This is a genomic window from Paraburkholderia sp. 22098, assembly GCF_052045935.1.
In the GTDB taxonomy this organism is placed as follows: domain Bacteria; phylum Pseudomonadota; class Gammaproteobacteria; order Burkholderiales; family Burkholderiaceae; genus Paraburkholderia; species Paraburkholderia caledonica.
In genome coordinates this window covers 114,416-170,896 of record NZ_JBQEPV010000005.1, presented here as the reverse complement: position 1 = coordinate 170,896, position 56,481 = coordinate 114,416, and the positions used below count along the sequence as shown (strand labels likewise).

At 63.1% G+C, this 56,481-nt stretch carries 54 protein-coding genes (1 of these 54 running past the window's edge); 27 read left to right on the top strand and 27 right to left on the bottom strand.

Annotated features, from left to right (window positions below; translation table 11 throughout):
• Positions 1-72 precede the first annotated feature (72 nt).
• Both ACTJLB_RS12475 and ACTJLB_RS12470 read left to right on the top strand, forming a co-directional pair.
• Positions 73-999 (top strand): LysR family transcriptional regulator, encoded by a 927-nt coding sequence (locus tag ACTJLB_RS12475; RefSeq protein ID WP_131318919.1) that lies wholly within the window; start codon positions 73-75, stop codon positions 997-999.
• Positions 1,000-1,106: 107 nt separating this feature from the next.
• A complete protein-coding gene (locus ACTJLB_RS12470) occupies positions 1,107-2,369 on the top strand; it encodes an MFS transporter (RefSeq protein WP_440783437.1) in 1,263 nt (420 codons plus the stop codon).
• Positions 2,370-2,458: 89 nt separating this feature from the next.
• Here ACTJLB_RS12470 and ACTJLB_RS12465 read toward each other — a convergent pair whose 3' ends face one another.
• The 4 genes from ACTJLB_RS12465 to ACTJLB_RS12450 all read right to left on the bottom strand — a co-directional run bounded on the left by ACTJLB_RS12465 (position 2,459) and on the right by ACTJLB_RS12450 (position 4,740).
• Positions 2,459-2,797, bottom strand: coding sequence for a DUF190 domain-containing protein (locus tag ACTJLB_RS12465; RefSeq protein WP_440783436.1), 339 nt, complete (start codon positions 2,795-2,797; stop codon positions 2,459-2,461).
• Positions 2,798-2,829: 32 nt separating this feature from the next.
• Positions 2,830-3,627 (bottom strand): protein-L-isoaspartate(D-aspartate) O-methyltransferase, encoded by a 798-nt coding sequence (locus tag ACTJLB_RS12460; protein ID WP_440783435.1) that lies wholly within the window; start codon positions 3,625-3,627, stop codon positions 2,830-2,832.
• A gap of 171 nt (positions 3,628-3,798) precedes the next feature.
• Positions 3,799-4,245, bottom strand: coding sequence for an SRPBCC family protein (locus ACTJLB_RS12455; protein WP_440783433.1), 447 nt, complete (start codon positions 4,243-4,245; stop codon positions 3,799-3,801).
• 186 nt (positions 4,246-4,431) lie between these two features.
• On the bottom strand, positions 4,432-4,740 hold the full coding sequence (locus ACTJLB_RS12450; RefSeq protein WP_020068099.1) for a hypothetical protein: 309 nt from the start codon (positions 4,738-4,740) through the stop codon (positions 4,432-4,434).
• Between the two features lie 355 nt (positions 4,741-5,095).
• Here ACTJLB_RS12450 and ACTJLB_RS12445 point away from each other — a divergent pair, with 355 nt between their 5' ends.
• The 4 genes from ACTJLB_RS12445 to ACTJLB_RS12430 all read left to right on the top strand — a co-directional run bounded on the left by ACTJLB_RS12445 (position 5,096) and on the right by ACTJLB_RS12430 (position 8,868).
• Positions 5,096-5,317, top strand: a complete 222-nt coding sequence (locus ACTJLB_RS12445; protein ID WP_087753962.1) for a type II toxin-antitoxin system ParD family antitoxin — start codon at positions 5,096-5,098, stop codon at positions 5,315-5,317.
• Positions 5,318-5,331: 14 nt separating this feature from the next.
• On the top strand, positions 5,332-6,828 hold the full coding sequence (locus tag ACTJLB_RS12440; protein ID WP_440783432.1) for a CheR family methyltransferase: 1,497 nt from the start codon (positions 5,332-5,334) through the stop codon (positions 6,826-6,828).
• 80 nt (positions 6,829-6,908) lie between these two features.
• Positions 6,909-8,471, top strand: coding sequence for a sensor histidine kinase (locus ACTJLB_RS12435; RefSeq protein ID WP_440783430.1), 1,563 nt, complete (start codon positions 6,909-6,911; stop codon positions 8,469-8,471).
• Between the two features lie 25 nt (positions 8,472-8,496).
• On the top strand, positions 8,497-8,868 hold the full coding sequence (locus ACTJLB_RS12430; protein WP_020068096.1) for a response regulator: 372 nt from the start codon (positions 8,497-8,499) through the stop codon (positions 8,866-8,868).
• A gap of 26 nt (positions 8,869-8,894) precedes the next feature.
• Here ACTJLB_RS12430 and ACTJLB_RS12425 read toward each other — a convergent pair whose 3' ends face one another.
• Positions 8,895-9,956, bottom strand: coding sequence for a DMT family transporter (locus ACTJLB_RS12425; RefSeq protein ID WP_440783429.1), 1,062 nt, complete (start codon positions 9,954-9,956; stop codon positions 8,895-8,897).
• A gap of 257 nt (positions 9,957-10,213) precedes the next feature.
• Here ACTJLB_RS12425 and ACTJLB_RS12420 point away from each other — a divergent pair, with 257 nt between their 5' ends.
• Complete coding sequence (locus ACTJLB_RS12420; RefSeq protein WP_027777468.1) at positions 10,214-10,609, top strand: DUF6232 family protein; 396 nt, start codon at positions 10,214-10,216, stop codon at positions 10,607-10,609.
• A 397-nt stretch (positions 10,610-11,006) separates the two neighbouring features.
• Positions 11,007-12,098: a hypothetical protein gene (locus tag ACTJLB_RS12415; RefSeq protein ID WP_440783428.1), complete on the top strand. Its 1,092-nt coding sequence runs from the start codon at positions 11,007-11,009 to the stop codon at positions 12,096-12,098.
• 103 nt (positions 12,099-12,201) lie between these two features.
• Here ACTJLB_RS12415 and ACTJLB_RS12410 read toward each other — a convergent pair whose 3' ends face one another.
• A complete protein-coding gene (locus ACTJLB_RS12410; RefSeq protein WP_392394650.1) occupies positions 12,202-14,655 on the bottom strand; it encodes a glycogen/starch/alpha-glucan phosphorylase in 2,454 nt (817 codons plus the stop codon).
• 781 nt (positions 14,656-15,436) lie between these two features.
• On the opposite strand from ACTJLB_RS12410, the gene ACTJLB_RS12405 reads away from it, so the two are divergent.
• Positions 15,437-16,804: an MFS transporter gene (locus tag ACTJLB_RS12405; protein ID WP_440783426.1), complete on the top strand. Its 1,368-nt coding sequence runs from the start codon at positions 15,437-15,439 to the stop codon at positions 16,802-16,804.
• A 174-nt stretch (positions 16,805-16,978) separates the two neighbouring features.
• Here ACTJLB_RS12405 and ltaE read toward each other — a convergent pair whose 3' ends face one another.
• From ltaE to ACTJLB_RS12390, 3 genes are all read right to left on the bottom strand, one after another.
• Entirely contained in the window at positions 16,979-17,986 is a 1,008-nt protein-coding gene (gene ltaE, locus ACTJLB_RS12400) for a low-specificity L-threonine aldolase (protein ID WP_440783424.1), read from the bottom strand.
• A gap of 248 nt (positions 17,987-18,234) precedes the next feature.
• A complete protein-coding gene (locus ACTJLB_RS12395) occupies positions 18,235-19,020 on the bottom strand; it encodes a peptidoglycan DD-metalloendopeptidase family protein (RefSeq protein WP_440783423.1) in 786 nt (261 codons plus the stop codon).
• A gap of 127 nt (positions 19,021-19,147) precedes the next feature.
• Positions 19,148-19,459 carry a cupin domain-containing protein gene (locus tag ACTJLB_RS12390; RefSeq protein ID WP_088175817.1) on the bottom strand — a complete coding sequence of 104 codons (312 nt, stop codon included), beginning with the start codon at positions 19,457-19,459 and terminating at the stop codon, positions 19,148-19,150.
• A gap of 254 nt (positions 19,460-19,713) precedes the next feature.
• Here ACTJLB_RS12390 and ACTJLB_RS12385 point away from each other — a divergent pair, with 254 nt between their 5' ends.
• Both ACTJLB_RS12385 and ACTJLB_RS12380 read left to right on the top strand, forming a co-directional pair.
• Positions 19,714-20,031, top strand: coding sequence for a hypothetical protein (locus ACTJLB_RS12385; protein WP_020068086.1), 318 nt, complete (start codon positions 19,714-19,716; stop codon positions 20,029-20,031).
• Positions 20,032-20,206: 175 nt separating this feature from the next.
• Entirely contained in the window at positions 20,207-21,010 is an 804-nt protein-coding gene (locus ACTJLB_RS12380; RefSeq protein ID WP_440783422.1) for a DUF2968 domain-containing protein, read from the top strand.
• A 214-nt stretch (positions 21,011-21,224) separates the two neighbouring features.
• On the opposite strand, the gene ACTJLB_RS12375 is transcribed toward ACTJLB_RS12380, so the two are convergent.
• The 6 genes from ACTJLB_RS12375 to ACTJLB_RS12350 form a co-directional block, all read right to left on the bottom strand.
• Positions 21,225-21,554 (bottom strand): DUF4148 domain-containing protein, encoded by a 330-nt coding sequence (locus tag ACTJLB_RS12375; RefSeq protein WP_020068085.1) that lies wholly within the window; start codon positions 21,552-21,554, stop codon positions 21,225-21,227.
• A 264-nt stretch (positions 21,555-21,818) separates the two neighbouring features.
• Positions 21,819-23,228 (bottom strand): NADP-dependent phosphogluconate dehydrogenase, encoded by a 1,410-nt coding sequence (gene gndA, locus ACTJLB_RS12370; RefSeq protein ID WP_087753972.1) that lies wholly within the window; start codon positions 23,226-23,228, stop codon positions 21,819-21,821.
• 143 nt (positions 23,229-23,371) lie between these two features.
• The gene (locus ACTJLB_RS12365) at positions 23,372-24,001 is read right to left on the bottom strand and encodes a DUF938 domain-containing protein (protein ID WP_440783421.1); all 630 of its coding nucleotides are present in this window, start codon (positions 23,999-24,001) and stop codon (positions 23,372-23,374) included.
• A 77-nt stretch (positions 24,002-24,078) separates the two neighbouring features.
• On the bottom strand, positions 24,079-24,948 hold the full coding sequence (locus ACTJLB_RS12360) for an NAD-dependent protein deacetylase (protein ID WP_440783420.1): 870 nt from the start codon (positions 24,946-24,948) through the stop codon (positions 24,079-24,081).
• Between the two features lie 48 nt (positions 24,949-24,996).
• Positions 24,997-25,233, bottom strand: a complete 237-nt coding sequence (locus tag ACTJLB_RS12355; protein ID WP_440783419.1) for an oxidoreductase-like domain-containing protein — start codon at positions 25,231-25,233, stop codon at positions 24,997-24,999.
• A gap of 102 nt (positions 25,234-25,335) precedes the next feature.
• Complete coding sequence (locus tag ACTJLB_RS12350) at positions 25,336-26,100, bottom strand: SDR family oxidoreductase (protein ID WP_088175822.1); 765 nt, start codon at positions 26,098-26,100, stop codon at positions 25,336-25,338.
• 253 nt (positions 26,101-26,353) lie between these two features.
• Between ACTJLB_RS12350 and ACTJLB_RS12345 the strand changes: the two genes are divergently transcribed.
• Entirely contained in the window at positions 26,354-27,208 is an 855-nt protein-coding gene (locus tag ACTJLB_RS12345) for a polysaccharide deacetylase family protein (RefSeq protein WP_440783418.1), read from the top strand.
• A gap of 23 nt (positions 27,209-27,231) precedes the next feature.
• Here ACTJLB_RS12345 and ACTJLB_RS12340 read toward each other — a convergent pair whose 3' ends face one another.
• Positions 27,232-28,644 (bottom strand): DUF2252 domain-containing protein, encoded by a 1,413-nt coding sequence (locus tag ACTJLB_RS12340; protein ID WP_440783416.1) that lies wholly within the window; start codon positions 28,642-28,644, stop codon positions 27,232-27,234.
• 283 nt (positions 28,645-28,927) lie between these two features.
• On the opposite strand from ACTJLB_RS12340, the gene motA reads away from it, so the two are divergent.
• Together motA and motB are read left to right on the top strand one after the other, a co-directional pair.
• Positions 28,928-29,815, top strand: a complete 888-nt coding sequence (gene motA / locus ACTJLB_RS12335) for a flagellar motor stator protein MotA (RefSeq protein WP_020068077.1) — start codon at positions 28,928-28,930, stop codon at positions 29,813-29,815.
• Complete coding sequence (gene motB / locus ACTJLB_RS12330) at positions 29,812-30,798, top strand: flagellar motor protein MotB (protein ID WP_020068076.1); 987 nt, start codon at positions 29,812-29,814, stop codon at positions 30,796-30,798. The genes motA and motB overlap by 4 nt, the downstream gene beginning before the upstream one ends.
• Positions 30,799-30,846: 48 nt before the next feature.
• Here the strand turns inward: motB and ACTJLB_RS12325 are convergent, their stop codons facing one another.
• From ACTJLB_RS12325 to ACTJLB_RS12315, 3 genes are all read right to left on the bottom strand, one after another.
• On the bottom strand, positions 30,847-31,656 hold the full coding sequence (locus tag ACTJLB_RS12325) for an exodeoxyribonuclease III (protein ID WP_440783414.1): 810 nt from the start codon (positions 31,654-31,656) through the stop codon (positions 30,847-30,849).
• A gap of 23 nt (positions 31,657-31,679) precedes the next feature.
• Positions 31,680-31,922 carry a hypothetical protein gene (locus ACTJLB_RS12320; RefSeq protein WP_020068074.1) on the bottom strand — a complete coding sequence of 81 codons (243 nt, stop codon included), beginning with the start codon at positions 31,920-31,922 and terminating at the stop codon, positions 31,680-31,682.
• A 131-nt stretch (positions 31,923-32,053) separates the two neighbouring features.
• Positions 32,054-34,144, bottom strand: coding sequence for a D-(-)-3-hydroxybutyrate oligomer hydrolase (locus tag ACTJLB_RS12315; protein ID WP_440783412.1), 2,091 nt, complete (start codon positions 34,142-34,144; stop codon positions 32,054-32,056).
• 155 nt (positions 34,145-34,299) lie between these two features.
• Here ACTJLB_RS12315 and ACTJLB_RS12310 point away from each other — a divergent pair, with 155 nt between their 5' ends.
• From ACTJLB_RS12310 to ACTJLB_RS12285, 6 genes are all read left to right on the top strand, one after another.
• Complete coding sequence (locus tag ACTJLB_RS12310; RefSeq protein WP_440783411.1) at positions 34,300-35,061, top strand: (2Fe-2S)-binding protein; 762 nt, start codon at positions 34,300-34,302, stop codon at positions 35,059-35,061.
• A 12-nt stretch (positions 35,062-35,073) separates the two neighbouring features.
• Positions 35,074-36,075, top strand: a complete 1,002-nt coding sequence (locus ACTJLB_RS12305; protein ID WP_027777448.1) for an FAD binding domain-containing protein — start codon at positions 35,074-35,076, stop codon at positions 36,073-36,075.
• Positions 36,072-38,294 carry a xanthine dehydrogenase family protein molybdopterin-binding subunit gene (locus tag ACTJLB_RS12300; RefSeq protein ID WP_440783410.1) on the top strand — a complete coding sequence of 741 codons (2,223 nt, stop codon included), beginning with the start codon at positions 36,072-36,074 and terminating at the stop codon, positions 38,292-38,294. The genes ACTJLB_RS12305 and ACTJLB_RS12300 overlap by 4 nt, the downstream gene beginning before the upstream one ends.
• 77 nt (positions 38,295-38,371) lie before the next feature.
• Positions 38,372-38,962, top strand: coding sequence for a nucleotidyltransferase family protein (locus tag ACTJLB_RS12295; RefSeq protein WP_440783409.1), 591 nt, complete (start codon positions 38,372-38,374; stop codon positions 38,960-38,962).
• Positions 38,963-39,162: 200 nt separating this feature from the next.
• Positions 39,163-39,867 carry a PIG-L family deacetylase gene (locus ACTJLB_RS12290; protein ID WP_020068067.1) on the top strand — a complete coding sequence of 235 codons (705 nt, stop codon included), beginning with the start codon at positions 39,163-39,165 and terminating at the stop codon, positions 39,865-39,867.
• 114 nt (positions 39,868-39,981) lie between these two features.
• Positions 39,982-40,134 (top strand): hypothetical protein, encoded by a 153-nt coding sequence (locus ACTJLB_RS12285; protein ID WP_164701897.1) that lies wholly within the window; start codon positions 39,982-39,984, stop codon positions 40,132-40,134.
• A gap of 16 nt (positions 40,135-40,150) precedes the next feature.
• On the opposite strand, the gene ACTJLB_RS12280 is transcribed toward ACTJLB_RS12285, so the two are convergent.
• Genes ACTJLB_RS12280 through aepX form a run of 3 tightly spaced genes read right to left on the bottom strand, consistent with a single transcriptional unit; the run spans position 40,151 to position 44,142 of the window.
• Entirely contained in the window at positions 40,151-41,218 is a 1,068-nt protein-coding gene (locus tag ACTJLB_RS12280; RefSeq protein ID WP_020068065.1) for a 2-aminoethylphosphonate aminotransferase, read from the bottom strand.
• Positions 41,219-41,239: 21 nt separating this feature from the next.
• Positions 41,240-42,421 carry a phosphonopyruvate decarboxylase gene (gene aepY / locus ACTJLB_RS12275; RefSeq protein WP_440783408.1) on the bottom strand — a complete coding sequence of 394 codons (1,182 nt, stop codon included), beginning with the start codon at positions 42,419-42,421 and terminating at the stop codon, positions 41,240-41,242.
• On the bottom strand, positions 42,418-44,142 hold the full coding sequence (aepX, locus tag ACTJLB_RS12270) for a phosphoenolpyruvate mutase (protein ID WP_310068852.1): 1,725 nt from the start codon (positions 44,140-44,142) through the stop codon (positions 42,418-42,420). Before aepX ends, aepY begins: the two co-directional genes overlap by 4 nt.
• 548 nt (positions 44,143-44,690) lie before the next feature.
• On the opposite strand from aepX, the gene ACTJLB_RS12265 reads away from it, so the two are divergent.
• From ACTJLB_RS12265 to ACTJLB_RS12255, 3 genes are all read left to right on the top strand, one after another.
• Entirely contained in the window at positions 44,691-46,232 is a 1,542-nt protein-coding gene (locus tag ACTJLB_RS12265; protein ID WP_027804636.1) for a methyl-accepting chemotaxis protein, read from the top strand.
• Positions 46,233-46,486: 254 nt separating this feature from the next.
• Positions 46,487-48,223 (top strand): peptidoglycan D,D-transpeptidase FtsI family protein, encoded by a 1,737-nt coding sequence (locus ACTJLB_RS12260; protein WP_440783407.1) that lies wholly within the window; start codon positions 46,487-46,489, stop codon positions 48,221-48,223.
• Between the two features lie 204 nt (positions 48,224-48,427).
• Positions 48,428-48,685 (top strand): DUF2866 domain-containing protein, encoded by a 258-nt coding sequence (locus ACTJLB_RS12255; RefSeq protein ID WP_440783406.1) that lies wholly within the window; start codon positions 48,428-48,430, stop codon positions 48,683-48,685.
• Here ACTJLB_RS12255 and ACTJLB_RS12250 read toward each other — a convergent pair.
• Together ACTJLB_RS12250 and ACTJLB_RS12245 are read right to left on the bottom strand one after the other, a co-directional pair.
• Positions 48,667-49,299, bottom strand: coding sequence for a 2-hydroxychromene-2-carboxylate isomerase (locus tag ACTJLB_RS12250; protein ID WP_410800556.1), 633 nt, complete (start codon positions 49,297-49,299; stop codon positions 48,667-48,669). The two genes, ACTJLB_RS12255 and ACTJLB_RS12250, sit on opposite strands and share 19 nt — an antisense overlap.
• Positions 49,300-49,406: 107 nt before the next feature.
• The gene (locus tag ACTJLB_RS12245; protein WP_131320455.1) at positions 49,407-50,033 is read right to left on the bottom strand and encodes a LysE family translocator; all 627 of its coding nucleotides are present in this window, start codon (positions 50,031-50,033) and stop codon (positions 49,407-49,409) included.
• Positions 50,034-50,203: 170 nt separating this feature from the next.
• On the opposite strand from ACTJLB_RS12245, the gene ACTJLB_RS12240 reads away from it, so the two are divergent.
• From ACTJLB_RS12240 to ACTJLB_RS12225, 4 genes are all read left to right on the top strand, one after another.
• A complete protein-coding gene (locus ACTJLB_RS12240) occupies positions 50,204-50,785 on the top strand; it encodes an IMPACT family protein (RefSeq protein WP_392394667.1) in 582 nt (193 codons plus the stop codon).
• 217 nt (positions 50,786-51,002) lie between these two features.
• Entirely contained in the window at positions 51,003-51,542 is a 540-nt protein-coding gene (locus ACTJLB_RS12235) for a hypothetical protein (RefSeq protein WP_087752150.1), read from the top strand.
• Positions 51,543-51,770: 228 nt separating this feature from the next.
• Positions 51,771-52,391: a LysE family translocator gene (locus ACTJLB_RS12230; protein ID WP_088175835.1), complete on the top strand. Its 621-nt coding sequence runs from the start codon at positions 51,771-51,773 to the stop codon at positions 52,389-52,391.
• Between the two features lie 176 nt (positions 52,392-52,567).
• A complete protein-coding gene (locus ACTJLB_RS12225; protein ID WP_020068054.1) occupies positions 52,568-53,545 on the top strand; it encodes a 2-dehydropantoate 2-reductase in 978 nt (325 codons plus the stop codon).
• A 117-nt stretch (positions 53,546-53,662) separates the two neighbouring features.
• Here ACTJLB_RS12225 and ACTJLB_RS12220 read toward each other — a convergent pair whose 3' ends face one another.
• The 3 genes from ACTJLB_RS12220 to oxlT all read right to left on the bottom strand — a co-directional run.
• Positions 53,663-55,114 carry an aldehyde dehydrogenase family protein gene (locus ACTJLB_RS12220; RefSeq protein WP_310354151.1) on the bottom strand — a complete coding sequence of 484 codons (1,452 nt, stop codon included), beginning with the start codon at positions 55,112-55,114 and terminating at the stop codon, positions 53,663-53,665.
• A 90-nt stretch (positions 55,115-55,204) separates the two neighbouring features.
• Positions 55,205-56,245: a LysR family transcriptional regulator gene (locus ACTJLB_RS12215; protein ID WP_440783404.1), complete on the bottom strand. Its 1,041-nt coding sequence runs from the start codon at positions 56,243-56,245 to the stop codon at positions 55,205-55,207.
• Between the two features lie 33 nt (positions 56,246-56,278).
• Positions 56,279-56,481, bottom strand: the 3' portion of a protein-coding gene (gene oxlT / locus ACTJLB_RS12210) for an oxalate/formate MFS antiporter (protein WP_020068051.1). Its footprint extends 1,144 nt past the window's final position; 203 of the gene's 1,347 nt are visible here — the last part of the coding sequence; the start codon falls outside the window, past its right edge; it ends in the stop codon at positions 56,279-56,281.

Genomic DNA, 56,481 nt, shown 5'->3' with positions numbered 1-56,481 from the left:
CGTCGCTATTTTTGCGCGGTCGTGAAGCGATAATGCTTGCACCATCACCTGGTCGAGCATGAGGGAATCGCCATGGATCGAATCGACGCGATGAAAGTTTTCATCGCCACGCTGGACGAAGGCAGTCTTGCGGGCGCGGCCCGCAGGCTAGGCCGCTCGCCCGCGGCCGTGAGCCGTGCGATTGCGTTCCTCGAAGCACATACGGACACGGCGCTGCTTCATCGTACGACGCGCAGCATCAAGCTCAGCGAAGCGGGCAAGCGTTATGCGTCCGCCTGCCGGCGCATCCTGACCGACCTGGAAGAAGCGGACATGCTCGTCGCGCACGAACGCTCGGCGCCGCGCGGTCTGCTGACGGTGACCGCGCCCGTCGCCGCGGGCGAAGAGTTGCTGCGGCCAATCGTCGACGAATTCATCGAACGCTTTCCCGCCGTATCGATCCGGCTTCAGTTGCTCGACCGGCCGGTGAGCCTGATCGACGAAGGCATCGACGTGGCGCTGCGCATCGCGCATCTTGCCGACTCGACGCTCGTCGCGGTGCCCGTGGGTGAAGTCAGACGCGTCGTTGCCGCTTCGCCCAGGTACCTCGCAAAGCATCCGCGCATCAAGGTCCCCGCCGATCTCGCACAGCACCAGATTATTTCAATGACGCACTTCGGCGTGGACTCATGGACCTTTCCCACGTCGAGCGGCTCGCCGATACCGCAGGTCGTTCAGTTCACGCCGCGCTTCATCGTCAATACGATTCGTGCGGCCGTCGCGTCGGCGGCGGCCGGTCACGGCGTCACGCGGATGTTCCTGTATCACGTCGCCGAGGAAGTCAAAAAGGGATCGCTGAAAATCGTTTTGCCCGACAGCGAACAGGCGCCGCTGCCGGTTCATCTGCTCACACCGCATGGGCGGCTTTCGGTTCCCAAGGTGCGTGCATTCGTCGACTTTGCCGCGCCACGTCTGCGCAAGCACTTCAAGGTACTCGGCAGTATCACCGGCCCGGATTAAACCGTTCGGCGGCAGAATATCTTCCGGGTGCCGTGGATTCTCGCGCGATGCGATGCAATCTAGACTGACTGGACTCACACAGGTCGGATCATCGCGCAGAGGACGACATGAACCAGACAGCCAGCTCCCCATTCTCTTCCGGACTGCAGTCCGCGCGGCCGGGTTATGCCGAACGCAACGAAAACTACTGGCGGCGCAATCTGGTTGTCTGCGTGTTCGGATCGTTCACCACGCTCGTGAGCTTGAGCATGTTGCTGCCGTTCCTGCCGCTGTATGTGCAGCAACTCGGCGTGTCATCGCAGTCGGCAATCATCGAATGGTCGGGCATCGCATTCGGCGCGACGTTCCTCGGAACCGCCGTTACCGCGCCGCTGTGGGGGCGGCTTGCCGACCGCTATGGTCGCAAGCCCATGCTGGTCCGCGCGGCTGTAGGCATGGCCGTGGTCATGTCGCTGATCGGCGTCGCGCATACCGTGCATCAACTCGTCGCGCTGAGGCTGATTGCGGGACTCGTCGGCGGTTATGCGTCCGCGTCTACCGTTATGGTCGGCACTCAGGTGCCGCGCGAGCGCGCGGGCTGGGCGCTCGGCATCTTGTCGACTGGCGCGCTGGCCGGCAGTCTGATCGGCCCTCTGGTCGGCGGCGTGTTGCCTGCGTGGCTCGGTATTCGCGGCACGTTTTTCGCGGGAGGAGCCATGATCGCGGTCGCGGCCCTGCTGACCATTTTCGTCGTCAAGGAAGATTTTCATCCTGCCGACTCCGCCACCCGCAAGACCACCAGCGCGGCACCGCCTGCCCGTCGCACGAACTACGCGGTCGTCACCGCGCTGCTCGCCACCGCGATGATGGTGCTGCTCGCCAACATGTCGATCGAACCGATCATCACCGTCTACATTGGCGTGCTCGGCGTGGCCCCTGGGAACATTACACGTATCGCCGGTGTGGTCATGGCGTGTTCCGCGCTGGGCAGCATATTGACGGCGGCCCGGCTTGGCGCACTCGCCGACCGCATCGGCAGTTGGAACGTGATTGTCGCTTGCCTGGTCGTGACCGGTATCGCGATGATTCCGCAAGCCTTCGTCACGCAATGGTGGCAACTCGCCGGCTTGCGATTGCTGATGGGTATGAGCCTCGCCGGTCTTCTGCCGGCCATCTCAAAGCTTGCAAGGCACTCCGTCGACGAAAGCAAAACCGGTCAGATGCTCGGCTATCTGCAATCCGCGCAATTTAGCGGCCAGGTGATCGGGCCGGTGATCGGCGGGCAGATCGGTGTGGCCCTGGGATTGCATTCAGTGTTCTTCGTCACGGGCAGCTTGCTGATTGCCTGCGCCGGTCTCGCGCAATGGGCGCGCAAGCAGCAACACGGCTGAATGCCAACGCGGTAACCGGACGGCTAACATTCGTTTCGACACGCTCACGAGAGCCGCATTGATCGCTGTGTCGCGATCAATGCGGCTCTTTAATTCGCGACCCCGCCGCTGTTATCGTCTCCAACTACGCCGAATTCCACGGCTGTCTTCACGTAGAACAGATGCACGCCCTCAGCCCGCAGGCGTTCGAACAATCGGCCCGATTCTTCGGTCGTCACCGCCATCACGATGGACAAAGGCTGGTCCGCCAGTTCGAAAAAATGCGACGAGTGCACGCGGCGATGGTGGCCGATACCCTCGCTTGCCGGTATCACGGTCGCGCCGCGCAGGCCGAGTTCGCCGGCCAGATGGACGAGCCAGTCGGCAACCGGCTTGCCGCGATGACGGCGATCGTGCTGTGTGAAAAACGTGATCTGGTAACCGTTCATGTCGATGTCTCCCCGGCGCCGTGCGATACCGTTCAAGCCACTGCGAGCAAGCGATGCCGGCTGGCGTGTGCGCCGGCGCTCATCGGGCACGGACGCCGGTCGTCCGCGCCGCCTGTGCCACCTGTGCCGCCTGTGTCCATGGTCCCGACTATGCCGCCCGCATCGCACTGAGCCGCATCCGGTCCGGGCCACGCGTCGGCGCCTACCAGAGGCACGAAACTTACCTCGCCGAGCGAGCTGCTGCGATAGTCGTCTTCGCCGCGGCGAACCAGTTTGACGAGCCGTTGATAATGCAGCTCACGACCAACCGGCATGACGATCCGGCCGCCGATAGCCAACTGGTTGCGCCATGCAGCGGGAATATGCGGCCCCCCCGCCGCCGCAATGATCGCGTCGTACGGCGCGTGTTCCGCGAGGCCTGTCGTGGCGTCGCCAAGATGAACGGTGACGTTGGATATATTCAGCCGCGCGAGGATGTCGCGGGCCGTGGCAACGAGTTCCGCGTGTCGCTCGACCGAATAAACATGCGCGGCAATGGCCGCCGCGACGGCAGCCGCATAGCCGGAACCGGTGCCCACGTCGAGCACGATGTCGCCGGGCTGGAGTTCCGCGGCCTCGATCATCGTGGCGACAATGGCTGGCTGGGAAATGGTCTGCTCGTTGCCGATGGGCAGGGGTCTGTCTTCGTACGCCAGATCCCGAACATAATCGGGCACGAAAGCCTCGCGCGGTACAACGCGCATTGCGGCCAACACCTGCGGATCGCGAATGCCGCGCCGGACGATCTGCCGCTCGACCATCCGCTCGCGCGCCTCGTTGAAATCGGTCATCGCCACCTCCCGTCGTGAGCCGGCGCCCGCCTGGTCGTATGCCGCGTTGCAGCAGATCGCCGCTTTGCAGCACGTCGTCCGCATGCAACGAACGACACGTTACAAGCGGATGCGGGACCTGTATTCAGTCTACGCGCAGATGGCGCCGGACAAAATCGGTGGTGTCGCTGGTCAGTCGGCGATCTCGGGTTCGACCAGTTTCGCGAGTTGCATCAGCGATTCCTGCCAGCCGAGGTAGCACATCTCGACGGGAATGACCTCGGGCACGCCCTCTTGCAGAATCGAGATCTCGGTCCCGCACGACACCGGGCGGAATGTGATCGTCGCGGACATCTTGCCCGGCAGGTTGGGGTCGTCGAAGTGATCCGTGTAGCGGATTTTCTCGGACGGCACGAGTTCGAGATACTCGCCGCCGAACGAGTGGCTATTGCCGCTGACGAAATTGCGGAACGACATCTTGTAGGTACCGCCCACGCGCCCTTCGTAATGGTGGACCTGACAAGTAAAGCCATACGGAGGCAGCCATTTCGCCAGTGCGTCCGGTTCGAGGAACGCTCGGTAGACGCGTTCCGCAGGCGCGCGCAATACACGGTGGAGTCGGATGGTTCCAGTAGTCATGGTCAGCCTTTCAGTTGAGAAGTTGGACACACCGATACGACGATCCGACTACTGGGAAATCGACATGACTCGATAAAGAACATGCAGCGGGCCCGCTGCAAGCCTGGCGCGCAACCAATCGTCGGACCATCGGCCGAGGTGGTGAATTGCGGTAGCCGACGAAGTGCAGTGAAAGCCGACCGCGCGCTAGATGCGCGGCAGGTCGTCAATGCATTTTTCGATGTGGCCGTCCGGAACGTCGGTGTCGATCCCGTCGTGCCCGCTGGTATGCGCGACGGCGACGATTTTCGGCCCGAGAAAGCGCGTGCCGCCGAGCGTAAAGAGAGACCAGACGGCGTCGCCGCGACGGATAGCGGCCACGACCTGAGGCACCTCGACGATCGAAGTGGGAGACAGCCAGCTACGTGTTGCCGGATCGACAGCCGCCCAGCGCACGTGCGTGATGCGGTCGGTCGAAGGGTCGATACGCACAGCGTCGATACCGAAAGTAGCCATGACATTTACCCCCACGCACACAGGTGAAGACCATCGCATCATCATCGTCCAACGCGGTGACCGACGCAAGCGGCAGCGCGCCGACCTCCCCGTACGCCGGATATCGACGTAACACCTGCAAGCCGTCGGATTTGCGCCCGTCTGCAGGCAGGTAAGCAGCACTCGCCGGCTCAGGCCGGTTCAGGCCGGTTCAGGCCATATCCGGCTGCCCGGCTATCCACCCGGCGCAGCGGGAACGGTCGTTGCGTGACCAACTGCATGACCGATCCCAAGGCGACTCCCTAAGCAGCAAATGCGCCGGTCGTGGCATCGAAAGGGTAAGATTGAGTGATCCCACCAGTCACGAAAGGCTCACGTGCTCAGCAAGCATGCATCCAATGTCAGCTTGGCGGAGCATCTGGCTTCGTTCGTACGGAAAGAAATCAATAAAGGCCGCTACGGCACCGTCAGTGAAGTCGTGGGTGTCGGTTTGTGCTTGCTGAACGAGGACGTTGCACGTCGTGCAGTGTCCGGCAGCGGCAACGGCGCGGTGCGCACAACGCATATCGAGCGCACGCACGGCCGTAGCGAGGCATGAACCAAGGAGAAACAATGGCGCCAGCCACCGACTTCCCCATTGTCGGCGTGGGAGCCTCTGCTGGCGCAGTAGAGGCCCTGGAAGGCTTTTTTCGCGGCCTGCCTCAAAAGCCGGGTCTCGCCTGCGTGATCGTCACGCACCTGAGCCCGGACCGCGAAAGCATGCTGCCTGAGATCGTGGCGCGCTTTACCGATATGCCGGTGCATGCCATCACCGACGGCATGCGAATCCAGACCGACAACGTCTACCTGCTGCCTAGCGATGCTGTCGTAAGCGTGGCAAATCGAACGCTCCATGTTCAGGAACAGGACAGGAGCCGGCGTGAGCGCAAACCCATCAACATTTTCCTGAGCACGCTTGCTGCCGACGTCGGCGAACTCTCTGCCGGCGTGATCCTTTCCGGCGCGGACACAGACGGCACACTGGGGATCAAGGCGATCAAGGAACGCGGCGGACTTACCCTTGCCCAGGCTAGCGACGGCTACGGCCCGCACCATGCGGACATGCCCAGAAGCGCTATCGCGACAGGCCTTGTCGATTTCGCGGTGCCTGCCGAACAAATGGGCGGCAAGCTCGTCAACTTCGCAGCGGGTGCCTTCATGCTCGACGGGCTCGATACGCTCGACGAACGCGCTGCAGGCCCGTCCGGCGAAGGCGACGCCAGCGACTTCAACGAAGCCCGCAACGCGATCTACGCGATCCTGCGCAATCAGGTGGGGCACGACTTCAGCGGCTATAAGATCAAGACGTTCTTGCGCCGCGTACAGCGGCGCATGCAGGTGCTCGAAATCCAGACTCCGGACGCCTATGTCGCGCGACTCACCGCGGACCCGGAAGAAGTCGCGGCGCTTTTTCGCGACCTGCTGATCAACGTCACCAGTTTCTTCCGCGATGCCCCGGCTTTCGAGACGCTTGCCGACACGGTGCTTCCGAAGTTGCTCGACGGACGCGGCGCCGAGGATACCGTGCGCGTGTGGGTGCCAGGCTGTGCGACCGGCGAGGAAGTCTATTCGATCGCCATGCTTCTGCGCGAGCAGATGGAGGGCCGCACCGCCGCGCCGCAAGTGCAGATTTTCGCGACCGACATTGACGACGGCGCGCTCGGCGTCGCGCGCGCGGCACGGTATCCGCTCCCGCTGCTCGAAGGCGTCTCTGAAGAGCGGCGGCGGCGCTTCTTCGTTGAAGACGGCAGCAGCTACGTGCTTTCAAAGGAAGTGCGGGACATGTGTATTTTCTCGCCGCACAGCGTGATTCGCGACCCGCCTTTTTCGCGCATCGATCTGGTCTCGTGCCGCAACCTACTGATCTACTTCGGAAGTGAAATCCAGAACCAGGTGATCCCGACGTTCCACTACGCGTTGCGTCCAGACGGTTATCTGTTTCTGGGCACGTCGGAAAACGTCAGCCAGTTCGACGAACTCTTTACGCCCGTCGACAAGAAGCACCGGATTTTCCGGCGCAGGGCCGACGTCGCGCCGCAACTTCGTTTGCCCCTACCATATCCGCGCTGAGGATCGGGCAGATTGCTTCACTCACGCCCACGCGTCCTTCGCTGGGTAGCGCGGGGCTCCGGCACGTGGTGGACAACCACATGCTCGAGCGGTTCACCCCGCCGCACGTGCTGGTCACGCGCGAGGGCGACGTCGTGTATTACTCGGGCCGCACGGGCAAGTACCTGGAGCCGGCCCCCGGTGTGCCGACGCGGCAACTGTTCGCCTTGGCGCGCAAGGGACTGAGCCTCGATCTGCGTTCGGTGTTCCGCGAAGCTGTCGAATCGGGCCGCACGGTTACGCGCGCAGGCGTGGTGGTCGAGGGCGAAGGCGGCCGCGTGCAGATCATCAGCCTGACCGTCGAACCGCTGAGCGAGCAGGTGCATGGCGAGCACATGTATATCGTTGTCTTCGAGGACCAGGGCCCAGGGCTCGCGCGCGAGGAGGCGCTTGCGCGCGCTCAGTCGATGCATGACGGCACGGCCGTGCAGTTCGAAAAGGAGTTGCGCGACACGCGCGAACGCCTGCAATCGATGATCGAAGAGTATGAAACGGCGCTGGAGGAACTCAAATCGTCGAACGAGGAACTCGTATCGGTCAACGAGGAACTGCAGTCGTCGAACGAAGAGCTGGAGGCGTCGAAGGAAGAACTGGTTTCGCTCAACGAGGAACTGCACACCGTCAATCTCGAACTGAACGGCAAGATCGACGCGCTCGACCGCTCCAACAGCGACCTGCAAAACCTGTTCGAGAGCACCTCGGTTGCGACCGTTTTTCTCGACCGCAATCTGGTCATTCGCTCGTTTACGCCGGCAATGGGCGGCATCTTTCATATTCGCCCCATTGACCGGGGGCGCCCTATCACGGAACTCGTCAGCCATCTCGATCTGCCCGGACTGGAACTCGATATCGAAGCTGTCTTCACTACGAACCAGCCGAGAGAGCGCCAGGTCAGCGGGAAAGACGGCCTTTCGCATTTTCTCGTGCGCCTCGCCCCCTATCGCAACGGCGACCGGCAAACCGACGGTGTGGTTATCGCCTTCGTCGAGATAACGGGCATGGTGCACGCGGAAGAACGTCAGGAGGTTCTGATTGCGGAACTGCAGCACCGCACGCGTAATCTGCTGGCGGTCATCCAGTCAATCGCGCAACAAACGCTCGCAGGCGATTCGTCACTCGACACGTTCACGAGCCGCCTTGCGGCGCTTGGGCGTCTACAGGGGCTAATCGGCGACGCAAACGGTAATCTGATCGATCTGCGGGAGATCGTGCGCCTCGAACTGGATGCGCTCGGTGTGGCCGACAGCGAGCGCATCGAACTGCGCGGGCCCGTCGTGCCGCTGGGTTTTCGGAACGTGCAAACAATTGCACTGGTGCTGCATGAACTGGCGACCAATGCGGTGAAGTACGGCGCACTCAAGGACAAAGAGGCGCGGCTCGCGGTGCGCTGGCGCGTCGAAACGGAACTGCCGGGCGCTGCGTCGCTGGTGTTCGACTGGATCGAAAGCGGCTTGCGTGTCGCTCCGGACAGCACGCGGACCGGCTTCGGCCAGCAATTGATCGAAAAGGCGCTGCAGTTCACTCTCGGCGCAAAGACGGCGCTCCTGTTCAATGCGGACGGCGTCTCGTGTCATATCGAAATACCGATGCCTGCGGTTCATTAGCGGCAGCGGTCAAAAGGGGTTGAACATGGGGTTCGCAAACGTGCTCACAGGTCAAAGGATCATGGTAGTCGAAGACGACTATCTGGTCGCGCTTGCGCTCTCCACCGTGCTGGAAGGCGCTGGAGCAAGCGTTGTCGGACCGATTTCGGGAGCGCGCGAAGCTGTCACGTTGGTCGAGGAAGGCAACGAACACATCGACGCGGCGATTCTCGACGTCGATCTGAATGGTGAACCGTCCTATCCGGTGGCGGACGCGCTCGCATCGAGACATATACGGTTCGTTTTCGCCACAGGCTATGGAATCGACGCGGTGGATGCACGCTATCGTCACTACCCGCGCTGTCAGAAACCATTCGATCATCACGCGCTTTTCAAGGCACTAAGCGCAAGCGGATGACTGCCCTCGCCTGTCTTGGCCGGGCGCTAATGGCGGTGCCGGTGATGAATATCGGGAAAATGCGCATGCGAATGCGTGACCGGCAGATGGACGTGCGGGTGAGTATGCGGCTCGTCGCCGGAATAAGGAAAGTCGTGCTCGTGCCGATGATGTTCGTCATGACGATGCCGGTGCGTGTGTTCGAGTCGCTCATGACTATGTCGATGCTCGTGCCTTTCCCGCACGTGGAGCCAGATTCCGAGCGCCATCAGAAGAGCGGCGGCTGAGAAAGACAGATCGGGCAGCGCAGGCCAGATGACGAGTGACAGCATCACGCCGAACAGCGGTGCGACCGAAAAGTAAGCGCCGGTACGCGCCGTACCGAGATGGCGCAGAGCGACGACGAACAACACGAGGCTAACGCCATAGCCGGCCAGGCCGGTCAGCATTGCCGCCGCCACGGTTCCAGCAGATGGAAGCGAAGCGCCGGCGGCGATCGCAATCGCAAGATTCACCGGACCGGCCACGAGGCCCTTGAGGCACGCGATCACCATTGCGTCGTTTGCAGCGACCTTGCGCGTGAGATTGTTGTCGATAGCCCAGCACAGACATGCGCCGACAATCAGCAGTGCCCCGACGGGTATGCGCGTCGATCCTGGATGCCACGACAGGATCATGCCCCCCGCGACGATCGCCACCATGCCGAGGAAGATCTGAACGTCGACATTCTCGCGGAAAATCGCCCAGGCAATTACGGCGGTTAATACGCCTTCGAGATTCAATAACAACGAACTCGTGGCCGCTGGCGTGCTCGATAGTCCCAGCATCAGCAGCGCCGGACCCGCGACGCCGCCCGTAGCAATTGCCCCAAGAAGCCAAGGCAGTTCGCCTTTATTGATGCGATGGCCGGTGCTGGGTCGCGAGCCGGGCGACATCAGTGAACGCCACGCGATACCCAGGCCGAGCCCGGCTCCGCTGCCCAGATAAAACAGTCCCGCTAGCATGAACGGATCGACTGATCCGAGCAACGCTTTGGCCAACGGCGTGGCGCTGCCGAATAGCGCAGCGGCGATGAGAGCGACGCATATCGCGCCTTGTCCGGATTTCACGATCTGACCTTTGAATCGTTGCGAAGCGCTGATGGGTTCGCACATGCAAAGCTGTTGCGAAAGCACCTGCATTCAGTGCGCCCCGTGCGCCTCGTGCCTCCGATTATGCTGCGCTTTTCTGTGCGCAGCCAGGATCGGGTACTTGCCCGCCGCGACCCGCTAGTCGATCCGCTGCCGGGCAGTGAAAGAACCGATTTCCGTTGGAACTTTGAAGTCTGGTACCCTGCGCCCTTTGCAACAGCTTGCATTCAATCTCGATGGAAAACCCATTCAACGATCGCGGCGTGTCTGTCACGCGCAACGCGCTCTCATCCGCTGGCCAGGTCTTTCCGCTGCGCGACATCGTCAGCGTGCAGGTCGTCACCGTGGAGAAGAACAAGGTATTGCCCGTCACCATTTCGCTGCTAGGGCTCGTCGGCGGGATTGTTGGCGGCGTACTGCACGCGCCGGTGGGCATCGTGTGTGGCGTGATGCTGGTGGTTGTGGGCTGGCTCACGTGGGTGACGCAGGACATCACGCATCGTCTGATGGTGCAAACGGCCAACGGCGAACGCGAGGCGCTTTCGAGCGTCGATCGTGAGTTCGTCGAGCGCGTCGGCGCGGCCGTGAACGAAGCTAAAAGCACAGCCGCGTCTGCGGCGCAGAAAGCCTGAGCAAGTCAAAGCGGAGCCCGCGCCCGCGGGCTCAAGCAACCGCCGCCGGCAGTGCTCACAGCGCGGTATATCCATCGACGTCAAGAGACCCCGCTGCTGCGCGTCGCCGCACGCTCCAGGTCTTCACACATCTTTGCAAGTGCGCGCTGGTGCGCAGGTAGAGTCGCCGCTTCTGTTATCGCGCGTTCCCTGGCGCAGGCCTCGCGTTGCCGCACGAGCCGCATGTGCCGCGGCATCGGAGCACTCCGCTCGCACTGCTAGCAACCAGTAAGAGCCGGTGGCTTTGCTGGTGCGTTTTGCTGGTGCGTTGTGCTGGCGCCTTGCCGGTGCATCTCTTTCCGTAAAGCGGTCGTATGCATCGCCTTCGCCAGGGACCGCGCTTTTGCGAGCGTGCTCCATGTCCCTGCCTATTGTCGATGCCGCGTGCCGTCACGTGCACCGTCACTTTTCCCGTTTCACCGCTGCTGTGCTGGTCTCCGCTGGCGCGCTATCGACGTTGAGCGGCTGCTCCGTCACTTTCCCGACGCCCACACCGCCGGCTCCCGCTGTCTCGCTGATCAACGGCGGCAAAGACGGCGTGCTGATTCCTCTCCATGTGGAACGCGCCGACGAGGATCACGCGCGCCTCGGCCTGCCGGTCGAACTGGACGGCAAACCCGTCTACGTCGCGCTCGATACGGGCACGCAAGGTGTGCGTGTATTGAAATCGGTGCTGCCGGGTTCCGACTATGCGGGCGCCGCGCCAGCCAGCACGCTGCTGCTCGCGAACGGCGCGCAGGTTTCCGGCGCGGCCGTGAAGTTGCCGCTGAGCGTCGCTGGATCGAAGGCCGTACAGATCGGCGCGCAAGCGGTCGACACCGTCAGTTGCCAGGCCACCTCGCGACATTGCGTTGCGATGGACGGCTACAGCGGCGAATTCGGCTGGGCCTTCTCGGGACTTTTCGGCGTGGGCGCAGCGCAACCGGGCGACGCCTGTTGCACACAGCCACTACGCGCATTGGCCGGCCACATCGGCGAGCGGTATCTCGTGCACTCGAACTTCGCGAAGCCGTATCTGCTATTGAGCCCGTCGAGCGCCATCACGAAGGACTACACGATCGTGCCGATGACCGTATCGAATGACGGCACGATGCAATGGCCGCGAGGCTGCATCAATGTCGGCGACAAGATGACGTTCTGCGCGCCGCTCGTGTTCGCCACGGCCACCACCGGCATGATCCGCATTGAAACGGATACCGCGCCGAACTGGACCGGCGACGACAGCGTGGGCAAAGTGCTGATACAGGGCAACTACAACACGGCGGTCGGCTCGGGCAACTGGGTGCACCGCTACGAAGACGCGCAAGTGACCATCGTCAAGGCGCAACCCGGCGAGAACCGCATCGTGATCGGTCTGATGGGCATGCAGAATATCGACGTGCTGTTCGATTTTCCGCATGCTCAATTGGGTCTCTACGCGAATCGGGCAGTCGAAAACCTCACGCCGTAACATAGCTTCAACAAGAAAAGGCCGCGCGTCGTTCAACTGACGCGCGGCCTTTTTTTTCGCCGCTGCGGAAGTCACGCGATCCGCAGCGGAGTAACGCAAAAGCTCAGCCCAGATTGAGCGGATCGACGCGCCAGATCTCGCGTGCATATTCGCTGATCGTTCGATCCGACGAAAACTGCCCCATGCCCGCCACGTTCTCGATCGCGCTCTCGGTCCACGCGCGTTTGTCGACGAAACGCGCGTCCACTTCACTCTGCGCCTTCGCAAACGCGGCGAAATCGGCAAGCACCATGTAGTGATCGCCCCAGTCCACCAGCGTGTGGAAAATATCGGAGAAGCGCAGCGGATCGTCGGGCGAGAAATAACCGCTGCGGATCTGGTCGAGGGCCATGCGGAGTTCGGCGTTCTCCTCGTACACTTGCCGCGGCCGGTAGCCGCTTGCACGCAGGTCGTCCACTTCGTCTGCCGTGTGACCGAAGATGAAGATGTTCTCGCGGCCCACGGCGTCGCAGATTTCGATGTTCGCGCCGTCCATTGTGCCAATCGTCAACGCACCGTTGAGCGCGAGCTTCATATTGCCGGTGCCCGACGCTTCAGTGCCTGCCATCGAAATCTGTTCGGACAGATCGGCGGCGGGAATGATCAGTTCCGCCACGCTCACGCCGTAGTTGGGCACGAACACCACTTTGAGGCGGTCGCCGATCAGCGGATCGTGATTGACCTTCTGACTCACGTCGCCGATCAGTTTGATGATCGTCTTCGCCATCCGGTAAGCGGATGCCGCCTTGCCGGCGAACATCACGACGCGCGGTACCCAGTCGTGCTCCGGATTCGCGCGAATCTGGTTGTAGCGCACGATCACATGCAACACGTTCAACAGCTGCCGCTTGTATTCGTGAATGCGCTTCACCTGCAGATCGAACAGCGCATCAGGATCGAAATGCAGCTTCGTGTGATGCGCGAGCCGCTGCACGAGGCGCAATTTGTTCTGCCGCTTCGCTTCGCGGAATGCTTCGACAAAGCCGCTATCGCCGCGTAGCTCGCGTAGCTGCTCGAGCTCGAACAGATTGCTGCGCCAATGCGTGCCGATCCGCTGATCGATCAGCGACGACAGCGACGGGCTCGCCTGCGACAGCCAGCGCCGCGGCGTAATGCCGTTGGTCACATTCGTAAAGCGGTCCGGATAAATGCGCGCGAAGTCAGCGAAGATGTCGCGCGTCATGAGCTGCGAATGCAGCTTCGACACGCCGTTCACCTTGTGGCTCGCGACAATCGCCAGATACGCCATGCGCACCCGCCGCTGACCGTATTCGTCGACGAGAGAAATACGGCGGATCATTTCGGCGTCATGACCCGAACGCTCGCTCACATGCTTCAGAAAGCCGGCGTTGATCTCGAAGATGATCTCCAGATGCCGCGGCAGCAGCCTCGACAGCATCTCGACGTCCCACGTTTCGAGCGCTTCGGGCATCAGCGTGTGGTTCGTGTACGAGAAAATCTGCGTGACGTGTTTCCACGCCTTGTCCCACGGCAGATGATGCACGTCCACGAGCAGACGCATGAGCTCGGGAATCGCGAGCACGGGGTGCGTATCGTTCAGATGCACCGCGACCTTTTCGGAGAAACGCCCGAACGTGCTGTGCGTGCGCTGATAGCGGCGGATCAGATCCTGCATGGTCGCCGAGACGAAGAAGTACTCCTGACGCAGCCGCAACTCGCGACCGGCCGGCGTCGAGTCGTCCGGATAGAGAAGGCGCGACACGTTCTCCGACATGTTCTTCGTGTCCACCGCGTTGCGGTAGTCGCCGCGGTTGAACGCGCCGAGGTCCAGTTCGTCGGTGGCACGCGCGGACCACAGTCTCAGCGTGTTGGTCGCGTCGGTCGCGTAGCCGGGAATCACCGTGTCGTATGCGGTTGCGTTCACATGCTCGGTGTCGATCCATTCGACCTGATCGCCGCGCTGCACGGTGCGGCCGCCGAAATGCACGGTGTACTTGATCTCGGGCCGCGGAAACTCCCACGGGTTACCCGCGCGCAACCAGTAGTCGGGCGCCTCGACCTGCTCGCCGTTGACGATCTCCTGTCGGAACATGCCGTATTCATAACGGATGCCGTAGCCGAAGCCCGGAATGCCGAGCGTCGCCATCGAATCGAGAAAACATGCGGCGAGCCGGCCGAGACCGCCATTTCCGAGCGCGGCGTCGGGCTCTATATCGATGAGCGCGTCCATGTCGACGCCGAGGCTCGCCAACGCCTCCTTCATCTGATCGTGAATGCCCAGCGCGAGCAACGCGTTGGTAAAGGTCCGGCCGATCAGGAACTCCATCGACAGGTAGTAGACGCGCTTCACGTCCTGCTCGTATTGCAGGCGGGTGGTCTTCATCCAGCGTGCGACGAGCCGGTCGCGCACGGCGAGCGCCGCGGCGTGCAGCCAGTCATGCGGATGCGCGGTGACGGCGTCCTTGCCGACGCCGTACATCATGCGATTAGAAATTGAGCGCCGTAGCGCGTCGACGGTACTGTTGAGCTGGTCGAATTCCAGATCGACGGCTGTCATCGAAGCCTCCGGGAAAAAACGCTGCGACATGCGCGAACCGCACAGATGACGGACGGGAGGCGCGTGCCGGTCAGGCGGGTTAAGAATCAGAGTAGGACATTTTACGACTCCCGGATGCCGGCGAGCGCGGGTGCTGGTCACGCACATGCCATGCCCGCCTGTCTGCGCGGCTACGTACAGAGCCGGCCACTTTTGCGCACGCGCACGGTGCAAGGCGCGCGTGAACGGGCACTGCGCGCGTGCATCGGTTGATCGGAGCAGTGATGCCAAAGTGTGAAGGTGTTCGCCGCAAGCGTGACAGGATGCGACGCAAATCACGTGACAGAAGCAATTATTTTTTCGGCTCCTAACGTCCGGACGGCCGAACAAGCGATTGAGTTTCAAGCTTCATCTGGCTGATGCTGGCGACAAGCGTATCAAGCGTGTGACGGCTAGCGGTGTCGTGCGCAACAGGCGACGCCGCACGACCTGCGACGGCGCGCGTCATCTCGAAGGCGCGCCGCGGGGCTGACAGTTAGTTGCATACACATTCGATTTTCATCCACCTTACAGCGCCCGCTTGCGCTGCAGGATTTCCCGGGCTCTGTAACAATCGCTACATTCGCCGCGCGGCGGCCTTGAGCTTCGCCCAACAAGCCCGCGCCTTGCGTTATGCACAACCTTGCCACTCGCGCGCCACATGTTCAGATTCGTGCCGCGTCGACACGCACACCCGACGAGCCATGCCTTGTCCGACAAGCTGAGCGCGGCGTCCGCGCCGCCCTTTCCCGCGGATGCTCCCATGTCCGCCGCCAACCGCCGTGCGATGGCGGCGATCATGCTTGCCGTCGCGCTCGCGACGCTCGACACGGCGATCGCCAACATCGCACTGCCCGCGATCGCCGCCGATCTGCACGCGGCGCCCGCTGCATCGGTGTGGATCATCAACGCTTATCAGCTCGCAATGGTCGCGACGCTGCTGCCGCTTGCCGCGCTCGGCGACATCATTGGGCATCGGCGGATTTATATCGGCGGCATTGCGCTGTTTACCATCGCGTCGCTCGCCTGCTCGATGGCGCCGACCCTGCCGATGCTTGCGGGCGCACGCGTGCTGCAAGGCCTCGGTGCGAGCGCGATCATGAGCGTCAATACCGCGCTGATCCGCTTCCTGTATCCGCCGCACCGGCTCGGACGCGGGCTCGGCATGAACGCGCTGATCGTCGGCGTGTCGTTTGCGGTGGGTCCCACGGTCGCGTCGCTGATTCTCTCGGTCGCGTCCTGGCCGTGGCTATTCGCCGTCAATGTGCCGCTCGGCGTGCTGGCGCTGGCTTTTGCATGGCCTGCGCTGCCGCACACCGAGCGCGGCGCACACAACTTCGATCCGCTCGCCGCGCTGCTGAACGTGGTGACGTTCGCCGCACTGATCTTTGCGCTGGGCGAAGCGGCCCAGCGCGCATCGACGCAACTCGTGCTGAGCGCCGCTGCCGTCGCGGTGATTTTTGGCCTGCTGCTGATTCGCCGTGAAGCCGGGCACCCGGCGCCCATGCTGCCGGTCGATCTTTTCAAGCGGCCCGTGTTCGCGCTGTCGGCAGTGACCGCCGTGTGCTCGTTCGCCGCGCAAGGCCTGGCGTTCGTCTCACTGCCCTTTTATTTCGAGGATGTACTGCACCGCAGCCAGGTTGAAACCGGCTTTCTGATGACGCCGTGGCCGGTCGTCGTCGCGTTGGCGGCGCCGCTCGCGGGCAGCTTGTCCGACCGCTATCCGCCCGGCCTGCTCGGCGCCGTCGGGCTCGCGGTGATGTCGGCGGGGATGGCCTCGCTTGCGCTACTGCCGGTGCATCCGCATGTGCTCGACATCGGCATTCGCATGGCGATTTGCGGCGCGGGTTTCGGCTTTTTCCAATCGCCGAATCTGAAAGCGCTGATGGCAAGCGCGCCGCCCGAGCGCAGCGGCGGAGCAAGCGGCATCGTCGCGACGGCGCGGCTGCTCGGCCAGACCACCGGCGCGGCGCTGGTCGCGTTGAGCTTCGGGATCGCGGGCCGTCACGGGCCGACGCTCGCGCTCGGCGCGGGCGCCTTCTTCGCGGGCGCGGCGAGTCTGGCGAGCGGATTGCGGCTCCTTGCGCCGTCACATCGTGCGGGCGCGCACGCGAAAGCGTCGGAGAAATGAAAACGGGCGCGCTACTGGACAGCGCGCCCGTTCTCGTCAATTGATTACAGATTGATATCCGCTCGATGGCCAGCGTGAGCACGGCCGGACGGACCCCGCGCGAAGCCGGTTCGCTGAGGCGATCAATATGTCACGTGACACGTCTTGCTCGATCGCCTCCCGAGCGGCACGCAATCAACGCGCGGCGAAGTACCCCTTCACGGCCGCGATGAACGTGTCGATGTCCTCACGCGACACGTCTTTGTGCGTAACGAATCTCGACGCGTACAACATCTGCGTAAGAATGCCGCGCTCTTTGAGCCAGGCTTCGAGCGGCGCGCAATGCTGCTGCGGAAACTGCGCGAACACCATGTTGGTTGCAACAGACTGCACCTTCACCTGGTCGATGGCTTCAAGACCCGCCGCCAGATGCGCGGCGTTCGCGTGGTCGTCGGCGAGACGCTCGACGTTGTGCTCCAGCGCATACAGGCAGGCCGCCGCCAGCACGCCCGCCTGGCGCATGCCGCCGCCGAGCACCTTGCGCCAGCGGTGGGCCACGTCGATCAGCGCCTGGCTGCCGACCAGAACCGAGCCGACCGGCGCGCCGAGGCCTTTCGAAAAGCAGATCGAAACCGAATCGAACGGCTCGCACAGCGCCGCAACCGGCTTGCCCGACGCGACCGCCGCGTTAAAGACGCGCGCGCCGTCCAGGTGCGCCGACAAACCGCGTTCGCGCGCAAGCCCGACTGCTTCGGCGACATAGCCCTCCGGCAGCACTTTCCCGCCGATCGTGTTTTCCAGCGCCAGCAGACGCGTGCGCGCAAAGTGGTTGTCGATCGGTTTGATCGCAGCCGCGATCTTGTCGAGCGGGATCGAACCGTCTGCGGCATTTTCAAGCGGTTGCGGCTGGATACTGCCGAGCACCGCCGCACCGCCGCCCTCGTATCTGTACGTGTGGGCCAACTGCCCGACGATGTATTCGTCGCCGCGCGCGCAGTGCGCCATCAACGCCGCGAGGTTGCTTTGCGTGCCGCTCGGGAAGAACAGACCGGCCTCTTTGCCGGTACGTTCGGCAAGCGTCGACTGCAGACGCAGCACGGTCGGGTCGTCGCCCCAGACGTCGTCGCCGACTTCGGCGGCCGACATGGCTGCGAGCATCGCCGGAGTCGGACGGGTTACGGTATCGCTGCGCAAATCGATCATTGTGTGTCCCTGTGCGTCTTTCGTGTGAGAGGCCATGACGGACGGCCGGCTTGCCACGTCCGCGTGCAACGGTCGCAATGGTTGCAACGGCAGCAGCGGCGCCGGCTCGTGAGTCACACAGTGTATTCAATTCACGCGGCGCTCGCATGGCCGCGTGAAAGTCGATTGAAGCGTGCCTGGCTCAGTTCGCAGCTGAGCCCGCAGTTCAACCCGCGCAAAGGCCAGGCTCAAGCGAGGCTCAACTACATCTACCCGCCTGACTTAGGCAGCCATGCGAGCGGATCGACCGGCTGCCCATTCTGACGAACCTCGAACTGGATCGACGCAACGCCGCGGCTATCCACGCCGACTTCGCTGATGGTCTGGCCTTGCGCAACCGCATCGCCTTCCTTGACGAGCAGCGTGCTGTTCTGGCCGTAAGCGGTGATCAAGGAGTCGTCGTGCTTGATGATGATGAGCGGCCCGTACGCCTCGATGCCCGAACCCGCGTAGACCACACGGCCGGTGGCGGCTGCCTTGACGGGGTCGCCCGGTCGTCCGCCGATCACGATGCCGTTCGACCTGCCTGCGGCGAAGGTCTTGAGGATCGGCCCCCGCAACGGCCATTGCAGCACGCCCTGCTGCGGCGCCGCCGCGGCCGTGGGTGCGGCTGGTGCTGAGGGCGCGGCCGGTGCTGCGGGCGTGCTCGGCGCCGCAGCGACGGGCGGCGCCGCGACGCTGCCGGACGCCATCGGTGGAGCAACGCGCAGCACTTGCCCAGGAACAACGGCCGCGTTGACCGGCAGACCGTTCCAGGTCGCGATGTCCTGCGGCCTGTGCCCATAAGCCGATGCGACTCCGGCAAGCGTATCGCCGGGATTGACGCGATAGAAACCCGCCGGCACGGGCACCGTGCTGAGCGTGGTGGGTCGGGACTGTGTGTTGCCGTAGAACGGCGTGTTGTCCCACGGCGTGCTCACGCAGCCGTTGAGTATCACGCCTAGCGCGGCAGTCGCCAGCAAACGGGTCCCCTTCAGTTGCCATGGTCTCATCATGTGATTTGTCCTCGACATTTTTTGGATTCGAGCTTCTGATCGATCATCTTGATCGATGCCCGTAGCAATTGCCGTACCGCTCGCGGGTCAGCACACTGCAACCTCGCACATCACCGCGCCTGCAAACTTAAACACTGCCCTCGGCTTCTACCACGAGAATGCGCGCCGGGCCGATCGGATGCGCTACGTGCTCGGTGCCCACGGACGCATAGAACACATCGCCCGTTTCAAGAATTGCCGCCTGCTCCACGCCGTCCTGGCGATAGCGCATCTCGACGCGGCCATCCAGCACGGCGAACACTTCTTCGCCGTCGTTCACGTGCCACTTGTAGGGCTGATCCGTCCAATGCAGACGTGTCGTGATGCCGCCCATGTTGGCAATGTCGAGCGCGCCCCACGGGCGCGTCGCGGTGAAGCTCTTGCTGCGAATGATCTTCATGGTCGCTAACGCATTTGGTAGAGAGAGCGGCCTTTGCGCCAGTCGCAATCGGCCATGGACGCAGCGCACGCCGGGCGCTGCCGGGCAGCTTTTTGAACGCTCATTATAAGTCGCGCGACACGCGCTCCACGCCCAGTCAGCGAGTGCCGCGGCAATGATGTGATCATTGAAACCTCTGGACGCTCACCTATACTCAACCTTGCTGCGCCGACGGGGCGTGGACTGAAACGACCGGATCCCGCATGGAGTCGACGATGAACAAAGCCACATTTCTCGCCGTGCAACTCAATGTCGACGACGTGGCCGCGTCGCCTGGACTGGCCGAATTGTTGAACACGCATCTGGTTTTTGCCGCCGATGTGGCCGAGGCCGCCGACGCACTCGTGCAACTTGCGAGTATCGCGGGATTGTCGGGCGGCGTGGAGGCGCGCGTCGAAATTCCCGCGCTGGCCATCGAGCGTCTGCGTGAGGCGCTCGACATTCTGAGCGGCTACGACGAATCGTGGCTGCTTGCGCTTGAGCCGAGCCACGCGTTATTCGCGGACATAGGCCGGCATCGCACCCTGCATTAGGACTGCGCTCGCGGACGACATCCGCAGGCACGCGCAGCCCCGGCGCAACCGTGGCATCCACCACTCGCGCCGCTGAGCCATTGCTTTTCGCTCACCGCCCAATCCGCCAGTTAGCCGGAACGCTTTATTGCCGGCGCCGTCTGGCCCTTCGGGCGAGTCAACTGGAGGAACCGCCGTGAAAAGTCTCCTTAACCGCCGTAGCGTGCTGGCAGGCCCATCGCATGTCGTCAGGGTCGCGCAGGACAATGCCAGCGCGCCCGTCCCGCACGACGATACCGACGACGCGTCGCCGGAGATGGCGTCCGACGCGCCGTCCGCGCTTTCGTCAGCACTTTCGTCCGATGCTCCGTCCGGGTTCGCATCCGACCGGTCGCAGGCGGCAGTGGCGCGCGGTGCCGCTCGTCCGGTGTTGACATTGCGGCCAGTGCAAACCGTGCCGTCGCAGGTGAGCGCGCGTGGCGTCCAGATTGCGAATACGGCCGAAGTCGAATGGCTCGCCGAAGAAGAGGCGCTCATGCCGTTTCGCGTGTTTCGAAGCTTCGCGTATTCGGTGAGCCTGCTGTTTCATGCGAAGGAGGTCACATACTACGTCGCCCTCTATCAGGACGGCGCGCTCTGGCGTGCGTTGAAGGCAGCCGACCTCGAAGCCGCCGAAGCGGCCTTCCATCATTTCGAAGACCAGGCGACGCGGCTCTCGGACTGTGAAACCCGCCGCGCGCAACTGGAGGCGCAGAACGAACAGCTGGCCCGCGAGATCGCTCGCTCTGAAGCGCAAGCCGAACGGCTACGCAGCGATTTGCAGCGGCGTAGCGCACAGGAGCAGGCGGCGTCGAGCCGGCAGCATCAGGTGCGCAAGGAAGTGTCCCAGCTCGAAGCTCAACGCGTGGCCGCGCAGGCGCATCTGAACAAGGCACATCGGCAGATGCAGCAGCTCAATCTGACGAGCAACGAAGCGATTCCACATTTGCCGACTCGTTGAACCGCCTGGTTCCGTCACGAAGGGCACGAAGAAGGCGCCCGGCGCAGCTCGCTTGCCACGCGCCATGCGTCCTCGAAGCGGTAAACAGAAAAACGCCGTCAAGGCAAAAACCTTGACGGCGTTTTTCTATCGGCGGCCACCTGTCAGTCAGGCGGCGCCTCCGGCTGGCTTCTACGCGAACGGCTGGCCGATTCGGCGCCGCGCGACTGCCAGATTAGTTGCCGAAATAAACCGAGCTACGATCGGTCGTGACCGCGCGGCCTGCTTGCGAGCTGCCTGCGATCGGTGCGCCGTAACCGCTGTTGGCCACTTGAGCCGCGGCTTGCGCGGTGCCGTTCTGAGCGTCGACACGTGCTTGAGCAGCTTGCAGGTTTTCGGGGTAGTCAACATGGTCGCCGACCGGGTTGTAGCCAGCCTTCTCGAGTTGGACCAGTTCGGCGCGAACTTGAGCGCGCGTGACCGGCTGGTTCGATTGAGCGAACGAAGCGACAGGAGCGGCGAAAACAGCAGCGGCGACGACTACGGCAGAGATAAGAGTCTTCATGATGTATAACCTCCAGAACTTGTTGTGATTCGCTTCGGGCTTTGTTGTCCCTAGCGCTTAAATAGAAGTTTAGGAGCGAGAACATCTAGGGGAAACCCCTAAAACGACGAAACTCTATTCCGGAAATTGCAATAGTCGGTGTCCGAATCCTGTCAGCGTCGAAATGACCGACGCTCGCAGCAACAATATCGCGATCGGGCATTTCAATCCCTCCAGCGTCGCGCCCGGCAAGCTCCGGGCGCGACGCTCGGGGGTTACAGCGGTTTAGCTCCAGTTCGCGTGGAAGCTGCCCGGCTTGTCGATCCGCTCGAACGTATGGGCGCCGAAGAAGTCGCGCTGCGCCTGCACGAGGTTTGCGGGCAACCGCTCCGAGCGGTAAGCGTCGAAATATGCAACCGCCGACGCGAACGCCGGCACCGGCACGCCCGCATTGATCGCGGCGACGACCACTTCGCGCAACGCTGACTGGTAGTTGCTCGCAATATCGCGGAAGTACGGGTCCAGCAGCAGGTTCGCGATGGTCTTCTCTTTCGTGTAGGCGTCGGTGATTTTTTGCAGGAAGCGCGCGCGGATGATGCAGCCGGCGCGGAAGATCTTGGCAATCGTGCCGAAATCCAGATCCCACTTGTACTCTTCCGAAGCCGCGCGCAACTGCGCGAAACCTTGCGCGTACGAGATTACCTTGCTGAAGTACAGCGCACGGCGCACAGACTCAATGAACGCTTCGCGCTCAGCTCCGAGCGGCTTCGCGCTCGGACCGTCGAGCACCTTGCTCGCGGCAACACGCTGGTCTTTCAGCGACGAAAGCACGCGTGCGAACACGGCCTCCGTAATCAGCGGTAGCGGCGCGCCGAGGTCGAGCGCATTCTGGCTCGTCCACTTGCCGGTACCCTTCTGCGCCGCGCGATCCAGGATCACGTCGACCAGATCCTTGCCGGTTTCCTCGTCTTTCTTGCTGAAGATCTTCGAGGTGATTTCGATCAGATAGCTGTCGAGCTCGCCCTGATTCCACTCGGTATAGACCTTGCCGAGTTCCTCGTTCGACAGGCCGACCACCTGTTTCAGGACCGCATAGCTTTCGGCGATGAGTTGCATGTCGCCGTATTCGATGCCGTTATGCACCATCTTCACGAAATGGCCAGCGCCGTCCGGGCCCATGTAGGCGACGCACGGCTCGCCGTCCGGTGCCTTTGCGGCGATCTCAGTCAGGATCGGCGCAACCAGGTCGTATGCGTCGCGTTGCCCGCCCGGCATGATCGACGGACCTTTCAGCGCGCCTTCCTCGCCGCCCGACACGCCGGTGCCGATAAAGTGCAGGCCGGCCTTCGCCAGCTCCTGGTTGCGGCGGATCGTGTCGGTGAAATGCGTGTTGCCGCCGTCGATCAGAATGTCGCCCTTTTCCAGCAGCGGCTTGAGCGATGCGATGGTCGCGTCGGTCGGCTCGCCGGCCTTGACCATGAGCAGAATGCGGCGCGGTTTTTCCAACGACTCCACGAACTCTTCGAGCGTGAACGCCGGCACCAGCTTCCTGTCCGGATATTCGGCGATGAGTTCGTCGGTCTTTTCGCGGCTACGGTTGTAGACCGACACCGCGTGGCCGCGGCTTTCGATGTTGAGCGCCAGATTGCGGCCCATGACCGCCAGCCCCACCACGCCGATTGCCTGTTTGCCCATGTGAATTCTCCAGTGTCCAAAAGTGTCGTGACGCCGCGCCGGAAAGAACGTCGGCCGGACGTCGAGGGTGAAAGCATAAAAGAAATGCCGGTTTGCCGCTCGTTATCGGGCATGCAACACGGCTTTGCGCCCTTTCCGCGCGTTCATTGCGCCTGTGCTTCGCGCTTTCGGAACACGAGGCTGAAATTGTTGGCCGGCATCGCGACCGGCTCGTCGCACGTGAATCCCTCCGATGCCGCGAGCGCCACGACCGCTTCCATGTCGCGCACGCCCCACGCCGGATTGCGGCTTTGCAATTGTCGGTCGAAAGCTTCGTTGCTCGGCGCCGTGTGCGCGCCGCCGCGTTTGTAAGGGCCGTACAGATACAGTACACCGCCCTGCACAAGATGGCGGCTTGCGCCCGCGAACAGCGCTTGCGCGGCGCTCCACGGCGCAATGTGAATCATGTTGATGCAGACCACCGCATCGAGCACGCCTACGCCCCAGTCGGCCTGATGCACGTCGAGCGCAAGCGGCGCGCGCACGTTCGGCGGCGCGCCGTGCGCGATCCATGCGGCAATCGACTCGCGCGCTTGCGCGTCGGCGTCGGTCGGTTGCCATTCCAGTCCGGGCATCGCGCCGGCAAAGTACATTGCGTGTTGACCCGTGCCGCTCGCAATTTCGAGTACACGGCCCGTGGCCGGCAACGCCGTGCGCAAGACGGCGAGGATCGGTTCGCGATTGCGCTCGGCGGAGGGCGAATGTTGCCGCATCGACGGAACAGGTTCGGTCATGTGGATGTAGTGTGGATCGTTTGCGTTGGATTGGGTTGCATGGCTTGCATTCGCTTGTATTGGTGCCGAGCCGCAGTTCAATCTACCGCGAGACGGCCGGCCAAAGCGGTCAGCGTATCGGCGCATGGCGCCGCAATTTTCAGCGACAACAGCGGATCGGCGCGCGTACGCCCGAGATTGATCGCGGCGACTGGTTTGCGCTGCTTTTGCGCCCACACGCAGAAGCGATAGCCGGAGTAGACCATCAGCGACGAACCGACCACCAGCACGGCGTCCGCGGCATCGAGCGCATGCGAAGCCGCCTCGACACGCTCGCGCGGCACACTTTCGCCGAAAAACACCACCGCCGGTTTCAGCAAGCCGCCGCAATTCGTGCACGCCGGAACGCGAAACGCTTCGAGCGCGTGCCATTCGAGATGCGCATCGCCGTCGGCGGCAGTTTCGGCGGTCACGCTCAGCAGCGCGGGATTTTCCGCCTCGAGCGTCTGCTGGATCGACGCACGCGAATGCTGCGTGCCGCAATCGAGACAAACGACCCCGTCTATGCCGCCGTGCAATTCGATCACGTCGCGGCTACCCGCGCGCTGATGCAATCCGTCGACGTTCTGCGTGACGAGCGTCGGCACATGGCCGGCCGCCTGGAGCCGCGCAAGCGCGATATGCGCAGCGTTGGGCTGCGCCTGTGCAACGACCGGCCAGCCGACCATGCTGCGCGCCCAGTAACGCCGGCGCATTGCGTCCGTACCGAGAAATTCCTGCAGCGTGATGGGCGGCGAGCGCTTCCACTCGCCGTTTTCGTCGCGATAGCCGGGAATGCCGGAATCCGTGCTGATGCCCGCGCCCGTCAGCACGAACAGACGCGGATAGCGCTGCACGAAGTCGTGCAGATCGTCGAGGGTGTGCGATTCGTCGAAGGGTTCGAGTGGTGCGGAAAAAAGGTCGGTCATGACGGGATCACTGATGACTGCGGCGGCGTAAAAGCGCGCGACGGTGCTTCACCGGCGCTTGCGCACGCCGCGCTTCGCCGCCGGGATCGGGACCGCCGCGCGTTGCGCCTGCCGCGCTTCCCATTCGGCCAGCGCGACGCAGTAGCGCTCCAGCGCGTCGTCATAAAGATCGAACACGCACGGACTACAGCCGCTATGGCAACAATCCTCGAGGTCGGGCTGCACCGGCGGTGTGGGCTTTGGATCGTCCACGGTGCTGGCTTGGGGCACGGCTGATGACTTCACGTGAACACGCTCGGAACGCACGCAATGCGAGGCAGCGAAGGCGAAGAAGGAAAGCGCTCAGTATATGTTGATCTCCCGCGCCGCGCTTGGCGCGGGTGGCCGTCAGCCGCGCCCGACGAACGGCATCTTGCTCGCCATGATGGTCATGAACTGGACATTCGCCGACAGCGGCAATTGCGCCATGTGCAGCACGGCGTCTGCGACATGCTGCACGTCCATCAACGGCTCGACCGCGATTTCGCCGTTCGCCTGCGGCACCCCGCGCGCCATGCGCTCGGCCATTTCCGTGGCCGCGTTGCCGATATCGATCTGCCCGCACACGATGTCGTATTTCCGGCCGTCGAGCGACACGGCTTTCGTGAGGCCCGTGACTGCGTGCTTGGTCGCTGTGTAGGCAATGCTGTTCGGCCTCGGCGCGTGCGCCGAAATCGAACCGTTGTTAATGATGCGCCCGCCGCGCGGATTCTGCGTTTTCATCAGACCGAATGCCGCGCGCGTGCACAGGAACACACCGGTGAGGTTGGTGTCGACCACCGAACGCCATTCGTTTATATCGAGTTCGTCGATGTCGACCGGCGAGCCGCTGCGCCCGGCGTTGTTGAACAGCAAGTCGAGCCGGCCATAGCGTTCGCGGACCGTGTTGAACAGCGCGTCGACACTGTCCGCGTCCGTCACGTCGCAAGGCACCGCGGCCGCTTCTCCGCCCACGGCGCGCGCCTGCTCGGCTACGGCGTCGAGCGCCGCCTGACGACGGCCCGCAAGCACCACGCTATACCCATGCTCCGCGAGACGCACCGCACATGCACGGCCGATGCCGCTGCCCGCACCCGTTACCAATGCCACCTTTCTGATTCCCGTCACCGTCACCGCTCGTCTCCCTGTTTCATGAATGAAGGGCCGCTCCGCACCAACTCTCCTGCACCATTGTTCGGCACCTGTTTCGAACCATACCGCAGCGGACGGTCGATCACAAATGCCGCCTGCGAGAGCTTCCATCATGCAACCGGCGCGCTTTCATTGCGGTTCCTGTCCGCGAGCTTGCCGGTCCACGCATCAATGGTATCGTTCGACGTTGCGCGCGGTGCCCTGCTTGCCCGCGCAATTACCGGAAGCACGCTTTATGAACCAACTCTCCACGCCCCACGACGCTGGAGCGCCACCGCTGCGCCGGTGGCCTCAGACCGGCTATCCCGCGATGCTCACCGCCACCGCCGCATGGCACGTCTTCGTGCTGGCCGCATGGCTGCTGGTACCCCGCGCATGGCCGTGGTGGCTCGCCGCGATCTTCGCGAATCACGCTGTATTTACCGTGGCCGGTCTGCTGCCGCGTACGTCGCTGCTGGGTCCGAACTGGACGCGCCTGCCCGCTGCCGCGCGCAACGCGGATGCAATCGCATTGACGATCGACGACGGTCCAGATCCCGTCGTCACGCCGCAAGTACTCGACCTGCTCGATGCCCTGCACGTGCGCGCTACGTTCTTCTGCATAGGAGAAAAGGCGCGGCGTTATCCGCAACTCGCACGCGAAATTGTCGCGCGCGGTCATGCGCTCGAAAACCATTCGCAGGTTCATGTGCACACGTTTTCCGTGACGTTTCCGGGTGCGCTTCTGCGCGAGATAGATGCCGCGCAACGCACACTCGAGGAACTCGGCGGCGAACGGCCCATGTTCTTTCGCGCGCCGGCAGGCCTGCGCAATATTTTTCTGGAGCCGGTGCTGCGCAAGCTAGATTTGCGGCTAGCGGCATGGACGCGCCGCGGCTACGACACACGCGAACGCGATCCGCAAGTCGTCACCCGCAGGCTACTCGACGGTCTGGCACCGCGCGACATACTGCTGCTGCACGACGGCAACGCCGCGCTGACCGCCGACGGTAAGCCGCTGATTCTCGCCGTGCTGCCACGTGTCATCGAAGCGGCTCGCAAAAGGAACTTGCGCTTCGTGACGTTGCGCGAGGCGAGGGTCGACGCTTGACAGTGTGGATCCACAGCGCTGATTCACATGCGAAAATCCGCCGCCATGTCTTCGTCCGAGCGCGCCTCGATAACACCGCTGCGGCATGCCTTGACGAAGACATCGTAGTCGCGCTCCACCTGATCGGCGTAACTCGCCGCGTAAGCTGCCAACGCCTCGGCGAACTGATCGCCGCGCCCGATATACGCGCTCACTTCGACCGCCTGCCCGCTCGCCTTTGCATGGGCACGCGCCATCGCCCAGCCGCATAGCCTCGCGTAACCGTCCAGCAGATCGCTGTCGAACAACTCGATGCTCGCCGACAGCTTCATGTCGCGCAATTGACGGAAGTAGTAATGCCGGCCGAGCGAACTCGTCGCCCAGCCTAAAAAGATGTCGCTCGCTGCCTGCAACATGCGCTGCCCCTGCACCACGCGCTCGCCTTGATGCTTGACCGGTGGCGACTTGTAGTAGCGGGCGATCACCGACGGCCTCGCTTCCTTGATCTGTACGAAGAGCGGCTTGCCCGTGGGATCGACGAGCAGCACCGCCATGCAGCGCGTCCCCACGCTGCCCACGCCCACTACCTTGAATACGATGTCCTGCACGCTGAACTGACCAAGCAGTTCACGCCGGTCATGCGACATCGTCTTCATGTACTCGCTCCACATGCCGTCGAGTATCTTGTGTCCGTGCGAGCCCTTCAGTTCATCGGCCTCTTCGGCGGTGAAGAGCGTGTTCGAGCCGAGCACGTGAAAAAGCGCAGGCGGCGCATCGCGAATCACCCAGCGCTCGCCGTCATGCTCGGCCATCTTTTCGAACAGACTTTCGTGCGTGCGGCTCGCGGCCTTCTCCATGCCGCGGCGCACCGCGCGGCGGCGCTCCGGCGACAGCGCCGTCTCCGCCATGCGGTCGAAGGTAATGCGCTCATACCAGAGTTCCAACGCGCCGCATTGTGCGTATTGCGCCATGCGATTGCGATATTCGCTCACGGCGGTCATCACCAGATGCTCGGCTGTGCCGCGACTCAGGCGCATGTGACGCGCGGCCAGCACGAGGCTGGCGGCAAGGCGCTTGAGGTCCCATTCGAATGGACCCACCGACACTTCGTCGAAATCGTTCAGGTCGAAAACCAGCTGGCGCTCGGGCGTCGCGAAGCCGCCGAAGTTCATCAGATGCCCGTCTCCGCAGATCGGCATGGTCAGGCCGCTGTCGTGAACCTGGCTTAGATCGTGAGCTTGCAGGTTCGCGGTGCCGCGAAAGAACGTGAACGGCGACACGGCCATGCGCCCATAGCGCAACGGCACGAGGTTCTGCACGCGGCCTTCGCTGCTTTGCTTAATAAGGTCGATTGGATCGCGGTCTAATGCGCCCACCGTTTTATGACTCGACCGCTTCGATTTTTCGCGGGCGGCACGGCCGCGGGCCTCGCGCTCCGCAATGGTGCTGGCTTTCATAGTCATCTTCGTTCGTCTTGAGAGTTCACCGTCGAGGAGCCCTGACGCGGGTCGCACTGCATGCTAGCAGAGCAACCGGTAAAAAGGTGCGGGCGCTTTTACCGATGCCGAATGAATGCGCGAGCGAGCCCCGCAATATTTGAATTCCGGTTGCTTTGCGCTCTTCAGCAATCACCCTTTCGAGCCGTTTACCAGTACATGCGGAAATTCAGTGACGCACGCAAATGTCCTTGATCAAGGGCTCATTCTCACAACGTGCGGCGCGCAAGATTATGGAGAATTTATGTTTGTTGCGATTGGCTGGCTGTTGGTGATCGGCTCCGTCCTTGGGAGCTTTCTTGGCGTGGGCGGCCATTTGCCGGCGCTCCTTCAACCGTTCGAATTGCTTTGCATTTTCGGCGCGGCAATTGGCGCGTTCGTAGTGAGCAATCCGACTTCGACATTGAAGAAAACCCTCAAGGCGATTCCTAAATGTTTCAAGGGCGGTGGCTACACCAAGGAAAAATATCTGGAACTGATCGCTCTGCTTTATGAGCTGCTTCAGAAGGCACGCAAGGAAGGCATGATGTCGCTCGAAGCCGACGTCTTTGCGCCGGAAGAAAGCGTGATTTTCCAGAAGTATCCGCACGTTCTCGCCGACCATCATCTGCTGGATTTTATCGTCGACTATTTGCGCATGATGTCGGGCGGCAACGTCAACGTGCTCGAAGTACAGGACCTGATGGATGAAGAACTGGCCACGCATCACGCGGAAGCGTCGGTGGCGGCCAATGCAATCCAGAAGATGGCCGACGGCCTTCCTGCCTTCGGCATCGTTGCCGCCGTGATGGGCGTGGTTCACACCATGGGTTCGGTCGGCGCGCCGCCCGCCGTGCTCGGCGAGATGATCGCGGGTGCACTGGTCGGCACGTTCCTCGGCATTCTTCTCGCGTATGGCTTTATCGGTCCGCTCGCCGATCTGCTCAACGCAAAGGGCCGTGCCGAAGCGAAGCCGTTCCAATGCGTGAAGGCGGTGCTGCTTGCCTCGCTGTCGGGCTATGCACCGCCCATCGCTGTGGAGTTTGGCCGCAAGGTGCTGTTCACCGCCGATCGCCCGAGCTTCCAGGAACTCGACGACGCTGTGCGCGCGACCAAATCGCCGAAGCCGGCCACCGAGGGAGCCGCGTCATGACGCAAAGAAGGTCACGCGGCTCCCAGGACGAGGCGCCGCCGCCGATCATCGTGCGCCGCTCGAAAAAGGGCGACGACCACGGTGGGCATCATGGCGGCGCGTGGAAGATCGCGTATGCCGACTTCGTCACTGCGATGATGGCGTTCTTCCTGCTGATGTGGCTGCTCGGCTCGACGTCGAAGTTCGACAAGCAAGGCATCGAAGATTACTTCAACACGCCGTTATCGAGCCTGCTCGGCGGCAACGAAGGCACGGCCGCAGCACGGCCGAGCATCGTGCAAGGCGGCGGCCGCGACATCTCGGACACGCGCCCCGGCGACGGCAAGAAAACCCAGATCGAGCCCGCCACTCCTGTGAACGTGGCGCCGACCGTCGCGCCCGCTGACACGGCCCGCTTGCAGCAACTGAAAGAGAAGCTGGTCTCGTTGATCGAACAGAGTCCTGCGTTAAAGGCCTTCAAGGACCAGATCCGCATTTCGATCACGAACGAAGGACTGCGCATCGAGATCGTCGATTCGCAGAACCGCCCGATGTTCGCATCGGGCAGTCCGAAACTGCAGAGCTACGCGGTCGCGATACTCACGCAGATCGGCGCCGCGCTCAACGACGTCGAGAACCGCATCTCGATCGCGGGGCACACCGACGCCGTGGCGTACACGGGCGGACCGGTCGGCTATTCGAACTGGGAGCTTTCTTCCGAGCGCGCGAATGCCGCGCGGCGCGCGCTGGTGGCAGGCGGCATGCACGTCGAAAAGCTGTTGCAGGTACGCGGTCTTGCTGATGTACTGCCGCTCAACAGCAATGTCGTGGACGAACCGACCAATCGGCGCATCAGCATTCTCGTGATGAACAAGGCCGCGGAGCAGGCGTTCTTCCACGACGGCGGACGTACGTCGATCGATGAAAACGTGCCTGCCAGCTCGGCTATCCCGGCCGTCGCAGCGCGCATGCATCCGGCTCCGGGCGCGACGATAGTTCGCTAGCGTTACCCCGCGCATCGATGCGTCACCGCCGGTCGCAAGACGCGTGCTTCAGCTGCGTGTCTTGCGACGCAACGCGCCCATGTCCAACTCGACCCATGTCGGCGCATGGTCGCTCGCATGCGGCTCGCCGCGCACCCAGCGGTCCACGCCCGCGTCGCGCAAGCGCGGCGCGAGGTCCGGGCTCAGCAGAATATGGTCGATGCGCAAGCCGGAGTTGGTGTCCCAGTGCCGGCGGAAATAATCCCAGAACGTATAGACCCGCTCCTCGCCGAAATGCGTGCGCAGCGAATCCGTCCATCCCTGTGCGACGAGACGCCGGTAGCGCTCGCGGCTTTCCGGCTGCAACAGCGCGTCTTTCAGCCATGAGCGCGGGTTGTAGATGTCTTCGTCGGTAGGCACGACGTTGAAGTCGCCGGCCAGCACGACCGGATGTCCGCTCTTGAGCAGCTTCGCCGCATGGTCGATCAGATGGTCGAACCACTTGAGCTTGTACTCGAACTTCGGACCGGGCTGCGGATTGCCGTTGGGCAGATAGAGGCAGCACACCAGGACGCCGTCGACGGCCGCTTCCAGATAGCGGCTATGTGTGTCCTCTTCGAAGCCCGGCAAGCCACGGCGGCTTTCGAGCGGCGGCTCGCCCTTCGACAGAATCGCCACGCCGTTCCACGCGCTCTGGCCGTGCCAGATGGCGTGGTAGCCCGCTTCGCGAAATGCGTCGGCGGGAAACGCGCTATCGGCGGCCTTCAGTTCCTGCAAGCAGACAATGTCCGGCGCTTCGCGCTCCAGCCATTGCAGCAACGCGGCCTGGCGCGAACGGATTCCGTTGATGTTGAATGTCGCAATGCGCAGCCTCGCCACGACGGTTCCTCCTGCAACGCAAGTTATTTCGACGCTGTTCCCGACACGGCATCGGCGGCCTCATCGCACCATTCGATTGCCCACGACCTTGCGCAGGCGATCGCATCGGCCTCGTTCGAGAAAGCGTCGATGTCGCCGGAATCGTGCGACCGGAAATGCTCGTTTTTCCGCGGTATGCGAGTGATTTTCGCGCGCGCGTAGTAGACGCCTTCGTCGGCGTGACGTGCGCGGCAATCGATGTGGAAATGCTTGTAGTCGAACTGCATCGGCTGTCCTCTGAACGCGCTTGATTCCGAATACAGGTAGCATCGTTCATACCCGGCCTGGTATTCAACGTAGCGGCCACACGCGCGATCAGACACCGCGCGCGTGGTCCGCTATCGACACACAGCCGCCATCAGTTCGGCACGTTCACCACCCCGTTCGACACCGTGATGGCATTGCCGCCAGGGTTGGCCGCAATCGCCGGCAAGTTGGCGACGGTCAATACGGGCGCAGCGCCTGGTGAGCCGCCGCGCGGCACCGTATGAACCACTTGAGACGGCGGCAGCGGCGTGCCGCTCTTCAGATGGCTCCACATCAGATTGAGTGCCTGAATGTTGTAGTAATGCAGCGGTACGAAGCGGTTGTCGAAGCCCGCCACGCCGAGGAACGCGTCGAAGTGCTGGCCGTTCGTGATTTCATAGAACGAGAGCTTGCTCGCGCCGCCTTCGAGCAGCTGGTTCGTTGCGACATAGGGCCGCGACGCATGATTGATCGGCACCAGCGCATCGGCCCGGCCTTGCACGATGATGGTGGGCTTGCCGTGCAGGTTCGCATTCACCTTGATCGCTTCAACGCTCGTTGTCAGCGTGCCGTTGGTCCACAGCGTACGCAGGCAGGCTGCTCCCGCATAACTTGCGTCGACGGTTGCGAGCCGGTGGTCGAATGCGCCCGCCGTGCCCGCGTTGTAGACGAGGTTGATACCGTTAGTGGGCGGCACACCATTGCCATTGCCGAACACAGTGAGCATCGGCGACACAGCCGGCGTCACGCCCGCCGCGCCCGTCGAACTCGTCGTGCCGAAGCTGAAGTTGCACAGGTTCGCGCTCACGCTCGCCCTCGCATAAGCGTTCGCGTAAGTCACGGCGACGGCGGGCACCGCTTGCGAATCCCACATCGGCGCATGGAGCACGTCGGAGTCGGTCTCGTAGCCGTTCTGATGCAACAGCGTGAGCGCATTGGTTGCCTGGGTGACGGTGTCCGCCCCCGCGATCACACCGTTGGCCGCGAGCGCCGCGCATCGCGCGGTGCGAATCGCGGTGGTCGTGGCAAGCGGCAGCGCCGTCAGATACGGCGCGCCGACTGCGGCAGGCGCGAGCGCTGCGCAAGGCTGAAGCAGATTCGCGAGCGTCATGTAATCCGCAAGCGGCTTGCCGAATGCGCCGACGGGCACACCGCCCTGAGTCACCGAGACTTGCGAGGGCACGCGCACGTTGATCTGCGGCTCGCCGACTACCACTGCGGTAATGAGTCCGGAGGTATCCTGCTCGGCGGCTGCGAGCGACGCGCCGCCGCCGTTGCTCACCGATGCCGCGATCGTCGTGATGCTGCCCGGGTTATAGCGTACCGTGCGCGTCGAGCCGTTCAACGTTCCATACGAATCGTTGAGTGCCCAATACGCGAACTTGATCGCCTGCAACGTGTTCTTGCCCCGGTCCTGCTCCGGGTTCTGCTGCGAGTGCGCGTGCTTGAACGCGTACCGGTTAGGGAACTGGCTGTTGTAGGTGGCGGCATCCGTGTTGCCCAGGTTGGCCGTGAAGAGGCTCGCGTTGCCTGCGGCATTCGCGTCCTGCAACGTGCCGTCGATCAGCGTCACGCGATTCGTCGACAGTTCGTGCGCGCCGTTGCCCGAGCCTTTGTCCGTGTAGGCGACCGCGCAGCCGTGCTTGAGACCCCACTCGCCGGCTGCGGAGATCGCGCCATACACGCCGCGAGAACCCGATGACGTTGCCGTGACGATGCACGGTTGATCCGCATTGAAGCTCGCCGGAATTTGCACGAGCACGCTGACATTCTGCTTACCGCTGCCGTCGTCTGCGAAAGCGAGGTATTCCTTGCCCGCTATCTTTCCTTCGCCCAACGTGTCGTTGCCGTTCACATCGATATTGGGACCCCAGAAGCGCCCATAGCCGCCATTGCTACTCATGTCGACGAGCGCGCGGTAGTTCGACCAGATCGCGAGTCGGCGCAGCTCCGCCGCTGTCGGTTGCGCGGCGTTTGCAATCGCGGGAACACTGGCTGAAGCGAGGCCAGTTTTACCGAGTCCGGCCGTGAGCAGGTCGTCACTATTGCCGTCATATGACTGTGTCCTGACGGTGCCCGCGATGAAGCTGACCAGGACGTTGGCTTGCGGCTGGGGCGTGCTGTCGCCGTGGCAGGCGCTCACACCGAGAGCGACAACGATTGCAAGGGGAAGCGCGTGCCCGACTCCAATGGGTGATCTCATATGTGCTGTCTCCGTTATTTTCACAATACCGTTTTGTGTCAGCGTTGTTCACGCAACTGCGCCGGATTTGTTACCCTCGGTTGTTGGACGCGAAGCTTCGGATACCGACGCATCGTCAGCCTGCATTGACCTTTCAGCGGAGTCAATAGAACGTTATGGCAACAGATAACGAATGTCATGATCCGGGTGACGAAGCCGCCGCCTTGCACCAACCTTCTCGTCGCCGTTTTCTACAATCGGCTGCAGCAGCCGCGACTGTCGGTGCGGCACCGCACCTTCGCGCACAAGCGCAAACATCTGTACCGCCACCCGCGCAGGCTCCTGCTCCCGTGCCGCCACGCCCCGTCGAATTGAACGTCAACGGCCGTGCGTATACGTTGCAACTCGAGCCGCGCGTGACCTTGCTCGATGCATTGCGCGAGTACGCGGGTCTCATGGGCACCAAGAAAGGCTGTGACCGTGGACAATGCGGCGCTTGTACGGTGATCACCAACGGACGCCGCATCAATTCATGTCTAACGCTCGCCGTCATGCATGAAGGCGAGACCATCACCACGGTCGAAGGGCTCGCGAGCAACGGTGCATTGAGCCCGCTGCAACGCGCGTTCATCGAACACGATGCGTTTCAGTGCGGCTACTGCACGCCGGGGCAGCTATGCTCGGCGACCGCCCTGCTCCAGGAGTTTCGCAACGGCACGGCGAGCGTTGTGACCGCCGATGTGCGCCAACGTCCCGCCAACCTTTCCGACGAAGAGATTCGCGAACGCATGAGCGGCAACATTTGCCGCTGCGGTGCCTATTCAAATATCGTTGCCGCGATACGCGCGGCGCATGAAGGCAGTGGTCAGAATGCGGGCACGGCTGGCGCCGACCATCGTGACCATCGCGATAACCACGATAACCGCGACAACGCGTAACGGAGCGACGGCATGGATGCGATTACCTACGAACGCGCCGCCGATGTCGCCGGCGCAGTGCGCGCCGTGCAGCAACCGGGCGCGGTGTTCATCGGCGGCGGCACGAATCTGCTCGATCTGATGAAGGGAGGTGTCGAGCGGCCGGTGCGGCTTATCGACATCACACATATAGGCGGACTCGACGGCGTGACGACACTGCCCGACGGCGGCATTCGCATCGGCGCACTGGTGCGCAATAGCGACGCCGCGAACCATGCGTTGGTGCGCGAACAGTATCCGTTGTTATCGCAAGCATTCTTGTCAGGCGCGTCGTCGCAATTGCGCAATATGGCGACGGTCGGCGGGAATCTGCTGCAACGTACCCGCTGCGCATACTTCTACGACACCGCTTTTTCCCAGTGCAACAAGCGCGTATTGGGCAGCGGCTGCGCGGCGCTCGAAGGGCACAACCGCATGCACGCGATTCTCGGCGCGAGTCCGCAGTGCGTCGCGGTCAACCCGTCGGACATGAGCGTGGCGCTCGCCGCGCTCGATGCGGTGGTCCGCGTGAGTGGCCCGGCCGGGGAGCGAAGCATTCCGTTCGCCGAATTTCATCGGCTACCGGGCGACAGACCCGATGTCGACACCACGTTGCGGCCCGGCGAGCTGATCACCGCGGTGGATCTGCCGCCACCGCTTTTCAGCGCGCATTCGCATTACCTCAAAGTGCGTGACCGCGCCAGTTACGCATTCGCCCTAGTCTCGGTGGCCGCTGCCTTGCAGATGGACGGCGAGCGCGTGCAGACCGCGCGCATTGCATTGGGCGGCGTCGCGCACAAACCGTGGCGCGCGAGTGCAGCCGAACAGATGCTGAACGGACAGCCGCTGACACAAGCCGCGCTCACCAACGCCGCTGCCGCTGCATTGCGCGATGCCCGGCCGCTCGCCGACAACCGCTTCAAGGTGCAGCTCGCGCAACGCGCGATCGTGCGTGCAGTGAATCAGGCCGCCGGCCGCGCAGGAGGTGTCGCATGACGCTGATCGGTCAACCGTTCGACCGCATCGACGGTCTACTCAAAGTAACCGGCGAAGCACGCTATGCCGCGGAATTTCCGGAAGCGCGTCTCGCCCATGCGGTGCTCGTGACGAGCACGATTGCACGCGGCACGATTGCGTCGATCGATGCAAGCCGCGCGCAGTCAGTGCCCGGCGTGCTGCTTGTCATGACGCATCAGAACGCGCCGCGTCTGCCGAACGGCGGCAAGGCGCAACTGGCCCCGCCTGCGGGGCGTCGACTGTCGCTCCTGCAGGACAACCTGGTGCATTACAACAACGAGCCGGTGGCAGTAGTCGTCGCCGATACGCTCGAACATGCGACCGATGCCGCGCGCCGGTTGCGCATCACGTATCAGAGCACGCCGGCCACGCTCGACTTCGCACAGGCGAAGGCAAATGCACATGCGCCGGACAAACCGCAAGGGCGTCAAACGGATACGCAGCGTGGCAGCTTCGAAGACGGCATGCAGAACAGCGCGGTGCATATCGACGCAACCTACACGACGCCCATCGAGCATCACAATCCAATGGAGCCGCACGCGACCATGGCGCGTTGGGACGGCCCGCAGCTTACGCTCTACGATTCGACGCAGGGCGTGAGCGGCGAAGCGCAGGCGGTGGCCCGAACGCTCGGCATTTCGCCTGGCGATATACGCGTGATCTCGCCGTTCGTCGGCGGCGGATTTGGCTGCAAGGGCTCGTCCTGGTCGCATGTGTCGTTGTGCGCGATGGCCGCGAAACGGACCGGGCGTCCGGTGCGGCTCGTGCTCGAGCGGCCGCAAATGTTCGGTCCGGTCGGCGCACGTCCGCGCACCGAACAGCGCCTCGTGCTGGCCGCGCGGCGCGACGGCACGCTGAGCGCCATGCGTCACGACAGCATCTCGAACACGTCCATGATCGAAGACTGGACCGAGACGTGCTGCATGGTCACGCGTATGTTGTATGCGGTGCCGAACCAGGTGACCACACACCGGCTCGTGCCGCTCAACGTCGGCACGCCGACCTTCATGCGCGCGCCGGGCGAGACGACCGGCTCGTTTGCGCTGGAATCCGCAATGGACGAACTGGCGGTCGCGCTCAAAATGGACCCGCTCGCGTTGCGCCTGAAGAACTATGCGGAAGCCGATCCGCAGGAAAACAAGCCCTGGTCGGGCAAGTCGTTGCGTGAGTGCTATCAGATCGGCGCGGAGAAATTCGGCTGGTCGCGGCGCAGCCCCGCGCCGCGCTCCATGCGTGACGGTAATACGCTGATTGGCATGGGCATGGCGACCGCGACCTACCCGGCTAATCGCAGCGAAGCGAGCGCCATCGCGCGGATCTTGCCCGACGGCACTGCGATGGTGGCCTCGGGCACGCAGGACATCGGCACTGGAACGTACACGGTGATGACCCAGGTCGCCGCGGACGCGCTTGGCTTCGCGCCGGAAAACATCCACTTTGCGCTCGGCGATTCGTCGCTGCCGAAGGCGCCGGTGTCGGGCGGCTCGCAATCGGCGGCGAGCGTTTCGCCGGCTGTGCGCGACGCAGCAACCGAGGCGCGCGCGCGGCTAATCGCGCTGGCATTGGCGGACCCTGCGTCGCCCGTGCACGGCATGGCGCTCGACGACATCACCGTGGAGAACGGCTGGGTAACGAGCCGCTCGCAACCGTCGAAGCGCGATCCCGCGGCGGCGATCGTCGCGCGCTCCGGCGGCAAACCGATCGAGGCGATGTCCACCGTCAAGCCGGGCGGCGAGAAGCAGAAGTACTCGTTTCACTCGTTCGGCGCGGTGTTCGTCGAAGTGCATGTGGACGCGGACCTCGGCACGATTCGCGTGCCGCGCGTGGTCGGCGTGTACGACGTGGGCCGCGTGCTCAATGAGAAAACCGCACGCAGCCAGATGCTCGGCGGCATTGTATGGGGCGTGGGTGCGGCGTTGCAGGAGGAAACCTCGCTGGATACGCGCTATGGGCGTTTCACGAACGCAAATCTCGCCGAGTACCACGTGCCAGTGAATGCCGACATCGGCGCGCTGGATATCACGTTCCTCGACCGGCCCGACCCGTACATCAATTCCCTTGGCGTGCGGGGCATCGGCGAGATCGGCATTACGGGCGTGTGCGCCGCGCTTGCCAACGCGGTGTACCACGCAACCGGTGTGCGCGTGCGCGATCTTCCGATAACGCTCGACAAGGTGATGACGACGACGCAGGTCTGAGCGCGCTGCGCGGGCCGCTTGCCTCGCGGTGCGTTGCGCCGCACAATCGGTGGCATCTTACTCAACGGTGCCCACCCATGGCTTACGCGTCGCTCGCCACTGGCATATTGCTCGCGGCCGGGATCGGCTCCCGCTTCGATCCGCACGGCCTGCAAAACAAGCTGCTTGCGCGGCTGCCCGACGGCACGCCGGTCGCGCAGGAAGCGGCGCACCGGCTACTGAGGGTCGTGCCGCACGTGCTGGCCGTGGTGCGGCCGGGCGCTGAGGCGCTTGCGCGGCTTTTGAACGATGTGGGCTGCGACGTGGCGTTCGCGCCCGGAGCCGAACGCGGCATGGGCGCAAGCCTCGCTGCAGGTATTCAGGCGAGTGAGGACGCCGAGGGCTGGATCGTCGCGCTCGCGGACATGCCTCGCATAGAGATCACCACGATCGAAGCGGTGGCGCGCGCGCTCGACGGCGGCGCGCCGATCGTGGCGCCGTTTTACGACGGGCAGCGCGGCCATCCCGTAGGGTTCGGCGTGGACTACCGCGACGCGCTGCTGTGCCTCGACGGCGACAGCGGCGCGCGCTCGTTGCTCGGCTCCGAACGAGTCATGAGGCTAGATGTCGATGACGCCGGAATCTTGCGCGATATAGACACGCCCGACGATTTGCGCGCCTTGCGCTGACCGGCCGCTGAAAGCGAAAGGGCCTCAGGCATGACGCTTGCGCGGAACATGATTAATGCTCGATGCAATCGGAACCGTTCATAGACTGCGAATCAGCCGCGCAACTCGTTCCAATTCCGCCTAAGCTGATGTGACGCCGCGATTGTCACGCAACGCTACGCCGCTCATGCGGCGCACGTTTCGAAACCACCCGACTTCCCATGAGCGAAACCAGTCCGCGCCTTTTCATCGTGTCACCTCATTTCGACGACGCCGTCTTCAGTTGCGGCGCATTGCTCGCCGCGCATCCCGACGCTGCGGTTTGTACGGTCTTCGCCGCGCCGCCCGAGCATACGATGCGTACGGAATGGGATGAAAAGTCGGGCTTCAGCGACGCGCATGAGGCGATACACGAGCGCACGCTCGAAGACAATCGCGCGCTTGAATTGCTCGATGCAATTCCGCTGCGAATGCCGTTTCGCGACAGTCAGTATTCCGACTCGCCGTCGATCAGCAAAATGGCAGCGGCACTAGAGGAAACCATTTACCGAACTACGGCGAACACGTTGCTGATGCCGCTCGGCCTGTTTCACGACGACCATGTGCGCGTATTCGAAGCATGCTGCGAGATCCTGCCGCGCCTGTCGCATCTCGAATGGTTCGGCTACGAGGAAGCCATTCATCGGCGCACGCCGGGTGTCGTGCAGGCACGGCTTGCCGATCTCGCGCAGCGCGGCATCGTGGCGACGCCGGCCAATCCGAGCGCCGGACACACGATCGACGCACAGCGCCGCGGACAGATCAAGCGCGAAGCGGTCAATGCGTATCAGAGCCAGTTGCGCGCGTTCGGCGCCGGCAACTACGAGGATGTTTTTGCCGCCGAGCGCTATTGGCACCTCACCGTCGGCCGTCGCGTGAAGAAGTAACAGGACGATCAGCGCAGCAACTCTGGCGGTCAAGCCTGACAGGAAGCGTCTACGCTTGAAGAGAACGCCGGACGCAGTCCCGCTATCGCAGAGTTCTCAACCACAGGTGATGCCATGAGCTACGACATGCATACAAGCCCGATCCCCGACCCTAACGCCGATCCGACCCGCGATCCGGAAGGCGATCCGCTGACGCCGCCATCGCCCGGTCATCACACCGAAGAGCCGCAGCGCCCGGAAGGGCCGCCGGACAAAGACCCTGTGTGAGCCAGCAGCGCGGCGCTCAGCGCGTCAGTTCGGTAAAGCCCTGCAACAGCCGGTCGATGTCGGCGGCGTGGATATTGCCCATCGTCGAAATACGGAACAGCTCGGCTGACAGCCCGCCCTGTCCCGCATAGATGACGAATCCGCGCGCCTTCAGCGCATCGTGCAATTGCGGATACGTGACGCCGTTCGGCAGCCGGTATGCACGCAACACCACCGACGATTCCGCCGGCGCCAGCACGCTGCCGATGCCGCGCTCGGCCAGTCCCGCGCGCGCCTGTTCCGCGAGCGCCGCGTAACGCGCATGACGGGCGCGCCAGCCGCCTTCGTCGGCAATCTCGCGCAGTGCTTCAACGAGCGCGTAGTACGCATGAACCGACGGCGTGAACGGCGTGTTGCGCTGATCCTGCAAGCGCGCGAGCCGCCCGAGGTCGAGGTAGTACGTGCGGCTCGCCGCCTGCGCGAGCGCGGCGCGGCGCACCAGCACGAACGAGGCACCCGGCACGCCGTGCAAACACTTGTTGGCCGTGGCGGCGACCGCGTCGAGGCTCGCGTCGGCGAAATCGATCGCTTCGGCGCCGAAGCTGCTCACGCCGTCCACCAGCAAACGCAAGCCGCGCGCACGGCACAGCGTGCCCAACGCCGCGAGGTCGTTCAGACGCCCCGTCGTCGTCTCGTGATGAATCACCGCAACATGCGTGAACGCTTTGTCCGCGTCGAGACGTTCGGCGATTTTCGCGAGGTCGGGCGCCTGCATCCAGTCGTGCTTGAGCGACTCGTGCGCGATGCCGTACTGCGCGGCGATCTGCGAAATGCGCTCACCGTACACGCCGTTTTCCACCACCAGCAGCTTGCCGTTTTGCGGCACCAGCGCGGCGGTCATGCTTTCGACAGCGGCCGTGCCGGAGCCCGTCATGAGCACCGCTTGCCATTCGCTCGCGTCGAGACCGTACAGGTCGACGAGACGCGTGCGCGCCTCTTCCTGCAAATCGAAAAATTCGCTTTCGCGATGGCACAGGTCCGTCTGCAACAGGCTGTTGCGAACACGTTCGGTGAGCGTCACCGGACCGGGATTGAGCAGCAGCATGGGCGCTCCTTTACTTTGACTTCACGCGGCGCCGATGTGGCGCATGAGGCGCGTTTTCACATCGGGCGGAGTGATGGTGGGACGCGGCAAGCCGTCAGGCGTGCCGCGGCGAATCACGAGGCGCGCAAAACGCGGGCCGTCGAGCGGGGCCGATTCGAACAACTGGTCGAGCACGGCCGGATCGTCGCTTTCGACCGCCGACGCATAACCGCACGCCGCCGCAACGCCCGCGAACGAGACTTGCGACGACACCGTCGCCTGTCCCCCGGTCGAGTCGTGCGCGCCGTTGTCGAGCAGCACGTGCGTGAGATTGGACGGGCCGTATGCGCCAAGCGTTGCGAAGGCGCCCATGCGCATCAGCGCGGCGCCATCGCCGTCGAGCGCGATGACATGCAGGTCCGGCCGCGCGAGCGCCAGACCCAGCGCGAACGGCGTCACGCAGCCCATCGAGCCGACCATGTACAACTGATTCGGACGATCGTCGATTGCGTAAAGCTCGCGCCCGCAAAAACCCGTCGACGCCAGCACCACCGTCGACTCGATCGGCGTATGCGCGATCACCTTCTTCAGCGCGTCATGGCGCGACGCGAGTTCGCTCGCGACCAGGTTGGCGAACTGCGAACGCGCCGTCGCCGGCACGCGACGCTCGCTGGCGGCGCCGGCCTTCAATTCGTACGGCGCGACGCTGCCCTTTTGCATGACGAGCGCGTACGGGCGGCCCGTTTCGTCCATGTGGGCGATGGCGCGATCCAGCGCCGGGCCGATTGCGTCGGCTTCCGTCGGGAAGGTCTCCCAGGGAATTTCCATCGTGTCGAGCATCGCGGGCGTGACGGGACCCATTAACGCGTGCTGCGGTTCATCGGCGACGCCGGGCTGGCCGCGCCACGTCACGATCAGCAACTGCGGCAAACGGAAGGTCCACGTGAGCGACGTCAGCGGGCTCACCGCGTTGCCGAGCCCGGAGTTCTGCATCATCGTGATCCCGCGGCGGCGTGTGCCTCCACCACGCTCATCGCGCGCGCCGAGCGCGACGCCGGCGATCAGCGCGACAGCGTCGCCTTCATTCGCCGCCGACACGTAATGCAGCGACTCGTCCTGCAACACGTAGTTGATGAACGGCGTCAGGTACGAGCACGGCACGCCCGCGTACCAGTCGAAACCGCGATCGCGCGCCGCCTCGACGAACTGTGCCGCCTCGATCATTGCGCGGCTCCGTTCGCGGAATCCGTTGCCTGCGTGCCGACCGACGCCGCGAGCGGCGTCTGGCCATGCGCGAAGTCGCCGGCGCGGCGGAAGTCTTCGAGATCGTTCACACCGCGCCAGTGGCCGTGCACGTATTGCACCTCGATCGATTCACCGGCCTCGATCAGCGCGTTCAGCAAAGCGGGCATGTCGAGCGACGCGAAATCGGCACGCGCCTGCAACTGCTGCATGACCGCCCGAAGACGCTCGCAGCCTTCGCCACGCACGTTCAGAAGACCGACCCAACGGCCATGCGGCGTTTGCGCGGCAATCTCCGACGACGCCTGCTGCCCGCTCGAAACATGACGCAACAGCACCTTGTTGCCGAAGAGACCGCGGTCGTCGGCCGACGAGCACCATGCGAAGTCGCGCACGCTCGCGTTTTCCGCATCGGTCAACGACGAATCCACCACGACGCTGAACGCCGCCTCGCTCTCCACCAGATCACGCAGGATATAGCTGCGGAACAGCAGATCGCCGTACGAGATCAGCGTGTCGCCCGCGAGCTTGTCGAGCGCGCACGCAAGCGATGCGAGTTCGCCGGTTTCTGCATGCTTCTCATTGACCACCAGCTTGATACCGGCCGTGTCGATTGCATCGGCGCGATAACCGCCTACCACGGTGATGTCGTTGACGCCCTGCTTCTTGAACGCGTCGACCAGCCAGCGCAACAGCGGCTTACCGGCGATCGGCAACATGACCTTCGGACGGTCCTGAGTGACCGCTTCGAGGCCCTTGCCGCGGCTCGCCGCAAGCACGACAGCGGCGCTCGCCGCGCGGCCGCTCGACAGATAGCGGTCTTCCGCTTCGGAGTATTCGTCCGCGTCCTGCAAGCGGAAAATTTCATTGACGCCGGCAATGCGGTCTTCGACATTGACGAGCGTTTCGCTCGTATGGATTTCTCGTGCAACCGCCTGCATGGCCGAGGTCGCCGCGCGAATCAGATGGTTCGCCCAGATCACCGTGCTGATGCCGGCTTCGCGGAACACTTCGGTCGGCGTGCTGTAGTACTTGGTCGGCACGATGACGAGCGGCCCACGGCCCGCCCACTCACGCGCGAACTCGAGAATTTCGTCGGGACGCGAGAGCTTGCTGTGAATCAGAATCGCGTCGGCGCCGGCGCGACGATAAGCTTCCGCGCGGCGCAGCGCTTCGTCCATGCCCCAGCCTGCGATCAGCGCTTCCACGCGCGCCACGATCGAAAAATTTTCGTCCGACTGCGAGTCCTTACCGGCTTTGATCTTGCCGCAGAATTCGTCCATATCGGCGAGCGGCTGCGCTTCGCCGTTAATGAAGCTATTCGTTTTCGGGAACTGCTTGTCTTCGATACACACGCCGGCAATGCCGCGTTGTTCCAGCTTGCGCACGAGGCGGCGCACGTTGTTGAAGTTGCCGTAGCCGGTATCGCCGTCGAGCAGAATGGGCAGATCGCTTGCGTCGGCCATGAATTCGAGGTTGTCGACCACCTGCGTCCAGCTTGCTTCATTGTTGTCGCGCACACCGAATTGCGCGGAAATCGCGAGGCCCGAGCCCCAGATCGCCTTGAAACCTGCTTCGCGCACGATGCGGGCGGACAGGCCGTTATGGGCCTCCATCATGAATTCGAGTTCGTTGCTGACAAGCATCTGACGCAGACGTGCGCTGCGGGAAGCGGAGACGAAGGCGGGTTCGCGGGCATTCATTTTCGGTACTCCTTGTGGCGGGCTTATTGGCGCTCTTTTTGCCCGGCTGGCGACTGGAAAATGGCGACTATAGCGGAATTTTCATTTATTGGTCATTTAGACGGCTCTGCTTTTTCGGCCTTGCTGTTAAGTGGAAAAATGTGTCGATTTTTGCAGCGATGCGCAGCCACGTGGCCTTTGGAGTTAATTGGCGTTTTGTGGAAACTTGACAGAACACCCTGTCCCCACGCGCTGGCAGCCGAATCGGCGTGCTCCAGCGACGCAAATTGCAACAAGCGTATTCCAATGAAAATCGTGGTAATCGCGAAATACAGTTGAATAACGCTTCACGATTAATTGATTACCGCGTTTCAAACTTCATTGCATTTTTAATAAACCGGCGACTCGTCGCCTTACAAAGCCGCAGAGGACATTTAGTCAGACAAAACCCCTGCTAAAACAGCGGGTTTCCCCTGCCTCAGGAGACACCTTGCGACTGCCGTAAACACAGTCAGCGAAAAGAAAACAGCCAATCCGATCGACCCTTTGTGAAAGCACGACCCATTGCTATGACTTTGAACAAAAAACTGGCCTCAATGATCGCCGTCCTCTGGTTCGGCCTGATCCTGATCGGCGGCTTCGGTGCATGGCAAAACCGTGCGTCGATGATTGCCGACCGGCGCGATCAGCTCACGTCGCTGATCGATCAGGCGAACCACGTGGTGAGCCGTTATTACACGCTGGCGCAGCAGCACGTCATCACCGAGGACGAAGCGAAGAAGCAGGCGCTCGCAACGATTGAGGCGATGCGCTACGGCAAGGACGGCTACATCTCGGTCAACGATTCCCAGCCGGTCATGCTGATGCATCCGTTCAAGAAAGAGATGGTCGGCAAAAACCTGGCGCAATTCACCGATCCAGCGGGCAACCATCTGTTCGTGGATATCGTCAATGCAGGCAATCGCGAAGGCGGCGGCTTTGTCGACTATCTGTGGGCTAAGCCCGGCAGCGACAAGCCCGTGGCCAAGACGAGCTATGCGATGCACTTCCAGCCGTGGGACTGGTATGTCGTCACCGGCATGTATATGGACGACGTGCAGCGCGCGTTTTATTCAAGTCTCCTGCGCTGGCTCGCCATCACCGTCGCGCTCGGCGCTGTTGCCACGGCCATCATGCTGCTCGTGTTGCGCAGCATCCGCCGCTCGCTCGGCGGCGATCTGGAAGTGGCCGTCGAACATGCGCAGTTGATGGCGCGCGGCAACCTTGCGACGCGCGTGCCGGTCAAGGACAACGACGCCGGCAGCCTGCTGCATGCGTTGCAGACCATGCAGGCGGGTCTCGTGGACACCGTTTCGCGCGTTCGTACCGGCACCGAAAACATCAACATCGGCGCGAGCGAAATTGCCGCGGGCAATACCGATCTGTCGCAGCGCACCGAGGAGCAGGCGGCCGCGCTGGTGCAGACGGCGTCGAGCATGGATCAGATGACGGTCAATGTGAAGCAGAACGCCGACAGCGCGCTGCAAGCGGCACAACTCGCCGGTCAGGCCGCGGACGTCGCCACGCGCGGCAGCCGCGTCGTCGACGACGTGGTCCGTACGATGGGCGAGATCACGACGAGCTCGCGGCAGATCGGCGACATCATTGGGGTGATCGACGGCATCGCGTTCCAGACCAACATTCTCGCGTTGAACGCGGCGGTCGAGGCGGCCCGCGCGGGCGAACAGGGACGCGGCTTCGCGGTGGTCGCCGCCGAAGTGCGCAGCCTCGCGCAACGCTCGGCCACGGCCGCCAAGGAGATCAAGGCGCTGATCGAAACGTCGACGACTACCGTGGAAGCAGGCGCATCGCTCGTGTCCAACGCGGGTTCGACGATGGGCGAGATCGTGCAATCGGTGCGTCGCGTGAACGAGATCCTCGAGGAAATCAGCAACGCGTCGCGCGAGCAGAGCGCGGGGATCGAGCAGGTGAATCGCGCGGTCGGGGAAATGGATCAGGTCACGCAGCAGAACGCTGCGCTCGTGGAACAGGCCGCGGCCGCCGCGCATTCGCTGAAAGACCAGGTGGGCGTTCTGCGCGAAGCGATTTCCAGCTTTGCGCTGCCGGCCTGACGCTGACTAGAGTGACAAGCGCATAACAAGCGCGAGAGAACGCAACGGGAAACGACGGAAACAACGGACAACTAGACAACGCGACGGACAGAAGCGCTTGAACACGAGCCGCACGGATTTTCGGATCCGCGCGGCTTTTTTTCGCCCGTCGCGCGAGTTGACTTGCAGTAATCTCTCATACAGATTACGTTCTCATTACAATGAGCAGCACCGCCTTTGAGCGATGCAAGTCAATCCGCTGTTTATCCGCCTCTATGATCCAGAAGAAAAAGTCTCAGCCACGCGACCCGTACGCTCCGGTCGCAAAGAACCAGTTGCTCGTTGCGCGTCTTCCAATGTGGCGCTCGAAGTTCATCGTCGTGCTGGTGTTCGGCGCGTTTGCCGCGCTCGCCGGCCGCGCGCTCTGGGTTCAGGTGGTGAATCGCGACTTCTACATCGATCAAGGGCAAAAGCGCTACCAACGCACGATCGAACTGGATGCAACGCGCGGCCGCATTGTCGACCGCAACGGCTCCATGCTCGCCGTCAGTCTGGCGACTTACGAGATCTGGGCGTCCCCGAAACTACTCGACGAAGCCGCGTTGCCGCCGCTTTCGAAGCTGCTCGATCTGCCGCTCGCGGAACTGCGTCGTCGTCTGAGCGGCGACAAGACGTTCGTGCTGCTGAAGCGCCAGGTCGACGCCGATACCGCCGGTCATCTTTCCAAGCTCGGACTCGCGGGCATCACGCAGATTGCGGATTCCAAGCGCTTTTATCCGGAGGGCGAGTCGGCGGCGCACGTGGTCGGCTTTACGGACATCGAGGACAACGGTCAGGAAGGCGTCGAGCTGGCAGCCAACGAGCAACTGCTCGGCGTACCCGGTCATCGCGAAGTCATCCGCGACCGGCTCGGCCGCGTCGTGTCAGAGACGCGCCCGCTCGTACCCGCGCAGAACGGCGAGACGATCCATCTGACCATCGACCGGCGCATTCAGCAACTCGCATACGGACAGTTGAAGGACGCGATTGCGAAACATCGCGCGGAAGCGGGCAGCGTGGTGGTGCTCGACGCGCGCAACGGCGAGATTCTCGCGCTCGCCAATTATCCGAGCTTCGATCCGAACGACCGCGCGCGTCTGACCGGGCGGCAATTGCGCAATCGCGCGGTGGTCGACACGTTCGAGCCGGGTTCGACGATCAAGCCAGTGGTCGTCGCGCTTTCCATCGACGAAGGCAAAGTGCGGCCGCAAAGCGTGATCGACACGGCGCCGGGTTGGTACAAGATCGGTCCCGCGGTGGTTCACGACACGTCGAATCACGGCGCGATGACCGTTGCGGAAGCAGTGCAGAAGTCGAGCAATATTGCGCTCGCCAAGCTCGCGCTCAATTTGCCGGCCGAGAAAATCTGGACGAAGTATCAGGAATACGGGCTCGGCTTGCGGCCCGATCTGACGTTCCCAGGCGTGGCATCGGGCAAGGTGCGCCCGTACAAACGCTGGCGCCCGATCGAGCAGGCAACCATGGCATACGGCTACGGACTTTCCGCTTCGCTATTGCAGATCGCGCAGATCTACACCGCCTATGCCGGCGACGGAACGATGCACCGCGTGCGGTTGCTACGCGAGGGCACCGAGGCGGGCGGCAATGACGCGGGCGCTTCACCTCAAACGCGCCACGCGGTCACCACGCCCGGCACCGCACGCGCGATCCGCTCGATGCTGGAAATGGCCACGGGCGATGGCGGCACCGGGCGCGCTGCGACAGTGGAAGGCTACCGCGTGGGCGGCAAGACCGGGACTGCGCGCAAGCAGGTCGGCGCGACGTACGCGAAGAATCGCTACCGTGCACTCTTCGTCGGAATGGCGCCTATGAGCGACCCGAGACTGATCGTCGCCGTGATGATCGACGACCCGGCCGGCAAGGCGTTTTATGGCGGCACTGTCGCCGGCCCGGTGTTCAGCGCCGTAACGGGCGGCGCGTTGCAACTGCTCGGCGTGCCGCCGGATGCGTGACACTACGCGTGGCGCTCGACCCGACCGCTACGCGTATGCGTGCGGATTTGCGCGATCTTAAGTCTCGCTTAATTCTTTGCTGCAACCATGTGACTCAACATCCCCTGTTGAGCCGCCAGATCACCGGCGGCGTTTTTTTCAGCGATGTTTGCCGACGCGCCAAGAGACAGGTTGCATGCCTGCGAAAAAGAAAGAGGTCACACCATGGTTGAGAACAAGGTATTCGAGCATCTGCGCGCCATGCCTGACAACGAATGGGTCCGGCAGATTCACTCATGCAAGGTCTCTGACCCGCTGCAACCGCCTTGGGGATGTTCGTACCGGCTCGTCGAATGGACCATGAAGCACACGCCCGAAGCAAGTCGCCGCGTGGTGCCCGCCGAAAGTACACCGCTTGAAATTGCGCAGGCCGTCGTATCGCATGTGCCTGGCAGGCGCTTCTGTCAGCGCGGCGACGAATAGCAGAAGTCCAACGCGTCTTCCAGCCGGTCGTTGCCCCAGAACATTTCGTCGCCGACAAAGAAAGTAGGCGCGCCGAAAATGCCTTTGGACGCGGCAGCTTCGGTCTGTTCACGCAGACGCAGCTTGTTCGTGTCGCTCTGCGCTTCGGCGACGATCTGTTGCGCGGGTAAACCGAGTTTCGTGAGCGCTTCGCTCACTACTTCGATCGAACCGATATCGCGGTCATGCACGAAGTTCTGCTGCATGATCTCTCGACAGTACGCAGCAATCCATTCGCGCTCCGCGCCGAGCAGCGCTACACGCAGCGCGAGTAACGCTGCTCGCGGAAAAACGCTCGGACGTGTCAACGCAATGCCGTATTTGCGGCACTGCCGTTCCATGTCCTTCCACACGTAGGCGCCCTTTTCCTTTTGCAGAACGAACGGAGAATTGTCGAAACCAAGCGCGCGAAAGATCGGTCCTAGCAGAAACGGCCGCCAATCGACGCTCACGCCTCGCGCCGCGGCCTCAGCCTCGATGCGCATGACACTCAGGTAGCTATAGTTGCTGCCGAAGTCGAACCAGAACTCGATCCGGCGTGCCGGCGTGGCTGCGGAAGCGGCGATGTGGTCCATCTCTATTCTCGTGCAATGCAGGCCAGTTGAACGGGAAAGCGCTAACTATGACAAGAGTCTTTACCGCTCGCCTAGATGGCGAAAGGGCGGGCGGAATACGCGGGCGCTCAGCGCGTTTGCGTCGCCACGCGCAGTCCAAGCGAAATAAACAGCACACCGATGATCTTGTTCTGCCACCGGCGCAGCCACGTCAGGCGCTTGATAAGCCTGCCGAGCGGGCGAATCGTCAAGACGATCAGCGTGGTGTAAAGCGCGCTCATGCCGACGAAAATCAGGCCCAACGTCGTGAACTGCAAAAACGTGGAGCCATGTTCGGGATGAACGAATTGCGGAAGAAACGCGAGAAAGAAAAGCGCGGTCTTAGGATTCAGCACCTCGGCGGGAATGGCCTGAAAGAACGCTTTCGATGCGGACACGGGCGCACTCGCGGGCACATTCGCGTTGGTCTGCTTTTCACGCAATGCCCGAATGCCCAGATAAACCAGGTAAGCGGCGCCGATCCATTTGACTGCGTTGAACGCCAGTGCCGACGTCATCAGCAAGGCAGAGAGGCCAACCGCCGCGCCCAGCGTGTGAATGAAGTCGCCCACTGCAATGCCAAGGCCGGTGAAGATGCCGGCCTTGCGTCCTCCGTGCACCGTGCGTGTTAAAACCAGCAGCACGGCGGGCCCGGGAATCAGAAAGAGGCCGAATACAACGGCAATGAAAGTGCCTAACGCAGATAGCTCGAGCATGTCGTCTCCAGATTGTTTGCGTCGGTCCGATGCAAGCGGACAGTTCGAACAGTGTACTTGCGACGCACGTAGCGCGCTTGCCGGCGCCGCAAACTGGCTATCATGCGAGTCTCGGGCTTCAACGCGCTCGCGAGTTGTGTCGATTATCGCTATTGACTGGAATTCCCAAGGTGACTTACACGCTGTCCACGCGGCACATCCACGAACTCGAGATTCGCAAGAGCCGGTTCATTGCGTACGCCGTGCCGGTCGAGGATCGCGACGCCGCGATGGACGAATTGCGCCGTCTGCGCGACGAGCATCCCACCGCAACGCACGTGTGCTGGGCGCTGCTGGCAGGCGGCCAGTCCGGCATGTCCGACGACGGCGAGCCGTCCGGCACCGCGGGCCGGCCAATTCTCGAAGTGCTGCGGCATCACGATCTGGACGGCGTGCTGGGCGCGGTAGTCCGCTATTATGGCGGCGTCAAACTCGGCGCGGGCGGCCTCGTGCGTGCATATACGGACGCAATTGCTTCGGCGCTGCTGGACGCGCCGCGAATCGAACGGATCGCACAGGGATCGCTGACCGTCGAAGTCGGTTACGCCGACGAAGCCAAAGTGCGGCGATGGATCGAGGCTCAAGGCTACGCGCTCGCCGATACCGCGCACGCAATGCTCGTGAAGATGACCATCCGCTTGCCGGTCAACGCGGTCGAAGACGCACGGCGCACGCTAGTCGATATGACACAGGGCAAAGCCGGCTTCTTCTAATGGCAACGCCCCGGCGCTTTTTATTTCGAAGATGGCGCGCAGGTGCCCGCTGTTACCATGCTGTTCTTCAACGGCATGTATCACCATTTAAAGGGCCACTCTTCTGATCTCGACCGCCGCTTGTTCCAGCACAGCGCCCGAATCGGCGCGGCATGGTTCGCTTTCGCGTCATCCGGCGCGCCCGGCAGCGGGCACGCCGGCGACTTTGGGAAATATCGTGCTCAAGGGCTGCGGCGTGATCGCGCTGCCCCTGATGCTGTCCGCCTGCTCGTGGTCATGGTTCGGGCTGAATAGCCCGCCCCGCGCGGCGGCACATTCCACAGGCTGGCTGAGCGTCGCGCCCGCCCGCGATTTCGCCTACATGCCGGCTATTGAAGGACGCATGTCGCCGAATCGCATCGAAAACACGGCGATGACCGCCCTGGTGCTGAAAAACGATATCAACCAGGCGGTGCGCGAGAGCGTCGCGAATCGTCTCAAGGTTGCTGGCTTCCATCTCAACGATGGCAGGAAAGTGCTGAGCGGCAACATCGAAAAATTCACTGTCGACGACGTCCGTTCGCCCGCGCTGTGGACACTGAAGATGCGCTACGTGGTGACGGATTCCGCCACGCAAAAGGTCGTGTTCTCGACCACCAAGACCGTCAAACGGAAATCGCCGAAGTTCACCAGCAGTTCCATTGCGATCGAAGACACGGTGAGGCTTAGCGTCGACGCATTGGTGGGCGATAGCGGATTCATCAATGCAGTGAACTGAGAACTGAGGGGCCTGCAAGAGGCTTCCGCCAGAGGCGTCATCCAACGACACCCGCAAACGCCCGTCAGCGCAGACGCGAGCAGAAGCGAGCAGAAGCGCCACCGGTTTTCGCTACAATCGGAAGCAGCGCAGCGCGTTTTCAGGTTGCGCGTTTGCGTGTTCGCGCGCTTGCGCATTTGCGGGTTTTCACCTGGCCCGCGCCCGCGCGTTCATTCCCTGCGAGGCTCCATGTCCACCACCGCCTGGCTGTTCTTCCTCCCCGCCTGTTTCGCGATCAATCTCGCGCCGGGGCCGAACAATCTGCTTTCGATCAACGTGGCCGCGCGGCATGGCTTCATGACTGCGTTTCTCGGCGGTACCGGGCGGCTGGTCGCGTTTGCGACCATGATTGCGCTCGCCGCCACCGGTCTCGCGGTCGTGCTGCACGCTTCGGAGTGGTTCTTTCTCGCTATCAAACTCGCGGGCGCCGCTTACCTGATCTGGCTCGCCATTCAACTATGGCGCAGCGACGCGCCTGCGGTGGACACTACGCAAGAGCAGCCCGCATCGCTCGCGAGGATCGCACGCCAGGAATTTCTCGTGGCGGCGGGCAATCCCAAGGCGATACTCGTCTTTACCGCGTTTCTACCGCAATTCGTCGACATCGGGAAACCGATGCTTCCGCAGTTCGCTGCGCTCGGCATGAGCTTCCTTGTGCTGGAATGCGTGGCTATCGCACTGTACTCGTGGGCGGGGATGCATCTGGGCAAGTGGCTTGTGCGCGCTCGCGTCAGGCGCTGGTTCAATCGCTGCTGCGGCGCATTCCTCGCCGCCATCGGACTCAGTTTCCTGCTCGTCCGCCGTGCCTGACCTTGGTGGAGCGCGAGCAGAAGCGCGCCGTCCATAAGCAATGCCTAATGCTTGCGCCGAGAAAGTTTAACTATCTGTATTGACCGCACGCCCCTATGCTCATTAAGTGACCCGCCGCCGTGCTCGGCGAGAGGCGGCATGGGCAAGCGACTTCTCATAGTCACAGGAGCGGCATCATGAAGATCTGCATCTTCGGAGCGGGAGCGATAGGCGGCTTGATGGGCGTGCAGTTGGCACGCGCCGGCGCCGACGTCAGTTTCATCGCGCGCGGCGCGCATCTCGCGGCAATGCGCGAGCACGGCGCGCGTCTGATTATCGACGGCGAGACGGTCAGCGCGCCGGTTCGCTGCACGTCCGACCCGAGCGAGCTCGGCGTGCAGGACTTCGTGATTATCACGTTGAAAGCGCACTCGTTGCCTGGCGTGGTCGACGCGATGCAGCCGCTGCTCGGCAAGCACACTGCCGTCGTGACCGGTGTCAACGGCATTCCGTATTGGTACTTCTATCAGCACGGCGGCAAGTTCGCCGGCACGCGGCTCGCGAGCGTCGATCCGGACGGCAGTCAGTGGACGAAGCTCGGCCCCGAACGGGCGATCGGATGTGTGCTCTATCCGGCCGCGGAAATCGTGGAACCAGGCCTCATCAAGCATGTGTACGGCAAGAAGTTTCCAATCGGCGAGCCGAGCGGCGAGCGTACGCCGCGCATCCAGCAGTTGCACGAGATCATGCAGGCAGCGGGTTTCGAGGCGCCGATCCGCGACAACATCCGCGACGAAATCTGGCTGAAGCTGTGGGGCAATCTGTGCTTCAACCCGATCAGCGCGTTGACGCATGCAACACTCGACGTGCTAACGAGCGACCCGGGCACGCGCGCAGTGTCGCGCACCATGATGCTCGAAGCAAAGCGCATTGCCGATCAGTTCGGCGTGCACTTTCGGGTCGACGTGGAAAAGCGCATTGACGGCGCGGGGGCGGTCGGCGCACATAAAACGTCGACGCTCGTGGATCTGGAGAACCGGCGGCCGATGGAAATCGATCCGCTTCTGACCGTGGTGCAGGAAATGGGACGCCTCGTCAACGAGCCGACGCCTACCATCGACGTCGTGCTTGCGCTCGTCAAACTGCGCGAACGCATGGCATTGCAGGGCGCGTGATCCGATAGGGTCTGTCTGCGCTTCTCGCGCTTCTCACCTTCATCGCGGTACGTTGAAAATGGATCGGACGCCGCGAGGCGTCCGATCCATTTTCATTTGCGCGGCAAAATACAGTTGCTATTGATCGATGGCCAGCCAGACCGCTTTCGGCTCGGTGAAGTTTTCAATCGCCACGTCGCCGTGCTCGCGGCCGAAGCCCGAATCGCCGGAACCGCCCCAAGGCAGGCGCACATCGGTATAGCCGTAGGTATTGATCCAGACGGTCCCCGCTCTCAGGTCGCGTGCCACGCGATGCACGCGACCAATGTCCGCGCTCCACACACCCGCCGCGAGGCTGTACAACGTCCCGTTGGCGATACGTATAGCGTCCGCTTCGTCGCTGAAACGAATCACGCTCGCCACGGGCCCGAAAATCTCCTCCTGCGAAATGCGCATTTCGTGCTCGACGTTGGCAAACACCGTCGGCTCCACGAAGAAGCCGCGCTCGCCGATGCGCGCGCCGCCTGTCACGAGCGATGCGCCTTCGGAGCGCCCAGCATCGACATAGCCGAGCACGGTCTTCATTTGCGCGGCGGAGATAAGCGGACCCATCGACGTTTCGCGTAACGACGGATCGCCGACCTTGATCGACTTTGCGCGCGCGGCGAGGCGCTCCACCACTTCGTCGTAGACATCGCGATGCGCGAGAATGCGCGAGCCCGCCGAGCACACTTGCCCCGTGTTGAAGAAGATGCCCGACGCCGCGGCCCGCACTGCGTTGTCGAGATTTGCATCGGGGAAAATCAGATTGGCCGACTTGCCGCCGAGTTCGAGCGTCACGCGTTTGAAGTTGCCGGCCGCGCCCTGCAGAATGCCGCGCCCCACCGACGGCGATCCGGTGAACGTCACCTTGTCCACGCCTGGATGCGCGACGAGCGCGTCGCCGACCACACGTCCCTTGCCCGTGACGATATTCAGCACTCCCGGCGGCACGCCTGCTTCGAGCGCGAGTTCGCCGATGCGCAACGCGCTGAGCGGCGTGATCTCCGCGGGCTTCACGATCAGCGTGCAACCGCACGCGAGCGCCGGCGCGATTTTCCACATGCCGATCATCAGCGGGAAGTTCCACGGCACGATCGCAGCGACCACGCCGACCGGTTCACGCAACGTATAGGTCAAAGCGTCCGGGCGAACGGGGACCACCTGGCCGTTGATCTTGTCGCACCAGCCTGCGTAGTACTCGAGCGTATCGATCGCGGCCGGAACGTCCTGGCGCATGACGGCGGCAATCGGCTTGCCCGCGTCGAGACTTTCGAGCGCGGCCAGTTCGTCGAGATTGGCGCGCATCAGACCGGCAAGGCGGGACAGAATGCGGCCGCGCTCTGCCGCCTTGATTCCGTTCCACACCTTCAATGCGGCGCGCGCTGCGCGCACTGCCGTGTCGACGTCGGCGGCGCTGCCTTGTGCAACGTGCGCGATCGGCTCCTCGGTAGCCGGATTGATATTGACGGAATATTCGCCCGTGCCCGGCGGCAACCGCTTGCCGTCGATCAACAGGTCATGGCGCCTGAGGCCGGTATCAGTGTCCATCATGAAGCTCCTTGCATTGAAATGTTGCTTGGGCTGATTGCTGCTAGCCGGCCTCGGGGCGAAGGCCGGTTTCGGCAAGTCGATCGAGCGCTACGGCTCGTGAAGCGCCGCGCCGCTGCGCGCGGCCGCAGGCCGGGAAGGGTCGCGAGGTGTCGCGTGCGGGGATGCGGCCGACGTTGTATGTGCGGTCGGGCTGGAGATTTCGTCCGGACCGTCGTCCGGAATTCCGTTCGTAAAGGGCGCTACGCCATGCGCCGCGAACTCCGCCCATGCGGCCGCGGCATTCGGCCTTAGCGAGCGATTGCGGCGATGCACGAGTAGCGTCGTCAATGCTATTTCAGGAACGAGCGGCCGGCTCACCAGCGAGTCGCCGACAGCGGGCCAATGCGCGTCGACGGGCAGAACGCCAACGCCCAACCCGAGTTCCACCATTCGCAACACGGCCGCCACATGTCCGAATTCCTGCACCGGGCGACGCTTCAGTCCGTTCGCGTTAAAGGCCGGATCGAGCGCCGCACGCACGCCCGCGTCCGCATTCAATGTGACGAGCGCCCAGTCATGCAGCGCCGCCCACGCGACGCTGGCGTGGCGGGCCAGAGGATGCGTCGACGGCATCACCGCGTGCAGCGGCGTCGTGAACATGACCTGCGCGTGCAACTGGTCGTTGGCGAGCGGCGCGGCCAGCGAGACCACGCCGAAATCCACTTCGCCGTGCTCGACGCTCGCAAGTACGCCGTTTTGGGGCTGATCCTCGACGGTGACCGTCAGTTCCGGATAGGCGGTCGCACAACGCGCGAGCCCCTGCGCGACCCATCCCGACGACAACACCGGATTGCTCGCCACTGCGACGACGCCGCGGTGCCCTTCGTAAGCGGCCCGCTCTTCGCGCAACGTCAGATCGATTTCATCGAGCAGGCGGCCAATCCTCCGTTCGAGACTGGCGCCCGCGTGCGTCAGTTGAACCTGGCGCGTCGTGCGATCGAACAGTTTGAGTTCGACCGCATCTTCGAGCTCCCGCACACACCGGCTCACCGCCGACTGTGTCAGATCGAACTCGCGCGCCGCGCGCGTGAAGCTCCGTTCACGCGCGACGGCGACAAACACCTTGAGTTGCTGCAACGAAACATTCATGAGGTCATGGCCGGCCGCGAACGGCTCGGCAGCCTATTCGCCGGTTTGCTCGGGCCAGTGGCTCAGCCGCGAGGCTTTGCCGTTACCCGCGACGGCGAGCACGCCCGGCTGGGGCTCGTCCTGCGAGTGGATCCAGCGCGAGCGCATCGGCGCGAGAATGAATTTCGCGGACACGCCGGCGGCAATCGTAATCACAGCCGAAACAGTGAACACGAGGCTCCATCCACCCGTTGCCG

Coding starts and splice junctions, on each gene's coding strand:
- ACTJLB_RS12225 (WP_020068054.1), top strand. CDS start 52,568: ATGAAGATCTGCATCTTCGGAGCGGGAGCGATAGGCGGCTTGATGGGC.
- ACTJLB_RS12395 (WP_440783423.1), bottom strand. CDS start 19,020: ATGATGAGACCATGGCAACTGAAGGGGACCCGTTTGCTGGCGACTGCC.
- ACTJLB_RS12375 (WP_020068085.1), bottom strand. CDS start 21,554: ATGAAGACTCTTATCTCTGCCGTAGTCGTCGCCGCTGCTGTTTTCGCC.
- ACTJLB_RS12280 (WP_020068065.1), bottom strand. CDS start 41,218: ATGCTGCTGCTCAATCCCGGTCCGGTGACGCTCACCGAACGTGTTCGC.
- ACTJLB_RS12250 (WP_410800556.1), bottom strand. CDS start 49,299: ATGGACCACATCGCCGCTTCCGCAGCCACGCCGGCACGCCGGATCGAG.
- ACTJLB_RS12450 (WP_020068099.1), bottom strand. CDS start 4,740: ATGGCTACTTTCGGTATCGACGCTGTGCGTATCGACCCTTCGACCGAC.
- gndA (WP_087753972.1), bottom strand. CDS start 23,228: ATGGGCAAACAGGCAATCGGCGTGGTGGGGCTGGCGGTCATGGGCCGC.
- ACTJLB_RS12405 (WP_440783426.1), top strand. CDS start 15,437: ATGTCCGCCGCCAACCGCCGTGCGATGGCGGCGATCATGCTTGCCGTC.
- ACTJLB_RS12460 (WP_440783435.1), bottom strand. CDS start 3,627: ATGACCGATTTCAACGAGGCGCGCGAGCGGATGGTCGAGCGGCAGATC.
- ACTJLB_RS12435 (WP_440783430.1), top strand. CDS start 6,909: ATGCTCGAGCGGTTCACCCCGCCGCACGTGCTGGTCACGCGCGAGGGC.
- ACTJLB_RS12320 (WP_020068074.1), bottom strand. CDS start 31,922: ATGCAGTTCGACTACAAGCATTTCCACATCGATTGCCGCGCACGTCAC.
- motA (WP_020068077.1), top strand. CDS start 28,928: ATGTTTGTTGCGATTGGCTGGCTGTTGGTGATCGGCTCCGTCCTTGGG.
- aepX (WP_310068852.1), bottom strand. CDS start 44,142: ATGAATGCCCGCGAACCCGCCTTCGTCTCCGCTTCCCGCAGCGCACGT.
- ltaE (WP_440783424.1), bottom strand. CDS start 17,986: ATGATCGATTTGCGCAGCGATACCGTAACCCGTCCGACTCCGGCGATG.
- ACTJLB_RS12365 (WP_440783421.1), bottom strand. CDS start 24,001: ATGACCGAACCTGTTCCGTCGATGCGGCAACATTCGCCCTCCGCCGAG.
- ACTJLB_RS12220 (WP_310354151.1), bottom strand. CDS start 55,114: ATGGACACTGATACCGGCCTCAGGCGCCATGACCTGTTGATCGACGGC.
- ACTJLB_RS12390 (WP_088175817.1), bottom strand. CDS start 19,459: ATGAAGATCATTCGCAGCAAGAGCTTCACCGCGACGCGCCCGTGGGGC.
- ACTJLB_RS12245 (WP_131320455.1), bottom strand. CDS start 50,033: ATGCTCGAGCTATCTGCGTTAGGCACTTTCATTGCCGTTGTATTCGGC.
- ACTJLB_RS12255 (WP_440783406.1), top strand. CDS start 48,428: ATGGTTGAGAACAAGGTATTCGAGCATCTGCGCGCCATGCCTGACAAC.
- ACTJLB_RS12315 (WP_440783412.1), bottom strand. CDS start 34,144: ATGAGATCACCCATTGGAGTCGGGCACGCGCTTCCCCTTGCAATCGTT.
- ACTJLB_RS12410 (WP_392394650.1), bottom strand. CDS start 14,655: ATGACAGCCGTCGATCTGGAATTCGACCAGCTCAACAGTACCGTCGAC.
- ACTJLB_RS12475 (WP_131318919.1), top strand. CDS start 73: ATGGATCGAATCGACGCGATGAAAGTTTTCATCGCCACGCTGGACGAA.
- ACTJLB_RS12215 (WP_440783404.1), bottom strand. CDS start 56,245: ATGAATGTTTCGTTGCAGCAACTCAAGGTGTTTGTCGCCGTCGCGCGT.
- motB (WP_020068076.1), top strand. CDS start 29,812: ATGACGCAAAGAAGGTCACGCGGCTCCCAGGACGAGGCGCCGCCGCCG.
- ACTJLB_RS12230 (WP_088175835.1), top strand. CDS start 51,771: ATGTCCACCACCGCCTGGCTGTTCTTCCTCCCCGCCTGTTTCGCGATC.
- ACTJLB_RS12300 (WP_440783410.1), top strand. CDS start 36,072: ATGACGCTGATCGGTCAACCGTTCGACCGCATCGACGGTCTACTCAAA.
- ACTJLB_RS12260 (WP_440783407.1), top strand. CDS start 46,487: ATGATCCAGAAGAAAAAGTCTCAGCCACGCGACCCGTACGCTCCGGTC.
- ACTJLB_RS12455 (WP_440783433.1), bottom strand. CDS start 4,245: ATGACTACTGGAACCATCCGACTCCACCGTGTATTGCGCGCGCCTGCG.
- ACTJLB_RS12430 (WP_020068096.1), top strand. CDS start 8,497: ATGGGGTTCGCAAACGTGCTCACAGGTCAAAGGATCATGGTAGTCGAA.
- ACTJLB_RS12305 (WP_027777448.1), top strand. CDS start 35,074: ATGGATGCGATTACCTACGAACGCGCCGCCGATGTCGCCGGCGCAGTG.
- ACTJLB_RS12440 (WP_440783432.1), top strand. CDS start 5,332: ATGGCGCCAGCCACCGACTTCCCCATTGTCGGCGTGGGAGCCTCTGCT.
- ACTJLB_RS12470 (WP_440783437.1), top strand. CDS start 1,107: ATGAACCAGACAGCCAGCTCCCCATTCTCTTCCGGACTGCAGTCCGCG.
- ACTJLB_RS12465 (WP_440783436.1), bottom strand. CDS start 2,797: ATGAACGGTTACCAGATCACGTTTTTCACACAGCACGATCGCCGTCAT.
- ACTJLB_RS12285 (WP_164701897.1), top strand. CDS start 39,982: ATGAGCTACGACATGCATACAAGCCCGATCCCCGACCCTAACGCCGAT.
- ACTJLB_RS12345 (WP_440783418.1), top strand. CDS start 26,354: ATGAACCAACTCTCCACGCCCCACGACGCTGGAGCGCCACCGCTGCGC.
- ACTJLB_RS12420 (WP_027777468.1), top strand. CDS start 10,214: ATGGAAAACCCATTCAACGATCGCGGCGTGTCTGTCACGCGCAACGCG.
- ACTJLB_RS12310 (WP_440783411.1), top strand. CDS start 34,300: ATGGCAACAGATAACGAATGTCATGATCCGGGTGACGAAGCCGCCGCC.
- ACTJLB_RS12415 (WP_440783428.1), top strand. CDS start 11,007: ATGTCCCTGCCTATTGTCGATGCCGCGTGCCGTCACGTGCACCGTCAC.
- aepY (WP_440783408.1), bottom strand. CDS start 42,421: ATGATCGAGGCGGCACAGTTCGTCGAGGCGGCGCGCGATCGCGGTTTC.
- ACTJLB_RS12360 (WP_440783420.1), bottom strand. CDS start 24,948: ATGACCGACCTTTTTTCCGCACCACTCGAACCCTTCGACGAATCGCAC.
- ACTJLB_RS12290 (WP_020068067.1), top strand. CDS start 39,163: ATGAGCGAAACCAGTCCGCGCCTTTTCATCGTGTCACCTCATTTCGAC.
- ACTJLB_RS12295 (WP_440783409.1), top strand. CDS start 38,372: ATGGCTTACGCGTCGCTCGCCACTGGCATATTGCTCGCGGCCGGGATC.
- ACTJLB_RS12340 (WP_440783416.1), bottom strand. CDS start 28,644: ATGAAAGCCAGCACCATTGCGGAGCGCGAGGCCCGCGGCCGTGCCGCC.
- ACTJLB_RS12265 (WP_027804636.1), top strand. CDS start 44,691: ATGACTTTGAACAAAAAACTGGCCTCAATGATCGCCGTCCTCTGGTTC.
- ACTJLB_RS12385 (WP_020068086.1), top strand. CDS start 19,714: ATGAACAAAGCCACATTTCTCGCCGTGCAACTCAATGTCGACGACGTG.